Origin of the sequence: Streptomyces sp. R44 (assembly GCF_041053105.1) — a bacterium.
Lineage (GTDB): Bacteria > Actinomycetota > Actinomycetes > Streptomycetales > Streptomycetaceae > Streptomyces.
On record NZ_CP163444.1, the window covers coordinates 2,591,313 to 2,645,262 of the forward strand.

Annotated in this window: 55 protein-coding genes, 1 other RNA gene and 2 pseudogenes (2 of these 58 only partly in view); 28 read left to right on the plus strand and 30 right to left on the minus strand. The window is 73.2% G+C overall.

The genetic code is table 11. From position 1 onward, the window contains the following. The 3 genes from panB to AB5J54_RS11985 form a co-directional block, all read left to right on the plus strand. Nucleotides 1-648: the 3' portion of a 3-methyl-2-oxobutanoate hydroxymethyltransferase gene (gene panB / locus AB5J54_RS11975; RefSeq protein ID WP_369143908.1), read on the plus strand. The gene continues 216 nt to the left of window position 1, outside the view; 648 of the gene's 864 nt are visible here — the last part of the coding sequence; its start codon lies beyond the left edge, outside the window; its stop codon occupies nt 646-648. A gap of 111 nt (nt 649-759) precedes the next feature. After that, nucleotides 760-1,770 carry an ATP-binding cassette domain-containing protein gene (locus AB5J54_RS11980; protein ID WP_369143909.1) on the plus strand — a complete coding sequence of 337 codons (1,011 nt, stop codon included), beginning with the start codon at nt 760-762 and terminating at the stop codon, nt 1,768-1,770. Beyond that, nucleotides 1,767-2,627: an ABC transporter permease gene (locus AB5J54_RS11985; RefSeq protein ID WP_369143910.1), complete on the plus strand. Its 861-nt coding sequence runs from the start codon at nt 1,767-1,769 to the stop codon at nt 2,625-2,627. Before AB5J54_RS11980 ends, AB5J54_RS11985 begins: the two co-directional genes overlap by 4 nt. Before the next feature lie 15 nt (nt 2,628-2,642). On the opposite strand, the gene AB5J54_RS11990 is transcribed toward AB5J54_RS11985, so the two are convergent. After that, complete coding sequence (locus AB5J54_RS11990; RefSeq protein WP_369143911.1) at nt 2,643-5,924, minus strand: BTAD domain-containing putative transcriptional regulator; 3,282 nt, start codon at nt 5,922-5,924, stop codon at nt 2,643-2,645. 450 nt (nt 5,925-6,374) lie between these two features. Here AB5J54_RS11990 and AB5J54_RS11995 point away from each other — a divergent pair, with 450 nt between their 5' ends. Then, complete coding sequence (locus AB5J54_RS11995; protein ID WP_369143912.1) at nt 6,375-7,169, plus strand: site-2 protease family protein; 795 nt, start codon at nt 6,375-6,377, stop codon at nt 7,167-7,169. Nucleotides 7,170-7,188: 19 nt separating this feature from the next. On the opposite strand, the gene AB5J54_RS12000 is transcribed toward AB5J54_RS11995, so the two are convergent. The 3 genes from AB5J54_RS12000 to AB5J54_RS12010 form a co-directional block, all read right to left on the minus strand. Further along, a complete protein-coding gene (locus tag AB5J54_RS12000) occupies nt 7,189-7,368 on the minus strand; it encodes a hypothetical protein (RefSeq protein ID WP_369143913.1) in 180 nt (59 codons plus the stop codon). Nucleotides 7,369-7,450: 82 nt separating this feature from the next. Beyond that, nucleotides 7,451-8,149: an NADPH-dependent F420 reductase gene (gene npdG / locus AB5J54_RS12005; protein WP_369143914.1), complete on the minus strand. Its 699-nt coding sequence runs from the start codon at nt 8,147-8,149 to the stop codon at nt 7,451-7,453. 56 nt (nt 8,150-8,205) lie between these two features. Continuing rightward, complete coding sequence (locus tag AB5J54_RS12010; RefSeq protein WP_369143915.1) at nt 8,206-8,808, minus strand: hypothetical protein; 603 nt, start codon at nt 8,806-8,808, stop codon at nt 8,206-8,208. A 126-nt stretch (nt 8,809-8,934) separates the two neighbouring features. On the opposite strand from AB5J54_RS12010, the gene AB5J54_RS12015 reads away from it, so the two are divergent. Further along, a complete protein-coding gene (locus tag AB5J54_RS12015; protein ID WP_369143916.1) occupies nt 8,935-10,239 on the plus strand; it encodes an MFS transporter in 1,305 nt (434 codons plus the stop codon). Between the two features lie 117 nt (nt 10,240-10,356). Here AB5J54_RS12015 and AB5J54_RS12020 read toward each other — a convergent pair whose 3' ends face one another. Further along, a complete protein-coding gene (locus AB5J54_RS12020; RefSeq protein WP_369143917.1) occupies nt 10,357-10,590 on the minus strand; it encodes a hypothetical protein in 234 nt (77 codons plus the stop codon). A gap of 61 nt (nt 10,591-10,651) precedes the next feature. On the opposite strand from AB5J54_RS12020, the gene map reads away from it, so the two are divergent. Both map and AB5J54_RS12030 read left to right on the plus strand, forming a co-directional pair. Continuing rightward, entirely contained in the window at nt 10,652-11,509 is an 858-nt protein-coding gene (gene map / locus AB5J54_RS12025) for a type I methionyl aminopeptidase (RefSeq protein WP_369143918.1), read from the plus strand. A 114-nt stretch (nt 11,510-11,623) separates the two neighbouring features. Next, nucleotides 11,624-12,274 (plus strand): heme oxygenase (biliverdin-producing), encoded by a 651-nt coding sequence (locus AB5J54_RS12030; RefSeq protein ID WP_369143919.1) that lies wholly within the window; start codon nt 11,624-11,626, stop codon nt 12,272-12,274. Nucleotides 12,275-12,278: 4 nt separating this feature from the next. Here AB5J54_RS12030 and AB5J54_RS12035 read toward each other — a convergent pair whose 3' ends face one another. Beyond that, a complete protein-coding gene (locus tag AB5J54_RS12035) occupies nt 12,279-12,947 on the minus strand; it encodes a PhzF family phenazine biosynthesis protein (protein ID WP_369143920.1) in 669 nt (222 codons plus the stop codon). 268 nt (nt 12,948-13,215) lie between these two features. Here AB5J54_RS12035 and efeO point away from each other — a divergent pair, with 268 nt between their 5' ends. The 4 genes from efeO to AB5J54_RS12055 are packed head-to-tail and all read left to right on the plus strand — an operon-like array spanning nt 13,216 to nt 17,559. Next, nucleotides 13,216-14,373, plus strand: a complete 1,158-nt coding sequence (gene efeO / locus AB5J54_RS12040; RefSeq protein ID WP_369143921.1) for an iron uptake system protein EfeO — start codon at nt 13,216-13,218, stop codon at nt 14,371-14,373. A gap of 31 nt (nt 14,374-14,404) precedes the next feature. Further along, nucleotides 14,405-15,676 carry an iron uptake transporter deferrochelatase/peroxidase subunit gene (gene efeB, locus AB5J54_RS12045; RefSeq protein WP_369143922.1) on the plus strand — a complete coding sequence of 424 codons (1,272 nt, stop codon included), beginning with the start codon at nt 14,405-14,407 and terminating at the stop codon, nt 15,674-15,676. A 19-nt stretch (nt 15,677-15,695) separates the two neighbouring features. Continuing rightward, nucleotides 15,696-16,565, plus strand: a complete 870-nt coding sequence (gene efeU / locus AB5J54_RS12050; protein ID WP_369143923.1) for an iron uptake transporter permease EfeU — start codon at nt 15,696-15,698, stop codon at nt 16,563-16,565. Beyond that, nucleotides 16,534-17,559, plus strand: a complete 1,026-nt coding sequence (locus AB5J54_RS12055; RefSeq protein WP_369143924.1) for a hypothetical protein — start codon at nt 16,534-16,536, stop codon at nt 17,557-17,559. The genes efeU and AB5J54_RS12055 overlap by 32 nt, the downstream gene beginning before the upstream one ends. Before the next feature lie 22 nt (nt 17,560-17,581). Here AB5J54_RS12055 and AB5J54_RS12060 read toward each other — a convergent pair whose 3' ends face one another. Both AB5J54_RS12060 and AB5J54_RS12065 read right to left on the minus strand, forming a co-directional pair. After that, the gene (locus AB5J54_RS12060) at nt 17,582-18,361 is read right to left on the minus strand and encodes a bifunctional DNA primase/polymerase (protein ID WP_369143925.1); all 780 of its coding nucleotides are present in this window, start codon (nt 18,359-18,361) and stop codon (nt 17,582-17,584) included. A gap of 125 nt (nt 18,362-18,486) precedes the next feature. After that, on the minus strand, nt 18,487-19,131 hold the full coding sequence (locus tag AB5J54_RS12065) for a TetR/AcrR family transcriptional regulator (protein ID WP_369149297.1): 645 nt from the start codon (nt 19,129-19,131) through the stop codon (nt 18,487-18,489). A 213-nt stretch (nt 19,132-19,344) separates the two neighbouring features. Between AB5J54_RS12065 and ddaH the strand changes: the two genes are divergently transcribed. Beyond that, nucleotides 19,345-20,175 carry a dimethylargininase gene (ddaH, locus tag AB5J54_RS12070; protein WP_369143926.1) on the plus strand — a complete coding sequence of 277 codons (831 nt, stop codon included), beginning with the start codon at nt 19,345-19,347 and terminating at the stop codon, nt 20,173-20,175. 131 nt (nt 20,176-20,306) lie between these two features. Beyond that, nucleotides 20,307-21,260 carry an IS481 family transposase gene (locus tag AB5J54_RS12075; protein WP_369143927.1) on the plus strand — a complete coding sequence of 318 codons (954 nt, stop codon included), beginning with the start codon at nt 20,307-20,309 and terminating at the stop codon, nt 21,258-21,260. Here the strand turns inward: AB5J54_RS12075 and AB5J54_RS12080 are convergent. Then, nucleotides 21,257-22,243 carry a small ribosomal subunit Rsm22 family protein gene (locus AB5J54_RS12080; protein ID WP_369143928.1) on the minus strand — a complete coding sequence of 329 codons (987 nt, stop codon included), beginning with the start codon at nt 22,241-22,243 and terminating at the stop codon, nt 21,257-21,259. The two genes, AB5J54_RS12075 and AB5J54_RS12080, sit on opposite strands and share 4 nt — an antisense overlap. Nucleotides 22,244-22,252: 9 nt before the next feature. Continuing rightward, nucleotides 22,253-23,575, minus strand: coding sequence for a Bcr/CflA family multidrug efflux MFS transporter (locus AB5J54_RS12085; protein WP_369149298.1), 1,323 nt, complete (start codon nt 23,573-23,575; stop codon nt 22,253-22,255). A gap of 50 nt (nt 23,576-23,625) precedes the next feature. Here AB5J54_RS12085 and AB5J54_RS12090 point away from each other — a divergent pair, with 50 nt between their 5' ends. After that, complete coding sequence (locus AB5J54_RS12090; protein WP_369143929.1) at nt 23,626-24,651, plus strand: Gfo/Idh/MocA family protein; 1,026 nt, start codon at nt 23,626-23,628, stop codon at nt 24,649-24,651. On the opposite strand, the pseudogene AB5J54_RS12095 reads toward AB5J54_RS12090, so the two are convergent. Together AB5J54_RS12095 and AB5J54_RS12100 are read right to left on the minus strand one after the other, a co-directional pair. Next, nucleotides 24,638-24,862: pseudogene (locus AB5J54_RS12095) on the minus strand (alkaline phosphatase); the annotation flags it as partial. The gene AB5J54_RS12090 and the pseudogene AB5J54_RS12095 sit on opposite strands and share 14 nt — an antisense overlap. Next, nucleotides 24,862-24,960, minus strand: a pseudogene (locus AB5J54_RS12100) (helix-turn-helix domain-containing protein); the annotation flags it as partial. The pseudogenes AB5J54_RS12095 and AB5J54_RS12100, both read right to left, overlap by 1 nt. A gap of 128 nt (nt 24,961-25,088) precedes the next feature. On the opposite strand from AB5J54_RS12100, the gene AB5J54_RS12105 reads away from it, so the two are divergent. Continuing rightward, nucleotides 25,089-25,865, plus strand: a complete 777-nt coding sequence (locus AB5J54_RS12105) for an SDR family oxidoreductase (RefSeq protein ID WP_369143930.1) — start codon at nt 25,089-25,091, stop codon at nt 25,863-25,865. A gap of 21 nt (nt 25,866-25,886) precedes the next feature. On the opposite strand, the gene AB5J54_RS12110 is transcribed toward AB5J54_RS12105, so the two are convergent. From AB5J54_RS12110 to AB5J54_RS12120, 3 genes are all read right to left on the minus strand, one after another. Further along, nucleotides 25,887-26,210 carry a nuclear transport factor 2 family protein gene (locus AB5J54_RS12110; RefSeq protein WP_369143931.1) on the minus strand — a complete coding sequence of 108 codons (324 nt, stop codon included), beginning with the start codon at nt 26,208-26,210 and terminating at the stop codon, nt 25,887-25,889. Nucleotides 26,211-26,288: 78 nt separating this feature from the next. Further along, nucleotides 26,289-27,335, minus strand: a complete 1,047-nt coding sequence (locus tag AB5J54_RS12115; RefSeq protein ID WP_369143932.1) for an excalibur calcium-binding domain-containing protein — start codon at nt 27,333-27,335, stop codon at nt 26,289-26,291. Between the two features lie 92 nt (nt 27,336-27,427). Then, entirely contained in the window at nt 27,428-27,889 is a 462-nt protein-coding gene (locus tag AB5J54_RS12120) for a VOC family protein (protein WP_369143933.1), read from the minus strand. A gap of 139 nt (nt 27,890-28,028) precedes the next feature. On the opposite strand from AB5J54_RS12120, the gene AB5J54_RS12125 reads away from it, so the two are divergent. After that, the gene (locus AB5J54_RS12125; RefSeq protein ID WP_369143934.1) at nt 28,029-28,526 is read left to right on the plus strand and encodes a DUF1203 domain-containing protein; all 498 of its coding nucleotides are present in this window, start codon (nt 28,029-28,031) and stop codon (nt 28,524-28,526) included. Between the two features lie 3 nt (nt 28,527-28,529). Here the strand turns inward: AB5J54_RS12125 and AB5J54_RS12130 are convergent, their stop codons facing one another. Beyond that, nucleotides 28,530-29,768, minus strand: coding sequence for a serine hydrolase domain-containing protein (locus AB5J54_RS12130; protein ID WP_369143935.1), 1,239 nt, complete (start codon nt 29,766-29,768; stop codon nt 28,530-28,532). Nucleotides 29,769-29,922: 154 nt separating this feature from the next. Between AB5J54_RS12130 and AB5J54_RS12135 the strand changes: the two genes are divergently transcribed. Both AB5J54_RS12135 and AB5J54_RS12140 read left to right on the plus strand, forming a co-directional pair. After that, entirely contained in the window at nt 29,923-31,059 is a 1,137-nt protein-coding gene (locus AB5J54_RS12135; RefSeq protein WP_369143936.1) for a sensor histidine kinase, read from the plus strand. Then, nucleotides 31,050-31,709: a response regulator gene (locus AB5J54_RS12140; protein ID WP_369143937.1), complete on the plus strand. Its 660-nt coding sequence runs from the start codon at nt 31,050-31,052 to the stop codon at nt 31,707-31,709. The genes AB5J54_RS12135 and AB5J54_RS12140 overlap by 10 nt, the downstream gene beginning before the upstream one ends. A gap of 55 nt (nt 31,710-31,764) precedes the next feature. On the opposite strand, the gene AB5J54_RS12145 is transcribed toward AB5J54_RS12140, so the two are convergent. Continuing rightward, nucleotides 31,765-31,929 carry a hypothetical protein gene (locus AB5J54_RS12145; protein ID WP_369143938.1) on the minus strand — a complete coding sequence of 55 codons (165 nt, stop codon included), beginning with the start codon at nt 31,927-31,929 and terminating at the stop codon, nt 31,765-31,767. A 243-nt stretch (nt 31,930-32,172) separates the two neighbouring features. Further along, nucleotides 32,173-32,571, minus strand: an RNA gene (rnpB, locus tag AB5J54_RS12150) — RNase P RNA component class A. A gap of 253 nt (nt 32,572-32,824) precedes the next feature. On the opposite strand from rnpB, the gene AB5J54_RS12155 reads away from it, so the two are divergent. Together AB5J54_RS12155 and AB5J54_RS12160 are read left to right on the plus strand one after the other, a co-directional pair. Beyond that, nucleotides 32,825-33,574, plus strand: a complete 750-nt coding sequence (locus tag AB5J54_RS12155; RefSeq protein WP_369143939.1) for a MerR family transcriptional regulator — start codon at nt 32,825-32,827, stop codon at nt 33,572-33,574. After that, nucleotides 33,571-34,206, plus strand: coding sequence for a hypothetical protein (locus AB5J54_RS12160; RefSeq protein ID WP_369143940.1), 636 nt, complete (start codon nt 33,571-33,573; stop codon nt 34,204-34,206). Before AB5J54_RS12155 ends, AB5J54_RS12160 begins: the two co-directional genes overlap by 4 nt. Here AB5J54_RS12160 and AB5J54_RS12165 read toward each other — a convergent pair. Further along, entirely contained in the window at nt 34,151-35,593 is a 1,443-nt protein-coding gene (locus AB5J54_RS12165) for an RNB domain-containing ribonuclease (RefSeq protein ID WP_369143941.1), read from the minus strand. The genes AB5J54_RS12160 and AB5J54_RS12165 overlap by 56 nt on opposite strands. A gap of 96 nt (nt 35,594-35,689) precedes the next feature. Here AB5J54_RS12165 and yaaA point away from each other — a divergent pair, with 96 nt between their 5' ends. After that, on the plus strand, nt 35,690-36,457 hold the full coding sequence (gene yaaA, locus AB5J54_RS12170; RefSeq protein WP_369143942.1) for a peroxide stress protein YaaA: 768 nt from the start codon (nt 35,690-35,692) through the stop codon (nt 36,455-36,457). A gap of 63 nt (nt 36,458-36,520) precedes the next feature. Then, the gene (gene eda / locus AB5J54_RS12175; protein WP_369143943.1) at nt 36,521-37,165 is read left to right on the plus strand and encodes a bifunctional 4-hydroxy-2-oxoglutarate aldolase/2-dehydro-3-deoxy-phosphogluconate aldolase; all 645 of its coding nucleotides are present in this window, start codon (nt 36,521-36,523) and stop codon (nt 37,163-37,165) included. On the opposite strand, the gene AB5J54_RS12180 is transcribed toward eda, so the two are convergent. The 5 genes from AB5J54_RS12180 to AB5J54_RS12200 form a co-directional block, all read right to left on the minus strand. Beyond that, complete coding sequence (locus AB5J54_RS12180) at nt 37,155-37,961, minus strand: GNAT family N-acetyltransferase (RefSeq protein ID WP_369143944.1); 807 nt, start codon at nt 37,959-37,961, stop codon at nt 37,155-37,157. The two genes, eda and AB5J54_RS12180, sit on opposite strands and share 11 nt — an antisense overlap. A 49-nt stretch (nt 37,962-38,010) precedes the next feature. Beyond that, the gene (locus tag AB5J54_RS12185; RefSeq protein ID WP_369143945.1) at nt 38,011-39,606 is read right to left on the minus strand and encodes a bifunctional RNase H/acid phosphatase; all 1,596 of its coding nucleotides are present in this window, start codon (nt 39,604-39,606) and stop codon (nt 38,011-38,013) included. After that, nucleotides 39,606-40,349: a zinc ribbon domain-containing protein gene (locus AB5J54_RS12190; RefSeq protein WP_369149299.1), complete on the minus strand. Its 744-nt coding sequence runs from the start codon at nt 40,347-40,349 to the stop codon at nt 39,606-39,608. Before AB5J54_RS12190 ends, AB5J54_RS12185 begins: the two co-directional genes overlap by 1 nt. Next, a complete protein-coding gene (locus AB5J54_RS12195) occupies nt 40,346-41,164 on the minus strand; it encodes a Nif3-like dinuclear metal center hexameric protein (protein WP_351185993.1) in 819 nt (272 codons plus the stop codon). Before AB5J54_RS12195 ends, AB5J54_RS12190 begins: the two co-directional genes overlap by 4 nt. Before the next feature lie 66 nt (nt 41,165-41,230). Next, nucleotides 41,231-42,268, minus strand: coding sequence for an ABC transporter substrate-binding protein (locus tag AB5J54_RS12200; protein WP_369143946.1), 1,038 nt, complete (start codon nt 42,266-42,268; stop codon nt 41,231-41,233). A 240-nt stretch (nt 42,269-42,508) separates the two neighbouring features. On the opposite strand from AB5J54_RS12200, the gene AB5J54_RS12205 reads away from it, so the two are divergent. Both AB5J54_RS12205 and AB5J54_RS12210 read left to right on the plus strand, forming a co-directional pair. Beyond that, on the plus strand, nt 42,509-43,645 hold the full coding sequence (locus AB5J54_RS12205; protein WP_369143947.1) for a hypothetical protein: 1,137 nt from the start codon (nt 42,509-42,511) through the stop codon (nt 43,643-43,645). 47 nt (nt 43,646-43,692) lie between these two features. Beyond that, on the plus strand, nt 43,693-43,827 hold the full coding sequence (locus AB5J54_RS12210; protein WP_369143948.1) for a hypothetical protein: 135 nt from the start codon (nt 43,693-43,695) through the stop codon (nt 43,825-43,827). A gap of 68 nt (nt 43,828-43,895) precedes the next feature. Here AB5J54_RS12210 and AB5J54_RS12215 read toward each other — a convergent pair whose 3' ends face one another. From AB5J54_RS12215 to AB5J54_RS12225, 3 genes are read right to left on the minus strand one after another with little or no spacing between them, the layout of a single operon-like run. Further along, nucleotides 43,896-44,837, minus strand: a complete 942-nt coding sequence (locus tag AB5J54_RS12215) for a 3-oxoacyl-ACP reductase (protein ID WP_369143949.1) — start codon at nt 44,835-44,837, stop codon at nt 43,896-43,898. Nucleotides 44,838-44,847: 10 nt separating this feature from the next. Continuing rightward, a complete protein-coding gene (locus AB5J54_RS12220) occupies nt 44,848-45,924 on the minus strand; it encodes a Zn-dependent alcohol dehydrogenase (protein ID WP_369143950.1) in 1,077 nt (358 codons plus the stop codon). A 24-nt stretch (nt 45,925-45,948) separates the two neighbouring features. Then, the gene (locus AB5J54_RS12225; protein ID WP_369143951.1) at nt 45,949-46,803 is read right to left on the minus strand and encodes a MaoC/PaaZ C-terminal domain-containing protein; all 855 of its coding nucleotides are present in this window, start codon (nt 46,801-46,803) and stop codon (nt 45,949-45,951) included. 273 nt (nt 46,804-47,076) lie between these two features. On the opposite strand from AB5J54_RS12225, the gene AB5J54_RS12230 reads away from it, so the two are divergent. Genes AB5J54_RS12230 through AB5J54_RS12245 form a run of 4 tightly spaced genes read left to right on the plus strand, consistent with a single transcriptional unit; the run spans nt 47,077 to nt 50,549 of the window. After that, the gene (locus AB5J54_RS12230) at nt 47,077-48,000 is read left to right on the plus strand and encodes an ABC transporter ATP-binding protein (RefSeq protein ID WP_369143952.1); all 924 of its coding nucleotides are present in this window, start codon (nt 47,077-47,079) and stop codon (nt 47,998-48,000) included. Next, nucleotides 48,000-48,719: an ABC transporter permease gene (locus AB5J54_RS12235; protein WP_369149301.1), complete on the plus strand. Its 720-nt coding sequence runs from the start codon at nt 48,000-48,002 to the stop codon at nt 48,717-48,719. Before AB5J54_RS12230 ends, AB5J54_RS12235 begins: the two co-directional genes overlap by 1 nt. A gap of 19 nt (nt 48,720-48,738) precedes the next feature. Then, the gene (locus AB5J54_RS12240) at nt 48,739-49,947 is read left to right on the plus strand and encodes a sensor histidine kinase (RefSeq protein ID WP_369143953.1); all 1,209 of its coding nucleotides are present in this window, start codon (nt 48,739-48,741) and stop codon (nt 49,945-49,947) included. Then, complete coding sequence (locus tag AB5J54_RS12245) at nt 49,944-50,549, plus strand: response regulator (RefSeq protein ID WP_369143954.1); 606 nt, start codon at nt 49,944-49,946, stop codon at nt 50,547-50,549. The genes AB5J54_RS12240 and AB5J54_RS12245 overlap by 4 nt, the downstream gene beginning before the upstream one ends. On the opposite strand, the gene AB5J54_RS12250 is transcribed toward AB5J54_RS12245, so the two are convergent. The 3 genes from AB5J54_RS12250 to AB5J54_RS12260 all read right to left on the minus strand — a co-directional run. After that, nucleotides 50,546-51,988: an MFS transporter gene (locus AB5J54_RS12250; RefSeq protein WP_369143955.1), complete on the minus strand. Its 1,443-nt coding sequence runs from the start codon at nt 51,986-51,988 to the stop codon at nt 50,546-50,548. The two genes, AB5J54_RS12245 and AB5J54_RS12250, sit on opposite strands and share 4 nt — an antisense overlap. A gap of 81 nt (nt 51,989-52,069) precedes the next feature. Beyond that, nucleotides 52,070-53,287, minus strand: a complete 1,218-nt coding sequence (locus AB5J54_RS12255) for a lipid-transfer protein (RefSeq protein ID WP_369143956.1) — start codon at nt 53,285-53,287, stop codon at nt 52,070-52,072. A gap of 13 nt (nt 53,288-53,300) precedes the next feature. Then, nucleotides 53,301-53,950 carry the end of an acyl-CoA dehydrogenase gene (locus tag AB5J54_RS12260; protein ID WP_369143957.1) on the minus strand. 1,522 nt of this gene lie beyond the right edge of the window, so the window shows 650 of its 2,172 coding nt (coding positions 1,523-2,172); its start codon lies off the right edge, out of view; the stop codon is at nt 53,301-53,303.

Below are 53,950 nucleotides of genomic sequence, written 5' to 3' on the forward strand. Positions count from 1 at the left end.
CACCTCGGCTACGACACCACCGTGCCGGTCACGATGGACGAGATGACCCTGCTCTCCGCCGCCGTCGTCCGGGGCACCAAGCGCGCCCTCGTCGTCGGCGACCTGCCGTTCGGCTCGTACCAGGAAGGGCCCGTCCAGGCCCTGCGCAACGCCACCCGGCTCGTCAAGGACGCCGGCGTCGGAGCGATCAAGCTGGAGGGCGGCGAGCGCTCGCTGCCGCAGACCGAGCTCCTCGTCCAGGCCGGCATCCCCGTCATGTCCCACCTGGGACTCACCCCGCAGTCCGTCAACACCATGGGCTACCGCGTGCAGGGCCGCTCCGACGAGGCGGCCCACCGGCTCCTCAGCGACGCCAAGGCGGCGCAGGACGCGGGCGCCTTCGCCGTCGTCCTGGAGCTCGTCCCGGCCGAGCTGGCCGCCGAGGTCACCCGCTCCCTGCACATCCCGACCATCGGCATCGGTGCCGGCGCCGGCACCGACGCGCAGGTCCTCGTCTGGACCGACATGGCCGGCCTGACCGGCGGCAAGGTGCCGCGCTTCACCAAGCAGTACGCCAACCTCCGCGAGACGCTCGGCGACGCCGCCCGCGCCTTCGCCGAGGACGTCAGCGGCGGGTCGTTCCCCGCCGAGGAGCACACCTTCCACTGATCCCCCGCGGACCGGCGTGGAAGCGGCCGACAGGCCACCGACAGCCCCACCGACCGATGTCGGTGGGGCTGTCGGTCGTCTGTAGGGGGATTGTCGGTGGGCCCCTGTTCCATGGTGGACATGACGCGATCACACACCAACGCCGTCGAGGTCCGGGGCCTCGTGAAGCACTTCGGCGCGACGAAGGCCCTCGACGGGGTCGACCTCGACGTCCGGGAAGGCACCGTCCTCGGGGTCCTCGGGCCCAACGGCGCCGGGAAGACCACCCTCGTCCGCTGCCTGTCCACCCTCCTCGTCCCGGACGCCGGGACCGCCACCGTCGCCGGCTACGACGTGGTGAAGCACCCCCGCCAGCTGCGCCGCACCATCGGCCTCACCGGTCAGTACGCCTCGGTCGACGAGAAGCTGTCCGGCTGGGAGAACCTCTACATGATCGGGCGGCTGCTCGACCTCTCCCGCGCCGACGCCCGCCGCCGCGCCGACGAGATGCTGGAGCGCTTCTCCCTCACCGACGCCGCCAAGCGCCCGGCCATGAACTACTCCGGCGGCATGCGGCGCCGCCTCGACCTCGCCGCCTCGATGATCGGGCAGCCCGCCGTCCTCTACCTGGACGAGCCGACCACCGGCCTCGACCCCCGCACCCGCAACGAGGTGTGGGACGAGGTGCAGCGCATGGTCTCCGAGGGCGCGACCGTCCTGCTCACCACCCAGTACATGGAGGAGGCGGAGCAGCTCGCGAACGAGCTGACCGTCATCGACAAGGGCAGGGTCATCGCCAAGGGCGGAGTCGACGAGCTCAAGGCGAAGGTCGGCGGCCGGACCCTGAAGATCCGCCCCGCGGACCCGGCCGACCTGTCCGCCATGGCCGCCGCGCTCCGCGAGACCGGTCTCGACGGGGTCGCCGGCTCGACCGTCGTGCCCGACGAGGGCGCCCTCTACGTGCCGATCCTGGCCGACGAGCAGCTGACGGCCGTCGTGGGCCTGCTCGGCGCCCGCGGCTTCGGCATCACCCACATCGGCACCCATCTGCCCAGCCTGGACGAGGTGTTCCTCGCGATCACCGGCCAGAAGACCGCCGACGCCGAACTTTCCGACGCGATCACCGAGGAGGTCGCCGCGTGAGCACGACCACTGTCACCAAGTCCCCCGCCGACACCCGGGATCCGGGTCCGGCCGCGGCACGCACCGCACCCGTCGCGGAGGGCCGGATCGGCCTGCGGGCCAACCTCCGCCACATCGGCGCCCTCGCCCGGCGCAACGCCCTCCAGATCAAGCAGGACCCGGAGTCGATGTTCGACGCCGTCCTGATGCCGATCATCTTCATCCTGCTGTTCGTGTACGTCTTCGGCGGCGCGATCGCGGGCAAGGGCAACAACGACGTCTACGTCAACTACGTGACGCCCGGTCTGATGGCCATGATGGGCATGAACATCGCGATGGGCGTCGGCACCGGCATCAACGACGACTTCAAGAAGGGCGTCATGGACCGGTTCCGGACCATGCCGATCGCCCGTTCCTCGGTCCTCATCGCGAAGATCGTCGTCGAGGTGGGCCGGATGCTCATCGCCACCACGATCCTGCTCGGCATGGGCTTCCTGCTCGGCCTGACGATCCACACCTCGTTCCTGCACCTCCTCGCCGCGATCGGTCTCTCGATGGTCTTCGGCGCCGCCCTGATGTGGATCTTCATCCTGCTCGGCCTCACCATGAAGACGGCCCAGGCCGTCCAGGGCATGGCCATGCTCGTCCTGATGCCGCTGCAGTTCGGCTCCTCGATCTTCGCCCCGCCGACGACGATGCCCGGCTGGCTGCAGACCTTCACCGACTACAACCCGCTGTCCAACCTCGCCGACGCCGCCCGCCACCTCATCAACGGCGGCCCGGTCGCCCACTCGGTGTGGATGACCCTCGGCTGGGCGGCGCTGATCACCCTGGTGACGGCACCGCTCGCGGTCGCCAAGTTCCGCAAGAAGACCTGAGTCCCGACCGGGGGATCATGACTCGGCGCGCTCACTGATCGCGTCGGCGGCGCGACCGAGCAGGGCGGCGGCCTCTTCCTTGGAGAGGCCGCCGCCCTCCGCGTATGTCGCCGTGAACTCCTCGTCGCCGAGCGCGGCCCGGCACAGCTCCGTCGCCCGCGCCAGGTTCTCCCGCTCCATCGGCGGCGCCAGGTGCCCCGGCGGCAGCAGCCCCTCGTACCCGCCGAGCAGGACGGCGGCGGTACGGGCACGGGGGCCGCCGAACCCGGCGAGCGCCCAGGCCGCGGTGACCAGATGGATCGCCGGCATCTGCGGGGCGACCATCAGCGACAGGGCGCCCAGGGAGCGCTCGTACGCCCGCCGGGACAGCTCGAACGCCGTGTCGTACCGCTCCTCCAGGTTGTGCACCCAGGCCAGGCTGCCGAGCGCGAAGCCCTCGAAGATGGAGAACGTCTCGGAGCTGAAGAGGCTGTCGGAGCGGAACTCGTCGAGCAGCCTTTCCAGTTGCTCGCGCGCCTCGGCCGTCCGGCCGGTCCGGCCCAGCAGCAGCCCCAGGAAGATCCGCCCGGCCAGCATCGGCTCGTGGCCGCGCCCGTGCTCGCCCTCCACCACCTGGCGCAGGATCCGCTCCGCCTCCTCGCCGCGGCCGGTCTCGATCAGCATGTCGGCGTAGCGGGCGCGCAGCAGGGCCATCTGGGACTGGGCGCCGATCCGCTCCGCGTACGCGATGGCGTCGGCGAAGTCCTGGGCCGCGCCCTCGAACTCGAGCCGCCGCTCCCTGGCCTCGGCGCGCGAGGACAGCGCCTCGGCCGCGCCCCAGGCGTCCCCGAGGCGGACGAAGATCTCCAGGCTCTCCTCCGCGTCGGCGCTCGCCCGCTCGGCCAGGTCGCCCCGGTTGGCCAGCATGTTGGCGCGCAGCTGGAGGGCGTGGGCGAGCTCCCACTCGTCGCCGTGGCGGCGGCAGGCGCCGACGTGCGCCTCCAGGGCCTCGCCCATGCGGCCCGGTTCGCCCATGAGGAGGACCGCGAAGACCGTGAAGGAGCCCGGCAGCCGACAGGTCTGCGGGAGCCCCGGCGGATAGATCGTGTTGATCCGCCGCAGCCGCTCGACGCCGGCGGGGGTCATCCAGCGGCCCGTCTCGTAGTCCATGTTGATCAGCTCGATCAGCCGCACCCCGCGCCGGGCCTCCCAGCGCTGCTCCTCGGAGAGCGGCGGAGGCGTGGCGGTGCACGGCTCGTGCAGCGGTACGACGGGGGCGGCGGGCGTACCGAACGGGTCGGGGCCGAGCGCGGCGACGGACTCCGCCCAGTGCAGCGCGTCGGCGCGCAGGTCGCGCATCTGCCAGTACCAGAGCAGGGAGTGCACGAGGACCAGCGCCTCGTCCTCCTCCCGGGCGTCGACGGCCCGGCGCAGGGCGGTGCGGATGTTCCCGTACTCGGTGCCGAACCGGGTGATGGCCCCGGCCTGTCCGGAGCCACGCAGCTCGGGGTCGGTGCGGCGGGCGAGTTCGCGGTAGTACGTGAGGTGCCGGCGCTCGGCGGCGGTCCGCTCCCCGGCCTCGTCGAGCCGCTCGGCGGCGTACTCGGCGACGGTCTCCAGGGGCCGGTAGCGCATGCCGGTCTCGGCGGGCGCGGCGACGACGAGGGACTTGTCGACGAGGGCCCCGAGCACGTCCAGGACGGGAGTCTTCTCCCCGTCGCACACCGCCTCGGCCGCCTCCAGGTCGCAGCCGCCCGTGAAGACGGCCAGCCGGCGCAGTACGGCACGCTCGGCCTCGTCCAGGAGGTCCCAGGACCAGTCGACGACCGCGCGCAGGGTCTGCTGCCGGGGCAGTACGGTCCGGGCGCCCGAGGTCAGCAGCCGGAAGCGGTCGTCGAGCCGGTCCGCGATCTGGCGCAGGGTCAGCATCCGCAGCCGGGCCGCCGCCAGCTCGATGGCCAGCGGCAGGCCGTCGAGGCGCCGCACGACCTCGCCCGCCGCGACCGGGTCGTCCTCGACGCGGAAGTCCGGACGGACCGCCGCGCCCCGCTCCCCCAGCAGCCGCAGCGCCATCCCCTCCGGCAGCGGGCCGAGGGGACGGACCGCCTCGCCCGGGACGCCGAGCGGCTCCCGGCTCGTGGCGAGCACCCGCAGCTCCGGGCAGCGGGCGAGGAGGGTCTCGGCGAGTTCGGCGGCCGCGGCCACGAGGTGCTCGCAGTTGTCGAGGAGGAGCAGCATCCGCCGTCCGGCGCAGTGCTCGACGAGCCGGGCGAGCGGGTCGCCGCCGCCGCGCAGCTCCTCGGCGCCGGCGCCGCGCAGCACGGTCTCGCGGGCGCCGACGGCCGCGAGGACCGCCTCGGGGACGGCCTCCGGGTCCCGTACGGGGGCGAGCTCCGCCACCCACACGCCGTCCGGCCAGTCGCCGGTGCCGCGCTCGGCCGCCTCCTGCGACAGCCGGGTCTTCCCGGCCCCGCCGGGCCCGAGCAGCGTCACGAGCCGTGCCCCGCGCAGGTCGTCCCGGACGAGGGCGATCTCCTCGTCGCGCCCGACGAAACTGGTGAGCCGGGCACGCAGATTGCCCCGTGCCGGGGCGGGCGCCGGGTTCAGGAGCTCCGCGTGGAGGGCGCGCAGGGCGGGTGACGGATCGGTGCCGAGGCGGGTGGCGAGGGCGCGGCGGACCGACTCGTACGCGGCGAGCGCCTCGGCCGCCCGGCCGGTGTCCCGCAGGGCGCGGATCCGGAGGGCCTGGAGCGGTTCGTCGAGGGGGTGGGCCTCGCAGAGGGCGGTGAGCTCGGGCAGGGCGCCGGCGGCCCCGCCGAGCGCGAGGGCGGCGTCGAGCCTCGCCCGGCGGGCGTCGAGCCGGCGGGCCTCCCAGCGGGCGGCCTCCGCGTCCCGGTCCGGCAGATCGGCGAGCGCCGGGCCGCGCCAGAGCCCGAGGGCCTCGTCGAGGAGGGCGGCGGCGCGGGCGGGGTCGGCGGCGGCCATGCCTTCTGCGGCGAGGCGCTCGAAACGGCGGGCGTCGACGTCCTCGGGCCGGGCGTCGAGCCGGTAGCCGCCCTCGGCGGACACCACCCGGTCCCGCCCGAGGGCCCTGCGGAGCCGGCCGACGAGGGCCTGGAGCGCGGCGGGCGCGTCGGCGGGCGGCTCGTCGCCGTGCCACACCTCGTCGACGAGGTCGCCCACGGGGACGGTCCGGCCGGCCCGCAGGGCGAGGACGGTGAGCAGCGCGCGGACGCGGGGGCCGCCGAGGGGGAGGTCGGGGCCGTCGCCCTCACGGACGCGTGTCGAACCAAGCACGAAGTAACGCACGCCCCCCATTCTCCGCGAGCCGCAGTTGTGGGCATGCGTCCCGCCGGGGCGGAGCCCACTCCCGTTGTGGGCATGCGTTCCGCCGGGGCGGAGCCCACCCGCCCGGACGGCGCCCACCCCGTTGTGGGCAATCGTTCCGCAGGGCGGAACGGGTGGGCACAACGGACCCGCGCCTTGCCGGCGCCAGAGGCTCCCGCGCCTGAACCCGCATCACCAGCTCGGTGCAGACGGTGCGGGTCCAGGCGCGGAACGCGCAGGCGCCGCAGAGGGCGCCGTCCCGTGTGCCCACCCGTCCCGCCCCAGCGGGACGATTGCCCACACGGGGGTGGGCGCGGGGCACCGCCCAGGACGGGCGCGGGCCCACACGGAGGCGGGCGGGGGGCCCGCCCGGTGGAACTCGGCGGCGGGGTCGGTACGTTTCTCGGGCATCTGACCTTCGTCCCCCTGGGAGCCCCCGAGATGACCACGGCCACCACCCGGCGCCACGAACGACGGATCAGCCCCGTCTTCCTGGCGATCCTCGCCGTCATGGCCGTCACCGGCTGGGCGGTGTGGACGGACTTCGCCGCCTCGCCCGGCCTCGCGGTGTTCCTCTTCGTGACCTCGGCCTGGGTGGTGTCGCTCTGTCTGCACGAGTACGCCCACGCCCGGACCGCCCTGCACGGCGGCGACATCACGGTGGGCGCCAAGGGCTATCTGACGCTCAACCCGCTCGCGTACACGCACGCGTGGCTGAGCATCATCCTGCCGGTGCTGTTCGTGATCATGGGCGGGATCGGTCTGCCGGGCGGCGCGGTCTTCATCGAGCAGGGCCGGATCAGGGGCCGCTGGAAGCACAGCCTGATCTCGGCGGCGGGCCCGCTGGCCAACGTGCTGTTCGCGCTGGTCTGCACGGCGCCGTTCTGGCTGGGCGCGCTCGACGGCGTGCCGCCGGCGTTCCAGTACGCGCTGGCGTTCCTGGCGTTCCTCCAGGTGACGGCGGCGCTCCTGAACTTCCTGCCGGTGCCGGGGCTCGACGGCTACGGGGTGGTGGAGCCCTGGCTGTCGTACAAGGTGAAGCGGCAGATCGAGCCGTACGCGCCGTACGGCTTCTTCATCGTGATCGCGCTGCTGTTCGTGCCGGCGGTCAACAACGCCTTCTTCGACGCGATCGACGCCCTGATGCAGGCCCTCGGGGTGCCGGAGCTGAGCCGGTACTGCGGCTCGCAGCTGTTCCGGTTCTGGCAGGAGACCCCGGAGTTCTGCCAGGTCTAGGGCCCAGGGTCACACGGCCCTAGCCCTCGGCGCGGGCCTGGACCTTCGCGCGGCGGATGTAGTACCAGGCCATGTTCGAGGAGAGGCCCGCCAGGAGGACCCAGACGACGCCGAGGAAGCTGCCCTCGACGAAGGAGACGACGGCCGCGGCGACGGCCAGGGCGCAGACCACGAGGGCGTAGAGGGCGAGGCGGGGCATGGGGGTCGACTCCTGAGGGTCCGGGTACGGCGTTTCGTGCCCGTCCAGTGTCCCCCATGCCCCGATCCGCGACGGGACCGGCTCAGACGTCCGTGACGCGCAGGCCCGCGTGCGCCTTGTAGCGGCGGTTGACCGAGATGAGGTTGGCGACGAGCGACTCGACCTGGTGGGCGTTGCGCAGCCGGCCGGCGAAGACGCCGCGCATGCCGGCGATGCGGCCGGCGAGGGCCTGGACGATCTCGACGTCGGCGCGCTCCTCGCCGAGGACCATGACGTCCGTGTCGATCTCCTCGATGGAGGTGTCCTTGAGGAGGACCGCGGAGAGGTGGTGGAAGGCGGCGGCGACCCGGGAGTCCGGGAGGAGCGCGGCGGCCTGCTCGGCGGCCGAGCCCTCCTCGGGCTTGAGGGCGTAGGCGCCCTGCTTGTCGAAGCCGAGCGGGTTGACGCAGTCCACGACGAGCTTGCCGCGGAGCTCCTCGCGCAGGGACTCCAGGGTCTTGGCGTGGCCGTCCCACGGCACGGCGACGATCACGACGTCGCTGCGGCGGGCGGTCTCGGCGTTGTCGGCGCCCTCGACGCCGTGGCCGATCTCCGCGGCGACGCCCTGCGCGCGGTCGGCGGCGCGGGAGCCGATGATCACCTTCTGGCCGGCCCTGGCGAGCCGGTAGGCGAGGCCGCGGCCCTGGTCGCCGGTGCCGCCGAGGACGCCGACGACGAGACCGGAGACGTCGGGGAGGTCCCAGGGGTCCTTGGGGGCGGGCTTGCTCTCAGTCGTAGTCATGGCCCCGACATTACCGACCGGTCGGGCCCACCGGGACGGGCGCGACCGCGGCCTCTCTACCAGCGCGCCGGTGGCGGTGCCGTCAGGCGGTCCGCCAGGTCCGAGAGGCGGTCCCGGAAGCGGCGGGATCCGCGGGGGGACGGCAGGCTGTTCTCGCCGGCCGCCGCGCTCACCAGGTGCTGCACGGTGTCCAGGTCCACCCCGGCGTCCTCCGCCACGGTGAGCGTCTCGTGCGCGAGGCCCCGCACCTCCTCGTCGCCCCCGTCGAGCGTGAGCACCGTCGCCCCCGCGCGCCGGGCGTCGTGCACCCGCTGGAGCAGCCCCGCGTCCGGCCGCTCGGGCGCCACCATGAGCAGCGTCGCGCCGCGCCCCGCGGCCTCCAGGCGGCCGAGGCCGACGGCCAGGTGCGCCGGGTCGCCGGTCCGGACCCGGTGCCGTACCAGCGTCGGCGCCAGTTCCGGGAGGCCCGACCAGGCGGACTCGTCGACCAGGTGCGCCGCCAGGTGCCAGGGCTCGTACTCCGCCGTGCCCACGAGGAGGAGTCCGCCCCGGTGCGGCACGACGGAGGACCGGAGCGCGCCCGCGAACCGGCGGGCGGCCCCCGGCCATTCCGTCCCGGCGAGCACTTCCCGCAGCAACGCGACCCGTACGGCATCCATGGGCCCGCATCCTGCCCGAGCCGGGGTCCGCGCGCGGCCGATCGGCGAGCTTCCACCCGTACGGGAGCGGCCGCGAGCCCGTAATTCGGTTGCCCCCTACACCTGGCCGACGGAGCATGACCTCTCGTGTCCTCCCCTCTCTCCAGGCTCTCCGCCCTGCTTCCCGATCTCGCGCCGTGGCGTTCCTCCGCCGACTTCCGGCTGCTGTGGGTGCAGGGGCTCGTCACGTACTTCGGCAGCGCGATGGCGATGATCGCCCTGCCGCTGCAGATCAAGGAGCTGACGGATTCGCCGCTCGCGGTGGGCGCGATGGGCGCGGTCGAGCTGGTGCCGCTCGTGGTGTTCGGCCTGTACGGCGGGGCGCTCGCGGACGCGGTCGACCGGCGGAAGGTGATCCTCTGGACGGAGGCGGGCCTCGGGCTGCTCGCCGCGCTCCTGCTGCTGAACTCGCTGCTCCCGGACCCGATGCTGTGGCCGCTGTACGTGGTCGCGGCCGGGGTCTCGGCGCTCGCGGGGCTCCAGCGTCCGGCGCTCGACTCGCTGCTCGCCCGGATCGTGCCGCACGACCAGCAGACGGCGGCGGCCGCGCTGAACTCGCTGCGCTGGCAGATCGGCTCGATCGCGGGGCCGGCGGTCGCGGGTCTGGTGGTGGCGTACGCGGGTCACGCGACCGCGTACGGGGCGACGGTCGCCTGTTTCGCGGTCTCGGTCCTGATGTGCCGCCGTCTCGCCCCCGCGCCGCCCGCGCACGACGCGGAGAAGCCCTCGCTGCGGGGCATCGCGGAGGGGGCGCGGTACGCCTGGTCGCGGCCGGTGCTGCTCGGCACGTACGTGATCGACCTGGCGGCGATGCTCTTCGCCTTCCCGAACACGATCTTCCCGTTCCTCGCGGACGAGCTGGACGCGGAATGGTCGCTCGGTCTGATGTACGCGGCGGGCTCGGTCGGCTCCCTCGTCCTCGGCCTGACCAGCGGCTGGACCTCGAAGGTGCGGCGGCACGGGCTGCTCGTGGCCGGGGGCGCGGCCGGCTGGAGTCTGGCGATCGCGGCGGCCGGCTGGTTCGGGAACGTGTGGCTGGTGCTGCTGTGCCTGGCCTTCGCGGGCGCGGGCGACATGCTGAGCGGGCTCGGCCGGGCCACGATCTGGAACCAGACGATCCCGGAGGAGCTGCGCGGCCGGCTCGCCGGCATCGAGGTGCTCTCCTACAGCGTGGGACCGCAGCTGGGCCAGGTCCGGGCGGGTGCGATGGCCGGCTGGACCGGTACCCGGGCGTCCGTCTGGACGGGCGGCGTGGCGGGCGTCGTCTCGGTGGGCCTGCTCTGCCTGGCGCTGCCGAAGCTCCTCACGTACGACGCGACGACGGACGAGGACTCCCTGCGGCGCAAGGCCCAGCAGGAGGCGACACGGCGGGAGGCCGCGGAGGCCGCCTGAGCGGCCCCGCGGGGCCCGGCGCCCTCGCGGGGGCCGGGACGCCGGAGGCCCTGCGAGCCCCCGGCGCCCGGGCTGCGCGGTGCCCGGACCCACGGGGCCCGGGCGCCACCGGCTCTCCTACTCCTCCGGGGTCCCGCCCTTCCCGCCGGCGTCGTGCCAGCGAGGATCCGTCTCCCACTCCAGGTTCCGCTCCTGGGCGGTCTCCATCGCGTGGGTGGCCTCCTCACGGCTGGCGTACGGGCCGAAGCGGTCCTTCGCCGGGCACTCGGGGCCCTCCTCGACCTTCTTGTGTTCCAGGCAGTAGTACCACTCGCCCGGTTTGCCCACCGTGCGCTTCTTGAACAGGGCCATCGTCTTCGGCTCCTTCCTTCGGGACCATGCTGCCCCAGACCCGGTCGTTAGACTCGCTGGCATGTCTGGCCAGTCGCTTCTCGTACCGGGGGAGCTCTCCCCCCACCGCTCCGTTCCGGGCTCCATCCGCCGCCCCGAGTACGTCGGGAAGCCCGCACCGGCCCCGTACACCGGGCCCGAGGTGCAGGATTCCGACACCATCGAACGGATGCGGATCGCCGGCCGCATCGCCGCACAGGCGATGGAGGAGGCCGCCAAGCACATCGCCCCGGGTGTCACCACCGACGAGCTCGACCGGGTCGCGCACGAGTACATGTGCGACCACGGCGCCTATCCGTCCACGCTGGGCTACCGCGGCTTCCCGAAGTCGCTGTGCGCCTCGATCAACGAGGTCATCTGCCACGGCATCCCGGACTCCACCGTCCTGCGGGACGGCGACATCGTGAACCTGGACGTCACCGCGTTCATCAACGGCGTCCACGGCGACAACAACGCCACGTACCTCTGCGGCGATGTCGACGAGGAGTCGAGGCTGCTCGTGGAGCGCACCCGGGAATCCCTGAACCGGGCCATCAAGGCGGTGAAGCCGGGCCGTCAGATCAACATCATCGGTCGGGTCATCGAGTCGTACGCCAAGCGCTTCGGCTACGGCGTCGTTCGGGACTTCACCGGGCACGGCATCAACTCGTCGTTCCACTCCGGCCTGATCGTCCCGCACTACGACTCGCCCCACCACACCACCGAGATCAAGACCGGCATGACGTTCACGATCGAGCCGATGCTGACGCTCGGCACGCACGACTACGACATGTGGGACGACGGCTGGACCGTGGTGACCAAGGACCGGAAGCGGACGGCGCAGTTCGAGCACACGCTCGTGGTGACCGAGAGCGGGGCCGAAATCCTTACGTTGCCCTGACCCCGGGAATGGGTACCGTTTTACCGACAGGACGTCGGGAACCAGTTGACTTAGGTAAGCCTAACTAGGCAGGATCGTCACTGGTTCCCGTCCCATCGGTCTCGGAGGCACGCCTTGGACACGCCCTTCTCGACGCTCATCCGCACGGCCTCGCACGAGCAGCACACGGAGGCGGAGACCTCGTCCTTCATGGGTGACCTGCTGGGCGGACGGCTGGCCGTCGACGCGTACGCCCGGTACACCGAGCAGCTCTGGTTCGTGTACCGGGCCCTGGAGGAGGGCGCGGACGCACTGCGCGAGGACCCGGTCGCCGGGCCCTTCATACAGCCCGAGCTCTTCCGCACGGCCGCCCTGGAGCAGGACCTCGCCCATCTGCGCGGCCCCGGCTGGCGGGACGGGGTCTCCCCGCTGCCCGCCACCGTCGCCTACGCGGAGCGGGTCGCCGAGTGCGCCCGTGACTGGCCGGCCGGCTATGTGGCCCACCACTACACGCGCTACCTGGGCGACCTGTCGGGCGGTCAGATCATCCGCGACAAGGCGGAGCGGACCTGGGGCTTCGACCGCAAGGGCGACGGCGTCCGCTTCTACGTCTTCGAGGAGATCTCCAACCCGGCGGCGTTCAAGCGGGCCTACCGGGAGCTGCTCGACGGGGTGAACGCCGACGACCTGGAGAAGCAGCGGATCGTCGACGAGTGCAAGCGCGCCTTCGACTTCAACAGCGCGGTCTTCCGGGAGCTGGGCGGGGAGTACTCCCTGAGCGCATGAGCGCTCAGAGGGTCATCACCCCCTCCAGGCGGACGCGTCCGCCGAGTTCCACGATGCCGCCGGGGCCGGGGGCGGTGAGCAGCTGCGAACCCCGGCCCTGGGTGATGTTCAGGGCCCGCCCGAGCTTTGCCGTGAGGAGCAGCGCCGCCGCGCCGGTCGCCTCGTCCTCGTCGATGCCGTCGCCGCGGCCCGGGAAGGCCCGCGCCCTGATGCGGCCGGCGGCCTCCTCCTCCCAGGCCCAGGCGTAGATCCACTCCCCCGGCTCGGGCACGTCGAGGGCGTCCACCTCGGCGACGGAGCCGTACTGGCGCAGGGTGCGGGGCGGCGCCCACTCGGCGCGCGCCTCGATCCAGGTGAACTCGCCGTCCCCGCGCACCCACACCTCGCCGGCCGGCGGGTGGACGACCTCCAGGTCGAGGAGCCAGGCGGCGCCGACGAGCGGGTGTCCGGCGAACGGCAGCCGCAGGCCGGGGGTGTAGATGTCGACGATCCCGCGCTCCGGGTCGTCGACGAACACCGTCTCGCTGAATCCGAGCTCCTTGGCGAGCGCCTGCCGGGAGGACTCGTCGGGGTGGGTACGGGCGTCCCGTACGACCCCGAGGCGGTTGCCGTGCCGGCCGTCGCCCGCACAGAAGACCCGGAGGACGTCGATGTCAGTGGCGGTCGTGTTCATGCCGGAATTCAACCACCCGTCGCACCCCGACGGGGCCGTACCGCCCTTCCCCCGTACGCGTACTGACGCGTAACCGGAAACGGGACAATCCACCCCCCTTGACCTGTCCTTGACCAAGTCATGAGGCAGCCATGGAGACTCCGTGACCCCACCGTGTCCGATACGCCCGGCCTGAGAGCTGAATCACTGGACGGGTGGGTATTGCTGAGGTAAGCCTCGGTTAAGTTAGGTCCGCCTCAGCACCGTCCCCCGCGTTCCTGGAGTCCTCATGCGAGCCGTCCGCTTCTCCGTCGTCACCGCCGCCGCGACCGCGGCCGCTCTGACCGCCGTCACGGGCTGCGCGGAGAAAAGCGACTCCAAGGCGGAGGACGGCGCGATCACCGTCGTCGCCAAGGACGACTCCTGCGAGGTCTCGAAGAAGGAGTTCCCGGCCGGGCACGTGAAGCTGGCCGTCGAGAACCGCGGCTCCAAGATCACCGAGGTCTACGTCCTCTTCCCGGACGACCGGATCGTCACCGAGCGCGAGAACATCGGCCCCGGCACCAAGGCCACCATCACCGCCGAGATCAAGGCCGGCGACTACGCCATCGCCTGCAAGCCCGGCATGAAGGGCGACGGCATCCGCCAGCAGGTCAAGGCGACCGGCAAGGGCGCCGCGACCGCCAAGCGCTCCCCCGAGATGGACGCGGCCGTCGCCGCCTACCGCCAGTACGTCCAGGCGCAGGCCGACGAGACCCTCCCCAAGGTGAAGGTCTTCACCGACGCCGTCCGCGCCGGTGACGTCGAGGCCGCGAAGAAGGCCTACGCCGACTCCCGCATCGGCTGGGAGCGCACCGAGCCGGTCGCCGAGTCCTTCGGCGACATCGACCCCAAGGTCGACGTCCGCGAGGACGGCCTGGAGGACGGCCAGGACCCGGCGAAGGACTGGACCGGCTGGCACCGCCTGGAGAAGGCGCTCTGGCAGGACAAGAAGATCGGCGACCGCGAGAAGCAGCTCGCCGACCTCCTCGACAAGGACCTCGCCGACTGGGTGAAGCGGGTCGGCAAGGCCGAGATCACCCCGACCTCCATGGCCAACGGCGCCAAGGAGCTCCTGGACGAGGTCTCCAGCGGCAAGGTCACCGGCGAGGAGGAGCGCTACTCCCACACCGACCTCGTCGACTTCAAGGCGAACGTCGAGGGCGCGCAGAAGTCCTTCGAGCTGCTCAAGCCGGTCGCCGCGAAGAACGACCCGAAGCTCGTCGCCGAACTCGACAAGCAGTTCGCCGCGCTGAACACGCTGCTCGACAAGTACCGCGCGGACAAGAGCGGCTACGTCTTCACCTCCTACGACAAGGTCGGCAAGACCGAGCGCAAGGAACTCTCCGACGGCGTCAACGCGCTGGCCGAGCCGCTCTCCAAGCTCGCCGCCGCGGTCGTCAAGTAGTCGTCGAAGCATCAGGGACGGGAACACCGACATGTCCGAGGACACCCAGGAGCAGACCGCGGCCGCCGAGCCTGCCGCGCCCTCCCGCCGCACGGTCATCGGCTGGGGCGGTGCCGGGCTCGCGCTCGGTGCCGCCGCGGCCGGCGGCGCCGTCGCGCTGACCCGCGAGGGGGACACCACCGCCCCGGTCGCCGACACCGGCGGGGCCGTGCCCTTCCACGGCCCGCACCAGGCCGGCATCGCGACCGCCGTGCAGGACCGGCTGCACTTCGCCGCCTTCGACGTGAAGACGAAGGACCGCGCGGAGCTGATCCAGCTCCTCAAGGACTGGACGCGGGCCGCCGAGCGGATGACGGCCGGCGCGGAGGTCGGCGAGGGCGCCTACGGCGGCCTGCCGGAGGCCCCGCCGGACGACACGGGCGAGGCCCTCGGTCTCAAGCCCTCCCGTCTCACCCTGACGATCGGCTTCGGCCCCTCGCTCTTCGACGGGCGCTTCGGGCTGAAGGACAAGCGGCCCGGGGCCCTGGTGGACCTGCCCAAGTTCCCGGGCGACAACCTGGATCCGGCGCGCAGCGGCGGCGACATCTGCGTGCAGGCCTGCGCGGACGACCCGCAGGTCGCCGTGCACGCCATCCGCAACCTCGCGCGGATCGGCTTCGGCAAGGTCGCGGTGCGCTGGTCGCAGCTGGGCTTCGGCAAGACGTCCTCGACGACCCCGGACGCCCAGACCCCGCGCAACCTCTTCGGCTTCAAGGACGGCACCCGCAACATCGCGGGCACCGAGACCGACCGGCTCGCGAAGCACGTGTGGGTCTCCGGCAAGGACGCCGAGGGCGGCGCGGCCTGGATGGACGGCGGCTCGTACCTCGTCGCCCGCCGCATCCGCATGAACGTCGAGATCTGGGACCGGACTCCGCTCGCCGAGCAGGAGGACATCTTCGGCCGGGACAAGAAGGAAGGCGCCCCGGTCGGCAAGGCCAAGGAGCACGACGAGCCGTTCCTGAAGGCGATGAAGCCGGACTCGCACGTCCGGCTCGCCCACCCGGACAGCAACAACGGCGCGACGCTGCTGCGCCGCGGCTACTCCTTCACGGACGGCACGGACGGCCTCGGCCGGCTGGAGACGGGCCTGTTCTTCCTGGCGTACCAGAAGGACGTCCGGACCGGCTTCATCCCGGTGCAGACCTCGCTGGCGTCCGACGCCCTCAACGAATACATCCAGCACGTGGGTTCGGCGCTGTTCGCCGTCCCGCCGGGCGTCCGTGACAAGGACGACTGGTGGGGCCGGGCGCTGTTCGCATAACGGAGGAGGAAGAACCGACGTGTTCGGAAACTATCTGATCGGCCTCCGCGAGGGCCTCGAAGCCAGTCTCGTCGTCTGCATCCTCATCGCGTACCTGGTGAAGACCGGGCGCCGGGACGCGCTGAGGCCGATCTGGATCGGCATCGGCGTGGCCGTCGGCGTGGCCCTGGCCTTCGGCGCCGGCCTGGAGTTCGGCTCCCAGGAACTGACCTTCGAGGCGCAGGAGGCCCTCGGCGGCTCGCTGTCGATCCTCGCCGTGGGTCTGGTGACCTGGATGGTCTTCTGGATGCGCCGGACCGCCCGGCACCTGAAGACGGAGCTGCACGGCAAGCTGGACGCGGCCCTCCAGATGGGCACCGGCGCGCTGGTCGCCACCGCGTTCCTCGCGGTGGGCCGCGAGGGCCTGGAGACGGCCCTCTTCGTGTGGGCCTCGGTCCGGGCCTCCTCGGACGGCTCGTACGCGCCGCTGATCGGCGTCGTCCTGGGCCTGCTCACGGCCGTCCTCCTCGGCTGGCTGTTCTACCGGGGCGCGCTGAAGATCAACCTGGCGAAGTTCTTCACCTGGACCGGCGGGATGCTGGTCGTGGTGGCGGCGGGCGTGCTCGCGTACGGCGTGCACGACCTCCAGGAGGCCCGCTTCCTCGGCGGCCTCTCGGACAAGGCCTTCGACATCTCCGCGACGATCCCGCCGGACAGCTGGTACGGCACGCTCCTCAAGGGCGTCTTCAACTTCCAGCCGGATCCGACGGTCCTTCAGGTCACGGTGTGGGCGCTGTATCTGATCCCGACGCTCGCGCTCTTCCTGGCCCCGATAGGGTCGGGTCCGTCCGTGCGGGTGAAGAAGCAGAAGGCGACCGATGAGAAGGCTGAGGCTGAGGCGAGCGCTTGAGCGGTGGTCGCCCTCCGGGGACCGCCGGCCGGCGAGGTTCCTCGCGGCGACGGCGGCGGCGACCGTCCTGACGCTGACCGCGAGCGGCTGCGTGACCGTGCACGGTGAGCTGGCGCTGCTGCCGCCGGCGACGAAGGCCGAGGCCGCGCAGGCCCTCACGGACTTCACCACCGCCTACAACAAGGCCGACAAGGCCTATGACCCGGCCCTGGACGCGGGCCGGGTCACCGGTCCGCTCGGGGCGATCAACCAGGCGGGCCTGCGCGCGCGGTCGATCAACACGCCCGGCGGCAACCCGGACCACAAGCCCCTCGCCCTGACGGACGCGCGCTTCGTGCTGCCCCGCAAGGCGGGCTGGCCGCGCTGGTTCGTCGCGGACACCGCCTCCAACCGGGGCTCAGGCGACGACCGCTGGCTCCTCGTCTTCGTGCGCAACGGGCCCGAGCAGCTGTGGGAGGCCGCCTACCTCGCGATCCTCCCCCGGGGCGACGTCCCCGCGTTCGCCGAGGAGGAGGGGTACGCGGTGCCGGTCGCCGCGGACAGCGACGCGGTCGCGGTCGCGCCCGGGGAGCTCGGCGAGAAGTACGTGGCGTATCTGAAGGACGGGCAGCCGGGGCCGTTCGCGCCGGGCCTGCACACCACGGAGTGGCGGGCGCAGCGGCAGAAGGCCGCCAAGCGGCCGGGCATCGCCACCCAGTACATCGACCAGGTCGCGGACCGGGGGGACTTCGCGCCGCTCGCGCTGCGGACCCGGGACGGCGGCGCGCTGGTCTTCTTCGCGATCCGGTACTTCGAGCGGCAGACGACGGCCAAGGGCTACCGGCCGAAGGTCGGCGCCGACACGAAGGCACTGCTGACCGGCGAGATCAAGAACACGGTCACCCGGGAGTGGGTGTCCAGCCAGGCGGTCCTCGTGAAGCCGGCGGGCACGGACCGCGACGGGGTCAGGATCGCGGGCCGGCTCCAGGGCGTGGTGGGCGCGGAGGGCTCGTAGCCCTGCGCCGGGCGCCCCGGGCTCAGCGCGTCAGCGGCCAGGCGATCTCGTGGGCCTGGTGCTCCCCGTCCCCGTCCGCCTCGCGCTCGGCCACGTGGCGGGCGCAGGCGTCCTGGAGGGCCTCCAGGAGGTTCAGCGGGTCGGGCAGCGGGTGCTCGGGGCCGCGAAGCCAGGCGACGACCGGGTGGGCGTCCTCGTCGCCGGGGAGCCGGGCGGGCGGGACGAGGACGTAGCTGCCGCGGCAGTGCCAGCGCAGCCCCGGGTGCTCGTCCATGGTCTCGGGGTGGCAGTCCAGCTCGCACGGCCACCACTCGTCCTCGTCCTCGGGGGTGCCGCGGGTGGCGGTGAAGAAGAGCATCCGTCCGCCGACCGTGTCGACGTCGGCGGACTCGGCGACGGGCCCGACCTCGACGCCCTCGTCGAGGAGCCGCTCCAGGGCGGCGCGGCCGGCGGCGAGGGGGACGTCGAGGACGTCGTGGACCATGCCGGTGGCGGTGATGAAGTTCGCCTCGGGCGCGTTCCGCGCCCAGCGCTCGATCTGGCCGCGGTCGGTGGTCGACTGGGTCTGCCAGGCGAAGGAGACGGGGTGCCGGGCGGGGGTGGGACAGCCGATCCGCTCACAGGAACAGCTGTAGCCGACGGGGTACGCGGCGGGGGCCAGGGGCAGCCCGGCGGCGGCGGTGGCCAGGAGCAGCTTCTCGCGGTCGTTCTCGTCGTCGGCCGCGGTGCGTTTGGGGCGCCTGCGCAGCCACTGTGCGAGTTTGCTCTCCGTGCCGCGGTAGCGGCCGATGCCGTCGCCCATCTATCCCCTCACACCTCATGCTCGCCCGTTCGGCTCTGCCCATGGTCCCACCATCCTGCGCCCCGGGTGACCGGAGTGCGGAACCGGGGTGGTCACAGCGGGCGGGAGCGGGGGCGGGCACGGGGTCAGGCGCGGGGGGCGAGGCCGCGCAGGGCGAGATCGACGAGGGTGTCGGCGTAGGCGTGGGTGAGCGGCAGGGTGCGGTGGATCCAGCGGTGGTGGAGGGGTCCGACGAGGAGTTCGACGGCGACGCGGGGGTCGACGCCGGGGTCGATGTCGCCCTTGGCCTGGGCGGCCTCGATGCGGCGGACGTAGTACTGGAGCTGGGGTTCGAGGAGGGCCTCGGTGAAGCGGGCGCCGAGCTCGGGGTCGACGATGCCCTCGGCGGCGAGGGCGCGGGTGGGGCCCTCGAAGGCGGGGTCGGTCATCTCGTCGACGGTGGCGCGCAGGACGTACTTGAGGTCGGCGGCGAGGTCTCCGGTGTCGGGGATCTCACTGTCGGCATCGCCACCGAGCGCTTCGTTGGCACGGGCGGCGAGGTCGAGGAAGGCGTCGAGGAGGACGGCCGCCTTGGAGGGCCACCAGCGGTAGATGGTCTGCTTGCCGACGCCGGCGCGGGCGGCGATGCCCTCGATGGTGGTCTTCGCGTAGCCGGTCTCGGAGACGAGGGCGAGGGCGGCGTCGAAGATGGCGCGGCGGGAGCGCTCGCTGCGGCGGGAGGCGTCGGGGGCGGCCTTGGCGGGCCGGGGCGCGGACGCCGCCTCGGACATGGGGCCGGACTTCGGGGCGGACATGGCGTCGGACTCGGGACGGGACTCGGGAGCGGGCATGACCTCAATCTAGCAGCAGGCGAGACGGGTCGTCTCGCCACTCGAACGGGCCCGAACCACCCGAACGGTCCACAGCGCGAAGGCCGTCGAGAGCGGACCATGGGGTCCTCCGATCGTCAACCGATCACCGCCGTTCTCCGTGAGGAGGCTTCATTGCGCTCCACTCCGCGCACGTCCTCGCCCCGCCGTTATCTGATGTGCCCACCCACGCACTTCACGGTGACGTACTCCATCAACCCCTGGATGGACCCCACGAAACCGGTCGACCTGCCGCTCGCCCTCGCCCAGTGGGAGGACCTGCGCGACCGCTACCGCTCGCTCGGCCACACCGTGGAGCTCCTGCGGCCCGACCCGGCGCTGCCGGACATGGTCTTCGCGGCGAACGGCGCGACCGTCGTCGACGGCCGGGTCCTGGGCGCGAAGTTCGCCCATCGGGAGCGCGCGGCCGAGGCCGACGCCCATCTGTCCTGGTTCCGCAGGAACGGTTGGGCGGACGACGCCGTGCGGGCCCCGGAGCACGTGAACGAGGGCGAGGGCGACTTCGCGGTCACCGCCTCCTGGATCCTCGCCGGCCGCGGCTTCCGCTCCAGCCCGCTCTCCCACGACGAGGCCCAGGAGTTCTTCGGCCGCCCGGTGATCGGCCTGGAGCTGGTGGACCCGCGCTACTACCACCTGGACACGGCGCTGTGCGTCCTGGACGACGCCCGGGACGAGGTCATGTACTACCCGGACGCCTTCTCCCCCGGCAGCCGCGCGGTCCTGGCCCGGCTCTTCCCGGACGCCCTGATCGCGACCGCCGAGGACGCGGCGGCCCTCGGCCTCAACGCGGTCAGCGACGGCCGGCACGTCCTGCTCCCGCAGGCCGCGGTGGGCCTCTTCGGCCCGCTCCGCGCCCGCGGCTTCGAACCGGTCGGCATGGACCTGGGCGAACTCCTCAAGGGCGGCGGCAGCGTGAAGTGCTGCACCCAGGAGCTGCGGCCGTAGCCGCGCCCTAGATGTTCTGTCTTGGGAGGTTGTGGACGGGTGAGCCAGGTCTCGGTGGAGGGATCTTGAACAGGTGAGGGCCTTCCGGTTCGGTGTGGATTGCGACGTCTACACCTGACCGAAAGGCCCTCGTGCCCCACCGTAATGCACCCCTGACCGAGACCGGGCGCCTGCGTCTGGCCCGCTGTGTGGTTGAGGACGGCTGGCCGCTGCGGCGTGCCGCCGAACGCTTCCAGGTCTCACCGACCACAGCCCAGCGGTGGGCTGCCCGCTACCGCCACGACGGCGAAGCGGGCATGACCGACCGATCCTCACGCCCTCGTCACAGTCCCGGGCGGACCCCGACCCGCACCGAGCGGCGAATCATCAAGGTCCGTGTCCTGCGGCGCTGGGGCCCGGCCCGCATCGCCCACCACCTGCGACTGGTGCCCTCAACCGTGCACCGGGTCCTGACCCGGTTCGGGCTGGCCCGTCTGACCCATCTGGACCGTGCAACCGGCCGGAACATACGCCGCTACGAACGCGAGAAGCCCGGCGAACTGGTGCACGTGGACATCAAGAAGCTCGGCAACATCCCCGACGGCGGCGGCCACAGGGTGCTGGGCCGCCAGGCCGGCCGCAAGACCCGCAAGAACGCCGGCTACAGCTACATCCACACCGCCGTCGACGACCACTCCCGCCTCGCCTACAGCGAGATCCACACCGACGAGAAGAAGGAGACCGCCACCGCCTTCTGGCAGCGGGCCCACGCCTATTTCACCAGCGTCGGGATCACCGTGGAACGCGTCCTGACCGACAACGGCTCCTGCTACCGCTCCCGCGACTGGCGCGACAGCCTGACGGCAGCCGGGATCACCCACAAGCGAACCCGGCCCTACCGACCCCAGACCAACGGCAAGGTCGAACGCCTCAACCGCACCCTCCTCGACGAGTGGGCCTACGCCCGCCCCTACCACTCAGAGCAGCAACGACGCGACGCATTCCCCAGCTGGCTGCACACCTACAATCACCACCGCGGACACACCGCGCTCGCAGGCAAACCACCCGCCAGCCGCGTCCCCAACCTCACAGGGCAATACACCTAGAGCTCCTCCTCCGGCGGCCAGGAGTCGCCCCACTCCGCGTCACGGGCCTGCTTGTACAGGGGCCCGTGCCGCTTGGTGACGGTGTCGCGGCCGAGGCCCTCGGGACCGCAGAGCTCCAGGAGGACCTGGCCCTTGCGGATCTGCGGCCTGCGGGTGATCCGGGAGGCCGCCGGGGTCACCGGGAAGCGGACGGCGGCCACGTACGCGTACTTCTCGTCCTCGTACGGCAGCGAACCGCCCTTCACCTTCCGGTGCAGCGAGGAGCGGCTGACCCGGGCGGAGAAGTGGCACCAGTCCGTGCCGGGCACGATCGGGCAGGCGCCGCTGTGCGGGCAGGGCGCGGCGACGGTGAAGCCGGCGTCGATCAGCCGCGTGCGGGCCGCGATGATCCGCTCGTAGCCGTCGGGGGTGCCGGGCTCGACGATCACGACGGCCTGCGCGGCGCGGGCCGCCTCGGTGACGAGCGCCGCCCGGTCGGCCTCGGTCAGTTCCTTGAGCACGTACGAGACGGTGACGAGGTCGGATGCGGGCAGGCTCAGCGCGGCGCCGATCCGCTCGCGCCGCCACTCGGCCTCGAAGACCCCGGCGGCCAGTTCGCGGCCGAGCGCGAGGGCGGGCTCCGCCCAGTCCAGGACGGCCGTGCGGGGCGGCTGCTCCTCCCAGGCCTCGGCGACGGCCCAGCTCGCCGCGCCCGTCCCGCCGCCGACGTCGGTGTGGGTGCGCGGCTCCCAGTCGGGCGCGGCCGCCCGGAGGGCGCCGAGGGCGCCCCGTACCGCCTCGAAGGTCGCCGGCATCCGGTACGCGGCGTACGCGGCGACGTCGGAGCGGTCGCGCAGCACGGGGGCGTCGGTCGGGGTGGTCCCCCGGTAGTTGGCGATCAGCCGCTCGACGGCCTGCGCCGCCCGGCTGGGCGGCAGCCCGTCGAGGAGCGCGGCGAGGGCGGCGCGCAGGGAGTCGGCGGAGGGGGAGGACACGGCGTTCACCGAGACAGTCTAGGCGGGCCCGCCGGTCCGGGGTTCCGTCGCGCGCGGGGCCTCCGTCGCGCGCGGGGCCTCCGTCGCGCGCCAGGGCCGACACAGGCCCAGGAAGCAGGCGAGGGCGAGGACGGCGCAGCTCAGCTGGACGACCGCCATGGGGACGGCGGTGTGCTCGCCGGCGATGCCGACGAGCGGGGAGGCGACGGCGCCGATGAGGAAGGAGGAGGTGCCGAGGAGCGCGGAGGCGGAGCCGGCGGCGTGCGGGGTGCGCATGAGGGCCTGGGCGTTGGTGTTGGGCATGGCCAGGCCCATCGCGGACATCAGGACGAAGAGTCCGGCCGCGATCGGGGCGAGGCCGACCTCGCCGAGGACGCCGGTGGTCATGAGGGTGAGCGCGAGGCCGGCGAGCAGGATGGTGCCGAGGCCGAAGCCGAGCGCCTTGTCGAGGCTGACGCGGCCGACGAGGAGCTTGCCGTTGATCTGGCCGACGGCGACGAGCCCGACCGAGTTGAGGCCGAAGAGCAGGCTGAAGGTCTGCGGGGAGGCGCCGTAGATTTCCTGCACTACAAAGGGGGAAGCGCTGATGTACGCGAAGAGGGCGGCGAAGGCGAGTCCGCCGGTCAGCATGTAGCCGGTGAAGACCCGGTCGGCGAGGAGCCCCCGCATGGTGCGCAGCGCCTGCCCGACGCCGCCTTCGTGCCGCCGCTCCGGGGGCAGCGTCTCGTGGAGGAAGCGCCAGACGACGACGGTGAGCAGGACGCCGATCACGGTGAGGACGTGGAAGACGCCCCGCCAGTCGGTGAGCCGGAGGATCTGGCCGCCGATGAGGGGGGCGATGATCGGGGCGACGCCGGAGATCAGCATCAGGGTGGAGAAGAAGCGGGCCATCTCGACGCCGTCGTAGAGGTCGCGGACGACGGCGCGGGCGATGACGATGCCGGCGGCGCCGGCGAGGCCCTGGAGCAGCCGGAAGCCGATGAGGAGTTCGGCGCTGGGCGCGAGGGCGCAGACGGCGGTGGCGAGGACGTAGACGGCCATGCCGATGAGCAGCGGGCGGCGGCGTCCCCACTTGTCGCTCATGGGGCCGACGACGAGCTGGCCGAGGGCCATGCCGGCGAGGCAGGCGGTGAGGGTGAGCTGGACGGTGGCGGCGGGGGCCCGCAGCGCGCCGGTGACCTCCGGGAGGGCCGGGAGGTACATGTCCATGGAGAGCGGGGGGAGGGCGGTGAGTCCGCCCAGGACGAGGGTGACGAGGAGCCCCGTCCGCCGGGCGGCGGTGACGACCGGGGCGGGTTCGCTTATGTGTCCCTGTGTTGTTTTCTGGCCGCTCTCCGGCATCGACTGCTCCATTTCGTTGAATCCTTACCTATGCTCTCAGCTCGATCGGCATGGTCGAGACCTGTGGGGTGGAGATGGACGCGAACAGGACAGTGCGCTGGGGAATCCTGGCGACGGGCGGGATAGCGGAGCGGTTCACCACGGACCTGATGGCGCTCGACGGCGCCGAGGTGGTCGCGGTGGCGTCCCGTACGGAGGCGTCGGCGAAGGCCTTCGCGGACCGGTTCGGGATTCCGCGGGCGTACGGGGAGTGGGCCGGGCTCCTCGCCGACGAATCCGTCGACGTGGTGTACGTGGCGACTCCGCATCACGCGCACCGCACGGCCGCCGGCCTCGCCCTGGAGGCGGGCAAGGCGGTGCTCTGCGAGAAGGCTCTCACACTCAACGCCCGCGAGGCGGAGGAGTTGGTGGCTCTCGCCCGGGACGGCGGCCTCTTCCTCATGGAAGCGATGTGGATGTACTGCAACCCGCTGATCCGGCGCATCGCGGAACTGGTCCGCGGCGGGGCGATCGGCGAGATCCGCACGGTCCAGGCGGACTTCGGGCTCGTGGGCCCCTTCGACGCCGGCCACCGGCTGCGCGACCCGGCGGTGGGCGGCGGGGCGCTGCTCGACCTGGGCGTGTACCCGGTGTCGTTCGCGCACCTGCTGCTCGGCGAGCCGTCCGCGGTCCACGCACACGCGCGGATCTCGCCCGAGGGCGTCGACCTGAACACGGGCATGCTGCTGGGCTGGGACTCGGGCGCCTCGGCGCTGCTGTCCTGCTCCCTGGAGGCGGACACGCCGCTGACGGCCTCGGTGACGGGCACCGAGGGCCGGATCGACGTTCCGCGCGGCTTCTTCTTCCCCGAGCGGTTCACCCTGCGCCGGAACGGCCACGAGCCGGAGGAGTTCGTGTCGGCGGACGACCCGCACTCCTTCCGGCACGAGGCCGCCGAGGTCATGCGCTGCCTGCGGGCGGGCGAGACGGAGTCCCCGCTCGTCCCCCTGGACGGTTCGCTCGCGGTGATGCGGACGCTCGACGCGGTACGGGACCGCGTCGGCGTCCGCTATCCGCAGGAGCTCACGCGGGTGTGAGGCCCGGGTTGCCCGCCTCCGTGACATAGGAGGCGGCGGTGGTGACGGGAGCGCCCGGCCGGGTCACGTACGGCACCGTACGGAAGTCGGCGCGGGCGCTCCCCTCGCCGAGGGCGACCGTCACATAGCCGCGCCGCCCGTTGAAGAACCGCAGGTGCGGGTTGGCCTGCATGAGCTTGTCGTGGTTCGAGGGCCGGTCGGCGCCGTCCTGCGGGCACTCTCACGAGCGCGAAGCGCGTCGTCATAGACCACCCGCGCACACCCAAACGCCTTCGCCAACGCCGAGCGCTGCGGGCCATTCGGGTACATGCGAAACGAGTACCGGAGCTGCCTGTCGGTCAACGTACGATCATCGACCCACGATCCGATACCGGAACATTCATGCGAGGACTCACCGCCAGGCGTGGAGAACATCCACCTGCTGGACGGATGAGTTCATGGGGCACGCGTCTCGCGTACGCTGCGCGCCCATGAGCATCGCAGTGGTGACGGGAGCCGGTTCGGGCATCGGCCGGAGCGTGGCGCTGGCCCTCGCGGCGGCCGGCTGGTCGGTGGCCCTGGCGGGCCGCAGGGCGGAGGCCCTGGAGGAGACGGCGGCGGCCCTGCCGACGGGCGACTTCCTGACCGTCCCGACGGACGTCACATCGGAGGACGAGGTCACGAGCCTCTTCGCCTCGGTCCGGGCCCGCTACGGCCGGGTGGACCTGCTCTTCAACAACGCCGGTACGTTCGCGGGCGGCGGCGTCCCCGTCGAGGACCTGGACCCGGCGACCTGGCGCGCGGTGGTCGACGTGAACCTGACGGGCGCGTTCCTGTGTGCCCAGGCGGCGTTCCGTGCCATGAAGGAGCAGGACCCGCAGGGCGGCCGGATCATCAACAACGGCTCGATCTCCGCGCACGTGCCGCGCCCGCACTCGATCGCGTACACGGCGACGAAGCACGCGATGACGGGCCTGACGAAGTCCCTGTCGCTCGACGGACGCCCGTACCGGATCGCCTGCGGCCAGATCGACATCGGCAACGCGGCGACGGAGATGACGGCCCGCATGCAGACCGGCATCCTCCAGGCCAACGGCGAGCTGGCGGTGGAGCCGGTGATGGACGCGGCGGACGTGGCGGCGACGGTGGTGCACATGGCGGCACTGCCGCTGGAGGCGAACGTGCAGTTCGCGACGGTGATGGCGACGGCGATGCCGTACATCGGCCGGGGGTGAGGGGCACCCCCGGCCGGGGGATCAGGCCTGCCCGGTCTCGAACCGCGAGATCTTCCCGCCGTCGACGGTGAAGACCCACTTGGTGCGCATCGAGCCCCAGGTGTCGTTGCGGTAGTCGGCGACGAGCGCGAGCCCCTCGTCGGCCTCGGACTGGACGTCCATGTGCCCCCGCGAGGCGAACACCTCGCGGTCGAGCCACTGCCGCAGCTCACGGTCGGAACCGTCGTCGGACATGGTCGCGCCGGGGGTGAGAAGGTCGGCCATGGCCGCCTCGTCGTTGGCGTTGAGGGCCGCGACGAAGGCACGCACGACCGGATTGCTGAGCTGACTCACGGGAATGGTCATGTCCCACCCGTACACCCGCGGGGCGCCCGTCTCCGGGCGCCCCGGCCGTGAGGTCCCCCCGACAGCGGTCCGGAACCGTCAGGACCAGTCGCAGGCCTTGCCGTCGCCGTCGCGGTCGAGGCCGGAGCGGTAGCCGGGTTGGCCGGCGTAGAGGGGGGCCTTGCCGGCGGCGCGGACGGCGTCGCAGTTCTTGTAGTAGGCGGCGCCGCCGTCGTCGGAGCCTCCCGAACCGCTTCCGCTTCCGCTTCCGCTTCCGCTTCCGTGGCGGTCCGGGTCCGGGTCGGGGTTCAGTCGCGCGTAGTCCTCCGAGGGGCAGGACAGGCCGGGCCGGGCGAGGGAGAGCCGGACCGTCATGTACTCCGGCCGCTCGATGTCCTCGCCCGCCTCCGGGTCCTGGAAGCAGATCCGCCAGTCGTCGTGACGGGCCGCCAGGTCGACGTCCGTGTACACACTGGCGCCGCGGATCTCCTTGAGGCCCGCCTTCCGGAGCACCTCGGAGCCGGCCGCGAAGGTCGTGCCGACGACGTTCGGCACCTTGGGGAAGACGACGGCGTCGCCGTCCCGCGCCGGGCAGGGACTCGACTTCTCGACGGCGGCGAACTCGATGCCGATCCGCCGCCCTTCCTCGATCGCGGCGGTCTTCCCGGCCGCCGGCTCCTGGAAGCAGACCTTCCAGTTGCCGTCGACGAGCTGCATCCTGTCGTCCTCGGTCGCGTCGTGTGACCGCGCCCGGAACCCCGCCTCGTACGCGGCCCGCGACGCGGTCTCCAGGTTCTGGCCGACGTAGTCGGCGACGACCCGGCGCACGATCGGCGTGGGCGTGGGGGTGGGCGGGGTGTACGGAGTGAACGACGGGAACGCGCTCACCCGCGGCTCGGCGTCGGCGGCGTCGGCCACCGCGGGCTCGGACGCCGGCGGCTCGCTCGTGCCCAGGGCCACGAACCAGAGCGCGGACAGCACCGTCGCGAGCACCTTCCGCCCCGGCGACCAACGGCTGCGCCAGGCAAGGACGATGCCCAGGGGAGGCAGCAGGACCAGACAGAAGACGACGGCCCCGGGCCGCCGCCACCGCGACTCCTCCCGCACCGACCCCTTGTCCCCCTTGGCTCCCCTGTCCGGCGACACGCCCACCCGACCCTGCCCCTCCCTGACGACGTCTCGGCGGCACACAGGGTATGACCTGCGCGTTCACCGCCCGCGCCCAGGGTGGCCCCCGGTCAGTCGAGGCAGAACTCGTTGCCCTCGGGGTCGGTCATCACGAGGTGTCCGCTGCCCATCGGCGGGGCGGGCTCGAAGCGGCGCACCCGCTTCGCCCCCAGCCCCACGAGCCGGTCGCACTCGGCTTCGAGCGCCGCCATCCGCTCCTCCCCCTGGAGCCCGGGAGCGGCGCGCACGTCGAGGTGGACGCGGTTCTTGGCGACCTTGTCCTCGGGCACCTGCTGGAAGAACACGCGCGGACCCTCGCCGTCCGGGTCCTCGATGGCCGACCGCGTGTTGCGCTGGTCCTCCGGCACGCCGATCCGCGCGAGGAACGCGTCCCAGGCGGCCAGCGGGTCGGCGCCCTCGGGCAACTCCACTCCGGGCGGCCCCGGGTGGACGTACCCCAGCGCCTCGCGCCAGAAGGAGGACAGGGCCCGGGGGTCGTGCGCGTCGAAGGTGACCTGGAAATGACGGCTCATTCGTACGGCTCCGTTCGTAGCGGGTTCGCGAGGCGACCGTAACCGAGCCCACTGACACCGGCCCGGCGGAACACCCGGCCCGAGCGCGGCGTCCGAATTGCGCCAGCGGTACGGTGCCGCCCCACGCGACCCTGTCGGCATGAGCACCTACCTCGCCCGCCCCGTCTCCCCCTCCGCCCTCGCCCGGCTGCGCGTCACGGACGACGCCGGCCGCGCCTGCGTGCCGTACACCGCCACCGACGGCGGCCATCCCCTCCGCTGCTGCCTGCGCCTCTCCGAGCCGGGCGAGCGGATCGCCCTCGTCTCGTACGCGCCGCTGCGCCGCTGGGCCGCCGAGACCGGTGCCGAGCCCGGCGCGTACGACGAGCAGGGTCCCGTCTTCGTCCACGCCGAGGACTGCGGCGGCCCCGCGCCCTCGGAGGCGTACCCCTTCTCCCGTGCCGGGGCGCTCCGCACCCTGCGCCGCTACGACGCGGCCGGCAGGATCGTCGGCGGCCGCCTCCTGGAGCTCCCCGAAACCCCCGCCGAGGGCTTCGACCAGGCCCTCGCCGAGGCCTTCGCCGACCCGGCCGTCGCCCTCGTGCACGTCCGTGCCGTCGAGTACGGCTGCTTCCACTTCGAGGTCCGGCGCCCCTGAGGGCTACCGTCCGGCGGTGTCGCACAGGGCGCGGTCGACCAGGTCACTGGCCGCCTTCTGCTGCCGGATCGTCCTGCCGAGGTCGTTGAAGCTGGTGGTCAGGGAGACGGTGACGGTGCGGCGGCCGTCACCGGTGGCGCCGTTCAGGGTGATGTAGCCGGCTTCGCCCCCTTCATGGCTCCAGTAGCTGCCGCCGCAGCTCAGGGGGCGGGCGACGAGGCCGAGGCCGTAGCGTCCGCCCGGCCAGAACACCTCGAACTCCTTGGGGACCGGGACCGTGTCCCGCATCTCGGCCAGGCGCGCCCCGGACAGCAGCTCGCCGCCGAGCAGCCCCTGGAAGAAGCGGTTCACGTCCGCCGTGGTGGAGACGTAGCCGCCGAGGTCGGGGACGAGCTGCTCGGTGACGTCGATCCGTTCGCCGGAGCCGAAGACCTGGTAGCCGTCGGCGTGCGGGCGGCGCAGGGTGGGCGTGGCGCCCGGGAGGTACGTGTGGTGCATGCCGAGCGGTCGCAGGATCCGGCTCTCGACCTCCTCCTGCCAGGGGCGGCCGGCGACCTTCTCGACGATCATGCCGAGGACGACGTAGCCGGTGTTGGAGTAGCCCCAGCCGGTGCCGGGCTCGAAGTCCGGGTGGTGCCTCATCGCCCGGGCGACGATCTGTTCGGCGGTGTACGTGTCGTGACGGTGCTGGTAGTACTGCTGCGGGGTGTCGAAGCCGGGCAGGTCGTCGTGGAGGCCGCTGGTGTTCCGCAGCAGCTGACGCACGGTCATCTTCCGTCCGTCGTTGCCGTTTCCGGCGATCACACCGGGCAGCCGGCGCTCCACCGTGTCGTCCAGCGACAGCCTGCCCTCGTCGACCAGCTGCAGGACCACGGTCGCCATGAGCGCCTTGCCGGTGCTGGCGATCCGGAAGTAGCCGTCCCGGGGCACCGGCCGCTTCGTGCCCACCTCGGCGACGCCTGCGGTGGCGACCAGGTCCCGCCCGGAGGCCGTGGTCACCCGCGCCTGGACGCCGGTGATCCCCAGCGCCCGGAGGGCTTCGGTGTCCCGGCGCAGGTCGTCCTGCCGGTAGCCGGGCGCGGAGGGCGCGGACGCGCCGTTCGAGGACTGGACGGTCGCGGCCACACCCGCGGTGGCGAGTGCCGCCGCCACCGCGACGGCCGGCCATGTGCGGCCGGTCCGGCGGCGACGCTTCGGGGACGGGTGGCTCTGCGGCGCTGAGGCCGGGGTGGTGGATGTCATGCCGGTCACGCTAGGGAGGCGCCGAGTGGCACGTCGCTGCCGCAGAGGGCCGGTGGTGAGCTACAGCGGGCTGTAGTGCCGTGCCGGCCGCCGGGCACGTACGGTCGCTTCCGGGGGCCGGCTCCGGTCCCGTACGACAGACGGGGGCGGACCGGTGGACCAGTGGTGGCTGCGGACCGGGCGCGCCGGACGCTATCTCCTCGGCACCCTGGCGACCGCGACGGTGACGCTCGCGGCGGCGCCCCTCCTGTGCGTACCGTCGGCGGCGGCCGCCTGGGCGGAGCGCCACCGCCGGCGTGCCGGGGCGCTGCTCGGCCGACCGGTGGAGCCGGGCCCGCGGCCCCTCCGCCGCGAGCTGGCCTGGCTGGTGGTGCAGGTGGCGACCGGTCTGCCCGCGGGAGTGATCGCCCTGCTGTGCCTGGGCAATCTGCTCCTCACCCTCGTGGTCGCCGTGGGGTGGTGGGCCTTCCCCGCGTCGGATCCGCCACGGCTGCTGCTGCTCGACGTCCGTGTCGACGGGTGGGTCCCCGCCCTGACGGTCAATCTGGTGCAGCTGCTGCCCCTCGCGGCGCTCGCGGCCCTCGCCCTGCCACCGCTCGCCCGGGTGCACGCCCTGTGCTGCCTGGCGGTCCTGGCACCGTCTCCGGCGGAACGGCTGGCCGCGCGCGTCACGGAGCTCACCCGGACGCGGGCGGACGTCCTGCGGGCGCACGGTGCGGAACTCCGCCGGATCGAGCGGGACTTGCACGACGGCACCCAGGCCCGGCTCGTGGCCATCGCCCTGCGGCTCGCCGTGGCCGGCGAGACCCTCCCCCGGGACCCGGACGCGGCCGCAGCGCTCGTACGGCAGGCGCGGGCCGAGACCGAGGAGGCCATGACCGAGCTGCGTTCCGTCATCCGCACCATCTATCCCCCGGTCCTGGCCGACCAGGGTCTCGTGGGCGCGCTCGGCACCCTGGGCACCAGGGCCGGTGTCCCGACCCGCATCGGCGTCGGCGAGCTCGGCGAGGTCCCCGCCGCGGTCGAGGCGGTCGCGTACTACGCCGTCACCGAGGCGCTGGCGAACGTCGCCCGGCACAGCCGGGCAACGAAGGCCGCCGTCTCCGTCGACCGCGACGGCGCGCTGCTCCGCGCGGAGATCACGGACGACGGGACGGGCGGGGCGGACGCGTCGCGGGGCAGCGGTCTGGACGGAATCCGTCGCCGCGCCGCCGCCCTGGACGGCACCATGAAGATCAGCAGCCCGCCGGGCGGGCCGACCGTCGTCACCGTGGAGCTGCCGTGCGTGTAGTCATCGCCGAGGACAACGTCCTGCTCGCCTCCGGACTCGAACTCCTCCTCGGCTCCCAGGGCTTCGAGGTCGCCGCGATCGCGGACGACGCCCCCGGCTTCCTGGCCGCCGTCGAGGCCCACCGGCCGGACGTCACCATCGTGGACGTACGGCTGCCGCCGGGCTTCCGCGACGAGGGGATCCGCGCCGCCCTCCAGGCCCGCCGCGACCACCCCGGACTTCCCGTCCTGGTCCTGTCCCAGTACGTCGAGCAGGAGTACGCGGGCCGCCTCCTCTCCGACACCGGCGGCGGCATCGGCTACCTCCTCAAGGACCGGGTGAGCCGCATCGCGGAGTTCACCGAGGCACTGCGCCGCGTGGCGGCGGGCGGCACCGCCCTGGACCCGGAGGTCATCGCCCAGCTCCTCGCCGTCCGCGGCGATCCGGTCGACGCCCTCACCCCCCGGGAGCGCGAGGTCCTGGCGCTGATGGCCGAGGGTCACGACAACGCGGGCATCGCCCAGCGGCTCTTCGTCACCGACAACGCCGTGCACAAACACATCGGCAGCGTCTTCCTCAAACTCGGCCTCTCGGCCGGCGACAGCGGCCACCGCCGAGTCCGCGCGGTCCTGACCTGGCTCCGCCGCCACGGCGGCCCGGAGCCGGGCTGACGAGTCCGGGAAGGTCCCGCTGGAGACTCGGGGCTTTCCCCAGCGGGACTCTTGATCACTCGCGCTTGGCCCTGACTTCGTCGCGCACCGCGCGAACGGACCGAATCGCAGTGATCATCTTCTGGGCGAGCGCGGGAACCTGGTCGAAGAGGTGCCCCACGACAGTGAAGCCCCCTACGACCGCGGCTGTACCCACGGTCACCCATCCCGCCAGCTCCATGTAGCTCCTTTCAGAGAGGGTTCGGCGAAGGCGCCGAGCCGGCCACCCCGGCCCCCGACGCAAGGGCTGTCGAACCGGCTGCCCTCATCAGGGCCGATCTCTCTTCACGAACTACAGGAATTTTTGGGCGACTTGAGTGTATCCGGCGGGGCCGCCCGCGTCCTGACATCCTCGGAGCCGAGAAAGCGAAAGGGCCCCTGATCAGGCGGAAACCTGTTCGGGGGCCCTTCTCACGTGGGCCGACAGACGAGTCGGGCTGTACGCCGGGTTCTGTGCCCCGGGACCTCACGGTCGTCGGGGCGACGGCCATCCATCTAGGACCGGCGTTGCCGCCGGCCTCCTGCGGTCTACCCGCGGACTCGGGCGAGCAGCCCTCGAACATCCGCGCAGGGACACCGAGGTGTCCCCTCTTGACCTTGCTCCGAGTGGGGTTTACCTAGCCGCCTGAGTCACCTCAGGCGCTGGTGGTCTCTTACACCACCGTTTCACCCTTACCGAGGACCGAGGTCCCCGGCGGTCTGTTTTCTGTGGCACTGTCCCGCGGGTCACCCCGGGTGGCCGTTAGCCACCACCCTGCTCTGTGGAGCCCGGACGTTCCTCGGGAAGATCCGAGGATCTCCACGCGGCCGTCCGCCCGGCTCGTCTGCCGTGCCGACCATGCTACCTGGCGATTCAGAGGAAGTCGGCCTCGGCGGGGGCGAACGAGAGGTCGGGGATGACGTGGTTCCTCGGTCTCACCAGGGCACTCGCCTTCTCCAGGCCCTTGCTCGGGCATCGAGGCACCTGCCGTCCGTCGGATCCGGGGGTCGTTCCCTCGATCGTGGCACATGATCGGCCACGGCCTCCGAAAGCGATCCCTTGACCCTGCCGCAGCGTCAGGGTTTCTACTGGGCGCATGCGTATCGGCGAGATCGCCGCGCTCGTCGGGGTCACCCCCCGGGCCGTGCGGCACTACCACCATTCGGGACTGCTGCCCGAGCCCGAGCGGCGGGCCAACGGGTACCGGGAGTACGGGGTCCGGGACGCCGTGCTGCTGGCCCGGATCCGGCGGCTGACCGAGCTGGGGCTCGGTCTGGACGAGGTGCGGGACGTGCTGGCCGGCGACGAGGGGCGGGGGCTCGCGGAGGTCCTGGAGGAGCTGGCGGACGACCTGGCCCGGCAGGAGGCTGTGATCCGGGAGCGCCGGGAGAACCTCGCCCCGCTCCTCGCCGAGGCCCGCGCCGGGCGCCTGGCCGCCGAGGGCCCCGTCTCCCCGGAGCTGGCGGCGCTGCTCGCGGGTCTCGGGGAGCTGCCCGAGTCCCCGATGGCGGCGAAGGACCGGGAGATCCTGGCCCTCCTCGACACCGTCGTCCCCGAGGCGGAACGGGCCCGGCTGATGGAGCTGATGCACGGCGCGGCGAGCGGTGCGCGGGAGCTGTACGGGCTCCTGGACGCCCTCGCCGACGCGGAGGCGGACGACCCCCGGGTGGAGGGGGCGGCCCGGGCGCTGGCCGCGGTCCTGCCGGACGGGAGGGCGGTGGAGCTGCCCCCTGAGGGGGCCGGAGGTCTCGCCGACACGTTCTTCGCGGACCTCGCCCCGGCCCAGTCGGCGGCGGTACGGCGCGCGGTGGAACTGGTGACAGAAGGTAGGGAGGCGGAGCGATGAGGGACACCATGCGCAGGCCGGTCGAGGTCGTGCTGCGGCTGATCGGGCACGAGTGGCGGCTCACGGGGAGTCTCGTGCGGTGGGTCGGGCGGCGGGCGCACGGGGTGGCGGGCGCGGACGGCGTGTTCCCGCACGCACGGGACCAGGCGGCGCTGATGTACGGCTTCGCGTTCGTGTGCGTGGTCGAGACGGTCGGCATGTCGTACCTGCTCGCCGACTGGCCCTTCGTCCACGCCGTCTTCCTCGTCCTGGACGTCTACACCGTGCTCTTCGTCCTCGGGCTGCACGCCGCCTCCGCCACCCGGCCGCACACGCTCGCCGGCGGCGTCCTGCGGGTCCGGCAGGCCGCGCACGTCGACGTGCGGATCCCGGTCGAGCGGATCGCGGCCGTCCGGCGCGAGTCCCTCTTCTCGCACGAGAAGAAGGACGGCGAGCTGAACCTCGCCGTCGGCTCCCGGACCTCCGTCACGATCGAGCTGACCGAGCCGGTCGACGCGCCCGGGCTGCTCGGCGCGCCCCGCCCCGTACGGCTGATCCGGCTGCACGCCGACGACCCGCAGGCGCTCGTACGGGAACTCACGCGGGCGCGAAGAGGACCTTCGCCGTCCCCGGGTCCGCTTCCGACAGCCTGACCCGCAGCCACTCGCCCAGCGGCAGCTTCGCCGTCCCGCCCTCGATGCGGGCGACGACCGCCGGGTCCTCCAGGTGGACGGTCCCGACGGCGGGTTCGCGTTCCTTCACGTCGATGACGTACGCGTCGAAGATCTCGCCGACGCGTTCCTTCAGGAGCGCCGCCTCGACGATGTCGACGCTCTCGCGTTCGACGGTGTTGGCGCGGCGGGCGCCGGTGGCCATCTCGTCGGGGAGGGCGGGCAGGGCGGCCCGTACCCACTCGGGCGGCTCGTCGCCGGCGACCGCCGCCACGCACAGCTCGCCCGCGTACCGGTCGACGAGGCGGCGCAGCGGCGCGGTGCAGTGGGTGTACTCGTCGGCGACGGCGGCGTGGACGGCGGGGCTGGGGACGTGGCCGTCGGTGAAGACGGTGTAGCCGGCGCCGCGCAGGAGGCTGGTGCACTCCTGGAGGAAGGCGGCGTGGCGCGGGTTGGTGGGGTCGGCGGAGCGGACGACGTCGGCGTACGAGACGTGGTGCGGCCAGTCGACGCCGAGGGCCCGGGCGGAGCGGCGCAGCCGGGCGACGGCGCCGTCGGGCGCGGTGGGGAGGGTGCGGAGGATGCCGGTGCCGGCGGCGGTCATGAGGTCGGCGGCGGCCATGCCGGTGAGGAGGGAGATCTGGGCGTTCCAGGCGTCGGCGGGGAGCGGGGCCCGGTAGGCGAGGGAGTAGGTGTGGTCGGTCTCGACGATCTCCTGCTCGGGGACGTTGAGGGAGATCCCGCCGCGTCCGGCTTCGAGGGCCTCGCGGAGGCGGCCGATGTCCCGGAGGAGGGCCAGGGGCTCTTCCGCCGTCCCGTCCTCGATCCGCCGCTGCACGCCCTCGTAGTCGAGTTTGGCGCGGCTGCGGACGAGGGCGCGGCGGACGTCGGTGGCGACCCGTTGTCCGTCGGCGTCGAGGTCGATGCGCCAGAGGAGGGCGGGGCGGGGGTCGCCGGGGAGGAGGCTGGCGGCGCCCTCGGAGAGGACGGGCGGGTGGAGGGGGACCCTGCCGTCGGGGAAGTACAGGGTGAGGACCCGCCGGTGGGCCTCGGCGTCGAGCGCGCCGCCGGGGGTGACGAAGGCGGCGACGTCGGCGATGGCGTAGTGGACGCGGTAGCCGCCGTCGGCGCGGCGGGCCAGGTGCATGGCCTGGTCGAGGTCGGTGGAGGTGGGCGGGTCGATCGTGAAGAAGGGGATGTCGGTGGCGTCGTACGAGGGGAGGCGGGGGTTCTTCGCGGCCGCCTCGGCCTCGGCGAGGACGGCGGGCGGGAAGTCCTCGGGGATCGCGAGCTCGGTACGGAGTGCGCGCAGGGCGGCCCGCAGCGGAGCCTCGGCTGCGCCGGTCACGTGGATGTGGCGGCGGGGCATGGACCGAGCGTATGAGCTGGGGCAGGGTGCGGCACCTCGTAGGCTGGACGACCGGGGCCGCACCCCCCACCCCCGTACGGACGAAGGAGAACCACCGTGCTCGTGCTGTTGCCGCCCTCCGAAGGCAAGGCCTCCTCGGGGCGCGGGGCGCCGCTGAAGCCGGAGTCGCTGTCCCTGCCGGGGCTCGCGGAGGCGCGGGCGGCGGTCCTGGACGAGCTGGTCGAGCTGTGCGCCGCCGACGAGGAGAAGGCGCGCGAGGTGCTCGGTCTGAGCGAGGGCCTGCGCGGCGAGGTCGCGAAGAACACGGAGCTGCGGACGGCGGGCGCGCGTCCGGCCGGGGAGATCTACACGGGCGTGCTGTACGACGCGCTGGGTCTGGCGACGCTGGACGCGGCGGCCCGGAAGCGGGCGGGGAGCTCGCTGCTGGTGTTCTCGGGCCTGTGGGGCGCGGTGAGGGTGACGGACCGGATTCCGTCCTACCGCTGCTCGATGGGCGTGAAGCTGCCGGGGCTGGGGGCGCTGGGCGCGCACTGGCGGGGCGCGATGGCCTCGGTGATGCCGGAGGCGGCCGGGGACGGGCTCGTCCTGGACCTGCGCTCCTCGGCGTACGCCTCGGCGTGGAAGCCGAAGGGGGAGCTCGCGGCCCGGACGGCGACGGTGCGGGTGCTGCACGCGCCGACCCGGAAGGTGGTCAGCCACTTCAACAAGGCGACGAAGGGCCGGATCGTGCGGAGCCTCCTGGAGGCGGGCGCGGAGCCGGCTTCGCCGGCGGAGCTGGCGGAGGCGCTGCGGGGCCTGGGGTACGTGGTGGAGGAGGGCGGGAAGGCGGGGGCGCTCGACGTGCTGGTGGACGAGATCCACTGACGCTTCGTTGCACCCTCCGCAACGCTCGTTGCGGGTGGCGCTCGGCCTGGGCAGGATGACGCCATGTCCTCGACGAGCGTGTTCGACCTTGCCCCCGGATGCCCCGTGGTCCCCGTCGTCGTGATCGAGGACGCCGCCGACGCCGTGCCCCTGGCGCGGGCCCTGGTGGCCGGCGGGCTGCCGCTGATCGAGGTCACCCTGCGCACCCCGGCCGCGCTCGACGCCGTCCGCGCGATCGCGGCCGAGGTGCCGGAGGCGGTCGTCGGCGCGGGCACGGTGGTCTCGCCGGCCGGGGTCGCGGACGCGGTCGGCGCGGGCGCGCGGTTCCTGGTGAGTCCGGGGTGGACCGAGGGGCTGCTCGGCGCGATGCGGGACTCGGGGGTGCCGTTCCTGCCGGGGGTCTCGACGGCCTCGGAGGTCGTGGCCCTCCTCGAACGCGGGGTGTCGGACATGAAGTTCTTCCCGGCCGAGGCGGCGGGCGGCATCCCGTATCTGACGTCCCTCGCGGGCCCGCTGCCCCGGGCCCGCTTCTGCCCCACGGGCGGCATCTCCCCGGCCTCCGCCCCCGCCTACCTCGCCCTCCCGAACGTCGGCTGCGTCGGCGGTACGTGGATGCTGCCGCCCGACGCCCTCGCGGCCCGCGACTGGGCGCGGGTCGAGTCCCTCGCGCGCGGGGCGGCGGACCTGGGGGTCCCGGTCAGCCGGTGAACGTCACGCCGAGGTGGTCGGTGACGGGACGGTAGCCGAGGCGCCGGTAGAGGGCGTTGCTGGTGGGGTTGGCCAGGTCCGTGAAGAGCAGGACCTGCGCGACGCCGGCGTCGAGCGCGGCGCGGCTGACCGCCTCGGTGGCACCGGTGGCGTACCCCCGGCCGCGCTCGGCGGGCGGGGTGTGGACGAGGTGGACGCGCGCCTGGCCCTCGATCGTGCGGGAGACGGCGGCCATCGAGACCGGGCGGCCGTCGGGCGCTTCCCAGAGCCACAGCCGTCCTTCGGTGATCCGCTCGGTGACGAAGCCGGTGTAGTCCTCGGCGGGCTCGTCCCCGATGGCCACCGCGAACTCCCGCGTCCAGGCGGCGACGAGCGGGACGTCGGCCGCGGCCGCGAGCCGGGCGCGGCCCGCCGGGGCCGGGTCCGGCGGGGTCAGCTCGCCGAGCCGGAAGAGCCGCATGCGGACGGTGGGCGTCCAGGGGCGGCCGGTGGCCTCCGCGTACGCCTCGACGGCGGCGGTCTCGCCGCGCACCTCCGTCGGCTCCTCGGCCCCGGGAAGTACCTCGGGGGCGAGCGCGCGGGCCGCCTCCTCGGTCATGGCCCCGAACGAGGGCACGCCCGGCGGTGCCACGGCCAGCACACCGGTGACCCGGCCGTCCGCCTCCTCCCACCAGCCGAGCCGCCCGGCCGTGTCCATGAGCGTGAGCACGGCGGTGTTACGGGCGGGATCGGCGGCGAGATGCGCTGCGGCGACGGCTCGGAAGGTGGCGGCGCTGTCGGTGAAGGACCACGTCATGCGGGTGATGGTGGTACGGGGGCGGGCTCCGCCGCCACCGGTTTGCGAACTATCTGAGGTGCGAGGTGTCGTTGAGGAGCCGTACGGACGCGTTCCCGTCGGCGTAGTAGGCGACGGCCGAGATGGAGGCGGCCGACAGCTCCATCCGGAACAGCGACTCCGGCGGGGCGCCGAGGGCGAGCCGGACGAGCGTCTTGATCGGCGTGACGTGGGTGACGAGAAGGACCGTCCGGCCCGCGTACGCGGCGGTCAGCCGGTCCCGGGTCGCGGCGACGCGCCGGGCGACGGTCGCGAAGCTCTCGCCCCCGCCGGTCGGCGCGGCCTTCGGGGAGGCCAGCCAGGCGTCGAGGTCCGCCGGGTACCGCTCGCGGACCTCGCCGAACGTCAGCCCCTCCCAGGCGCCGAAGTCGGTCTCGCGCAGGCCCTGCTCGATCCGTACGTCGAGGCCGAGGCGGGCGGCGACGGCACCGGCGGTCTGGCGGCAGCGGGTGAGCGGCGAGCTGACGATCTCCTGGATGGTGCCGCGCGCGGCCAGCGCCTCGGCGACGGCCTCGGCCTGGCGCAGCCCGACGGCCGACAGCTCGGGGTCGCTCCCGCCGCTCCCGGAGAACCGCTTCTCGGGCGTGAGCGCGGTCTCGCCGTGCCGCAGCAGCACGAAGGTCGCGGGCGCCCCCATGTCGGGGCCGGCCCAGCCCTGGCGGGGGGCGGCTTGCGCGGGCGCGGACCCGGTGCGCACTGCCGCAGGAGCGGGGGCATCGGCGGGCGCGGCGGGAGCGGCCGGAGCCTGAAGGCGCGCCACGTGGCCCGTCGGGGCCAGGGCGCCCGCCTCGGCCTCGAAGTCCCCGGAGGCCACCGAGGCCGCGACGGCCTCCTCGGCGGCGAACAGGCCGTCGTCCGGTCCGGTGTCCGGTACGGCGAACAGGCCGTCGTCCGGACCGGTGTCCGCTGCGGCGAACAGGCCGTCGTCCGGTCCGGCACCGGGTCGCGCGTCCGGGGCCGTCGGGCGCGTCACGGCGCCCGGCCAGGCGCCGGAGCCCGTACCGACGACGCCCCCGGCCGTACCCGTACTCGTACCGCCCGCGGAGGCCGGCGATCCGGAAGCGGCCAGCGCCGCTCGTGCCCGCGCCGCGCCCGCCGTCGCGTCACCGGGCGGGCCCGCCGGGGGCGGGGTCGCGGCATTGCGGGCGGCCGCGGCGTCCAGGCCCGCCGTGGAGGCGGACGGCTCCCACTGGCGGCCCCGCTTGCCCGCGTCCATCGCCTCGTTCGCGAGCCGGTCCGCGTGCTTGTTCCGCTCGCGCGGGATCCACTCGTAGCGGACCTGGCCGGGCGGGAAGATCCGCCCCGCCTCGGCCGCGAGCGGCTTCATGTCCGGGTGCTTGATCTTCCAGCGGCCGGACATCTGCTCGACGACCAGCTTGGAGTCCATCCGGACGTGGACGGTGGCGTCCGGGAACAGCTCCCGGGCCGCCTTCAGGCCCGCCACCAGGCCCTTGTACTCGGCGACGTTGTTCGTGGCCACACCGATGTACTCGGCGGCCTCCGCGAGGGTCTCCCCCGTCGCCGGGTCGAGGACGACCGCGCCGTAGCCGGCGGGCCCCGGGTTGCCCCGGGAGCCGCCGTCCGCCTCGACCACGAGTTCGCGCATTACAGGCCGGACTCCGAGGTGCGGACGAGGATGCGGCTGCAGTTCTCGCAGCGGACGACCTTGTCGGGCGCGGCGGCGCGGATCTCGTTCACCTCGGTGATGTCGAGCTCAAGGCGGCAGCCCTCGCACCGCCGCTGGTGGAGCCGGGCCGCGCCGACGCCGCCCTGCTTCTCGCGCAGGCGGTCGTACAGCTTGAGCAGGTCCTCGGGGATGGCGCCGGCGACGAGCTCGCGCTCCTTGGCGACGGTCGCGGACTCGCTGTCCAGCTCGGCCTGCGCGGCGTCGCGGCGGGCGGTGGCGTCGTCCACCTTGGTCTGCACGGCGGCGACCCGCTCGGTCAGCTCGGCGAGGCGCTCCTGGACGGACTCGCGGCGCTCCATGACCTCGAGGACGATCTCCTCCAGGTCGCCCTGGCGCTTGGCGAGGGAGACGATCTCGCGCTGGAGGTTCTCCAGGTCCTTCGGGGAGGAGACGGCGCCGGAGTCGAGCCGCTGCTGGTCGCGCGCGGCGCGCTGGCGGACCTGGTCGACGTCCTGCTCGGCCTTGGTCTGCTCGCGGCCGCAGTCGCTCTCCTCGGTCTGCGCGGCGACGAGCAGGTCGCGCAGCTGGGTGAGGTCCTTGGTCAGCGCCTCGATCTCGGCGTGCTCGGGCAGCGACTTGCGCTTGTGCGCGAGCTGCTGGAGGCGGACGTCCAGGGCCTGGACGTCGAGGAGGCGGATCTGGTCGGCGGGCGCGGCGTTCAGTTGGGGGCTCCAGGGGAGGTGTGGTGGGAGGACCAGGGGTCGGTGACCGTCTTCGAGACGTGGACGCGGAGGTCCCAGCCGTGGCGGTCGGAAATCTCGTCGAGCTGTGCGGCGGCCTGCTCGCACCAGGGCCATTCGGTGGCCCAGTGGGCGGCGTCGACCAGGCCGAGCGGCGACTGCTGCGTCGCTTCGGAGACCGGGTGGTGGCGCAGGTCGGCGGTGAGGAAGGCGTCGACGCCGGCGGCGCGGACGGCGCCGAAGAGGCTGTCGCCGGAGCCGCCGCTGACGGCGACGCGGCGGACGGTCATGCCGGGGTCGCCGGCGACGCGGATGCCCTGCGCGGTGGCGGGCAGCCGCTTGGCGGCGCGGGCGGCGAACTCGGCGAGGGTCTCGGGGTGGTCGAGCTCGCAGATCCGGCCGAGGTTGTTCTCGGGGACGAGGGGGCCGGTGACGCGGAGGTCGAGCGCTCCGGCGAGGGCGTCGGAGACGCCGGGGTCGGCGGTGTCGGCGTTGGTGTGCGCCACGTGGAGGGCGATGTCGTTCTTGATGAGGGTGTGCACGACGCGGCCCTTGAAGTGGCCGGCGGCGACCGTCGTCGTACCGCGCAGATAGAGCGGGTGGTGGGTGACGATCAGGTCGGCGCCGAGGGCGATCGCCTCGTCGGCGATCTCCTGGACGGGGTCGACGGCGAAGAGGACACGGGTGACCTCGGCGTCGGGGTCGCCGCAGACGGTGCCGACGGCGTCCCACGACTCGGCTCGCTCCGGAGGCCAGAGGGCGTCGAGCTCGGCGATGACTTCAGACAGACGGGGCACGAGGAAAGGCTACCTGGCTCCTCGCGCCCCGCTGTTCTGGCCTGTGGACAACTCCGGGAGCCGGGGCTACTTCTTCACGAGGTCGGCGCGCAGGTCGTCGAGGACGCTGTTCGCGGCCGTGACGCCGAGGCCGAGGTACCAGGTCTCGTCCGGGACGTCCTTGGCCTGGCCGGCCTTGACGGCCTTGAGGTTCTTCCAGAGCGGGTTGGCCTGGGCGGTGTCCTTCTTGGTGGCCTTGGCGTCGCCGTAGACGCCGGTGAAGATCCAGTCGGCGTCGGCCTCGTCGATCTTCTCGGGGCTGATCTCGGCCGCCAGCTCGTCGATCTGCTGGTTCTCGGGCCGGGGCAGGCCGGCGTCCTCCAGGATGGTGCCGATGAAGGAGGCCTTGGCGTAGAGGCGGATCTTGCCGGGGAGGTAGCGGACCATCGAGATCGTCGGCTTGTCCGTGCCGATGTCCTCACCGAGCTTCTTCGCCTTGGTCTCGTACGCGGCGAGCTTCGCCTTCGCCTCGGCGGTCCTGTCGAGCGCGGCGGCGTTGAGGAGGTAGTTCTCCTTCCAGGTGAAGCCCGGGCGGATGGAGAACACGGTCGGCGCGATCTTCGACAGCTCGTCGTACTTGTCGGCGGCGCGGAGCTGGCTGCCGAGGATGAGGTCGGGCTGGAGGTTGGCGATGGCCTCCAGGTTGAGGTTGTTGATGGTGCCGACGGACTTCGGGGTGCCGGCATCCTTCGCGAGGTAGCCGGGGATGCCGTCGTCGCCCTCGGAGGGGGCGTAGCCGACGGGCTTGACGCCGAGGGAGACGACGTTGTCGAGCTCGCCGACGTCGAGGACGACGACCCGCTTGGGCGCGGTCGTGAGTTCCGTCCTGCCGAGGGCGTGGGTGAGGGTGCGCGGGAACTGGCCCGGCTTCGCGTCGGTGCCCATGGCCGCGGTCTTGGCGGCGGCGTCGCCGAAGTCCTTGCCGCCGGTGGCGACGTCCTTCTTCTTGCCCGTGTCCTCCTTCTTGGCGGGGTCGGCGGACCCGTCGCCCCCTCCGCAGGCCGCGAGCGAGAGCGCGGCGGCGAGGGCGACGACGGCGGCGGTGCCGCGGCGGCGGAGGGACATGAGAAGGCTCCTGTACGGGTCGTCCTGGCGGGGACTTGCACGGATGCGGGCACGATCGGCCGGAGGCGGAACTTCCGCTTAGGTTCGCCTTACCTTACTCACCACGGGCCACTCCAGCACAACCGCCCCCGCCCCCTCAGCCGAACCGCCGCAGGGCCACCCTTATGTGTGAAGTGACCCCACTCGTGTTGTTCGGCTGGAAGTGCGAAAACTAGCTTCGTGGCCGGAGGTGACGAGTCGATGACAGTGTGTGCCATCGAGACCACGGCCGAGGGCGACGACCGCGACCCCGGCGCGGCCTGGCCGGCGGGGTTCACGATCACGGCCAACGGCGCGTACGCGGCCAGGCTCGCGGGCGCCGGCGACGCCCTGTACGTGGAGCGGTGGACGCTCGACGGCCCCGAGCCGTACGCCGTCCCGCTCCCCCTCGACCAGCCGGAGGAGGCGGGCACCCAACTGCTGCCCCTCGCCGACGGCCGGGTCCTCGTCGCCCGCCGCGTGGACGGCCGGCGGAATACCTTCTCGCTGCTCTACCCCACCGGCCCGGCCACCGGCGAGCTCCGGCTCGGCGCGGTGGAGGCGCCCGGCTCCGAGCGGCTGGTGCTGCTCCCGCCCTCGCCCGACGGCATCTGCGCGTACGCGATGTGCGTCGGCCCCGACACGACCACCCTGTGGCTGGTGGCGGGCGGGGCCTTCGGCCCGGAGCAGGTGGCGGAGGTCAGGGGCCGCTGCACGGGCGGGGTGTGGCTCGACCGCACGGGCCGGATGCTCGCACTCGACCGGCGGCTCGACGACGGTCCGGTGAAGGCGGTGGCCGTGGACCTGGAGCGGGGCGGGGAGGTGACGCCGCTGCTCCAGATCACCGAGGGCAGCGACGACCGGCTGCTGCTCGCGGACCCGGACAGCGGGCTGCTCCTGATCCGCTCCGACGCGCCGTCCCCGGGGCACGACCGGCTCGGCTGGGGCGTGCTCGGCAGCCTGCTGCCCGTGCGGTTCCCCGAGTGCCTGCGGCTCGACGACGCGGCGGTGACGCCGTTCGCGGTGCAGCCGGGGCAGGTCCTGATGCCGGAGAGCTGCGCGGTGGCCCTGCGGATCGACGCGGCCGGCGGCAGCTGGGTGGGCACCTGGCAGCCCTCGTCCCGCCGGATGGCCCAACTGGCCGTACCCCAGGGCTGGCTGGCGGGGGCGGGCCTGTGGACGGCCGAGGGCCTGCTGCGGCTGCCGTACGCGACGGCCGAGGTGCCGTGCGGCCTCGCCGCCCTGGAGCTGCCGCCGGAGCCGGATCCCGAGCCGATGGTGGTCGTCGAGGAGCCCCGGGTGTGCCGTCCGGTGCCTTTGCAGCAGGCTCCCCTGACGGACCGGAAACCGGCTGGCTAGACTCACGGCCGCACAGCAAGAGCAAGACACACGGGGTGAGTTCCAGCATGTCCGAAGCAAGCACGCAGGGTTCGGAGTCGCACGGCTCCGGGAAGCACCGCGGTCAGGCCTCGCCGGCGGAGGACTCCACGTCCTCGCCGCACGGCCGGCACCGCCGCGAGGCCGACGCCCACGCGCAGTAGACGAGGAACGAGCAGGGCCCCGGGGTCTCCCCCGGGGCCCTGCTCCTTCCCCACCGTCCCCCCGGACGTCAGCCCTTCTTCAGACCCAGCACCTCCGTCGCCGCGAACGTCTCGCCCGCCGGGCGGGACGCGTAGTGCGGGGTCAGGAGGGAGTCCAGCTCCTCGTACGTGAACGCCTCCTTGGCCGTGTCGAACTTGGCGGACACCTTCGGCCGGTCCAGGACCGCCACCATCCCGCCGTGCACGACGAGCAGCTGCCCGTTGACCCCGGCCGCCGCCGGGGAGGCCAGATAGCCGACGAGCGGCGCCACGTGGTCCGGGGACAGCGGGTCGAGCTCCCCCTCCCCCGGTTCCCCGAAGCCGGCGAAGACGTCCTCCGTCATCCGCGTCCTGGCCCGTGGGCAGATCGCGTTGGCCGTCACGCCGTACCGGGCGAGCGCGAGCGCCGACGAGGTGGTCAGGCCCACGATGCCGCCCTTGGCCGCCGCGTAGTTGGGCTGTCCGGCCGAGCCCGCGAGGAAGGCCTCGGACGAGGTGTTGACGATGCGGCCGTAGACGCCGGTCTCGCCCGCCTTGGCGCGGCCCCGCCAGTGCACCGCCGCGAAGTGGGTGGTGTTGAAGTGGCCCTTGAGGTGGACCCGTACGACCGAGTCCCACTCGTCCTCGCTCATCGAGAAGACCATCCGGTCCCGCAGGATGCCCGCGTTGTTGACCAGGACGTCCAGCTTCCCGAACTCGGCCACCGCCAGGTCGACCAGGCCCCGCGCCGTCTCGAAGTCGGAGACGTCTCCGAGGTGCGCGACCGCCCGGCCGCCCGCCGCGCGGATCTCCTCCGCGACCTCCTCGGCGGGGGCGGCGGAGGCCGCGCCCGAGCCGTCGCGGCCGGGCTGCCCGTAGTCGTTGACGACGACGGCGGCGCCGAGCCGGGCCAGTTCCAGGGCCTCGGCGCGGCCGAGGCCGCGCCCGGCGCCGGTGACGATCGCGCTCAGCCCCTCAAGAGGCAGTGCCATCAGGGTCTCCTCAGATCTCGATGCAGGTACGGAGGGCCGCGCCGGTCCGCATCTGCTCCAGGGCCTCGTTGATGCCCGCCAGCGGCACCCGGTGGGTGATGAGCGACTCCAGGTCGATGCGGCCGGCCCGCCAGAGCGCGATGGCCCGCTCGTACGAACGGAGCACGTCCCCGCCGCCGTACATCGAGGGCAGGATCCGCTTCTCGTCGAAGAACAGCTCGAACATGTTGAGCTGGAGGAAGTCGTCGAGGGCGCCCGCGCCGACCACGCAGAGGGTGCCGCCGCGGCGGGTCGTCTCGTACGCGGTGCGCGCGGTGGCGGACTTGCCGACCACCTCGAAGACGTAGTCGAAGCCCTCGCCGCCGGTGATCCGCTGCTTGGCGTCGGCGAGCGCGTCCGGGGCGACCGCCTCGGTGGCGCCGAACTTCAGGGCGGCCTCGCGGCGGGACTCGACGGGGTCGACGGCGACGATCTGGGCGGCGCCCTGGAGCTTGGCGCCCTGGATCGCGGAGATGCCGACGCCTCCGCAGCCGATGACGGCGACCGACGAACCGGCCTCCACCTTGGCCGTGTTGATCGCGGCGCCGAGTCCGGTGGTGACGCCGCAGCCGATGAGGGCGGCGATGTCGAAGGGCACGTCGTCGGGGATGGGGACGGCGCAGCCCGCGTCGACGACGACCTCCTCGGTGAAGGTGCCGGTGCCGGCGAAGCCGAAGACGTCACCGCCGGGGCGCTTGAAGTTGGGGACGCCGGCGTTCATGAAGCCGGCCAGGCACAGCTGGGTCTGGCCGCGCCGGCAGGCCGGACAGCTGCCGCAGGCGGGCAGCCAGCAGAGCAGGACCCGCTGCCCCTGGCTGAGGCCGGTGACGCCGTCGCCGACGTCGAGGATCTCGCCGGCGCCCTCGTGGCCCGGGATGAAGGGGGCGGGCTGCGGGAGGACCCCGCTCATCGCGGAGACGTCGGAGTGGCACAGGCCGGTGGCCCTCACCCGGATCCGCACCTTGCCCGGGCCGAAGCCCACCGCCTCGACGTCGTCGAGGACTTCGAGTTTGTCCTGGCCGATCTCGTGCAGTACGGCTGCGCGCATGGTGCGGCTCCCTCCGGAACGGATCTACGAGTGTTCGACGAGGGTGTCGGCGAGGACCGGGGCGTCGTCGCGCTCCACGGCCGTCACCGCCACCTGGACGCGGCCGTCCCCGGCCCACATCCGGATGCGCAGGGTCTCGCCGGGGAAGACGATCCCGGCGAAGCGGGTGCGGTACGAGCGGACCCGGGTGACGTCCCCGCCGAGCACCGTGTCCACCACCGCCTTGAGGGTCATGCCGTACGAGCAGAGGCCGTGCAGGATCGGCCGGTCGAAGCCGGCGAGCTTGGCGAACTCGGGGTCGGCGTGGAGCGGGTTCCAGTCGCCGGAGAGCCGGTAGAGCAGGGCCTGTTCCTCGCGGATCGGCCGCTCGACGGTGGCGTCGGGTGCGCGGTCCGGGACCGGGAGGCGCTCGGAGGGTCCGCGGTCGCCGCCCCAGCCGCCCTCGCCCCGTACGAAGATCGAGGCGTCGCTGGTCCAGAGCGGGCCGTCCTCGTCGGCGGCCTCGGAGCGCAGCACGAGGACGGCGGCCTTGCCCTTGTCGTACACGGCGGCGACGCGGGAGGTGGAGACGGCGCGGCCGCCGGTGGGCAGGGGGCGGTGGAGGGTGATCGACTGGCCGCCGTGCAGGACGGCGGCGAGGTCGATGTCGATGCCGGGGGCGGAGAGCCCGCCGACGACCCCCATGCCGGCGCCCGCGACGGTGGCGAAGCTGGGCAGGACGTGGAGCCGGGACTCCAGGGTGTAGCGGAGCTCGTCGGGGTCGGTCGCGGGGACGCCCGCCCCGAGGCCCAGGTGGTAGAGCTGGACGTCCTTGTGGTCCCAGGAGATCTCGGCGCTGCGGGGTTCCGCGGCGACGGCCTTTGCGGGGTCGATGGGCATCGGGCTGCTGCTCCTTGTGGCGGGTGGAGACCTCGGCGCGGCCGTCCGCACCGTCGACCGCACCGAGGCCGTGCGGGGACCGTCCCGTACGCGCCGGATCTAGAACGCGTTCCAGTTCGGTGACCCATGTATAGCGGAGGGGCGGGGGGTTGTGAACCCCTCCTGACGGTACGTCAGACGAGTGCCTTCCAGGGTCCCCAGGACATTTGTCACGGCCGGGTCCGTACATTCACGCCTGCCGGACCCCCGGCCCCGCTCCGTAGCGTCAGGGACATGAAGAACGAGACAGCGGTCGCCTTCACCGGAGTCACCCGGTCCTTCGGTCCGGTCCGCGCCGTGGACGGCATCGACCTCACCATCCGGCGCGGCGAGACCGTCGCCCTGCTCGGCCGCAACGGCGCGGGCAAGTCCACCACCATCGGCCTCCTCCTCGGCCTCGACGAGCCCGACGGCGGCGAGGTGCGGCTCTTCGACGGCACCCCGGCCCGGGCCGTCGCCGCCGGCCGGGTCGGCGCGATGCTCCAGGACGGCCGCCCGGTCCCCCGGGTCACCGTCCGCGAGCTCGTCTCCTTCGTCGCCCGCACCTACCCCCGACCCATGCCGGTCGCCGAGGCCCTCGCGCTCGCCGACCTCACCGACCTCGCCGACCGCCGCGTCGACCGGCTCTCCGGCGGCCAGGTCCAGCGCGTCCGCTTCGCCGTCGCCCTCGTCGGCAACCCCGAGCTGATCGTCCTCGACGAGCCCACCGCCGCCCTCGACGTCGAGGCCCGCGAGGTCTTCTGGGAGTCGATGCGGGGCTACGCCCGGCGCGGCAACACGGTCCTCTTCTCCACCCACTACCTGGAGGAGGCCGACGCCAGCGCCGACCGGATCGTCGTCATCGACTCCGGCCGCGTCCTCGCCGACGGCACCAGCGAGCAGCTCAAGCGCGCGGCCGGCGGCAGCCTCGTCTCCTTCGACCTGGCCGGCGGCCCCAGCGAGGGTCTGACCCTGCTCCCCGGAGTGACCGCCGTCGAGATCCGCGGCGACCGCGCCCGGCTGCACACCGCCGACTCCGACGCGACCGTCCGCGCGCTCGCCGACCGGAACGCGATCCGGGGCCTCGAAGTCGCCCCCGTGTCCCTCAACGACGCCTTCCTCACCCTCACCGCGCACGCCCCGGCCGAGCAGGCCCCCGCCCTGGAGACGACCCGATGATCACCGAGTACGTACGCCTCGAAGTCCGCCGGACCCTGCGCGACACCGGCTTCGCCATCGGCACCATCGCCGTCCCGGTGATGATGTACCTCCTCTTCACCAACCTCGGCGGCCAGAACGAACCGGAGTGGAAGGCCGCCTCCATGGTCGGCATGGCGGCGTACGGCGCGCTCGGCGCCGCCCTGTCGATCGGCACCGGCGTCGCCGAGGACAAGGGGTCCGGCTGGCTGCGGCAGCTGCGGATCACCCCGATGTCCCCGCGCCAGGTCGTCACCGGCCGCGCCCTGACCGGCTCCGTGGTGGTGCTCCCGTCGATCCTCGGCGTCCTCCTCGCCGGCGGCCTGTTCAACGACGTCCACCTCGCGGCCTGGCAGTGGGCCGTGGTCACGCTCACCCTCTGGCTCGGCTCGCTCCCCTTCACGCTCCTCGGCCTCGGCAACGGCTACCGCCTCACCGCGCAGACGACGGGCGTCGCGAACATCGCCTGCAACCTGGGACTCGCGGTCCTCGGCGGCCTGTGGTTCCCGGTGAGCCTCTTCCCCGGCTGGCTGCGCTCCCTCTCCGAGTACACCCCGACCAACCGCTTCGCCGAGATCGGCGTCTCGGTCACGAACGGACACGCCCCGGGCGCGGCGGCACTCACGGTCATCGTGGTCTGGGCGGCACTGTTCGGGGCGTACGCGGCGACCTCGTACCGTCGTTCGGCACGGACCACGTGAACGAGCAGGAACCGGGGACATGAAGGGCACGGGGATGAAGGACGTCTGGGAAGTGTGGACCGGAGCCGCGAAGGAGCGGACGCGCGGCCGGGCCCGCCCGGCCCGCGGGGAACGCGGGGAACGCGGGCCGAGCGGACTGAGCCTCCTGCCCTGGCTGCTCATGGGCCTGGGCGCGCTCTCCCACCTCCTCGGCGGCGAGGCCCCCAACCCCTGGCTCGGCGGGCTCGGCCTGCTCGCCTTCAACACCCTCTACATCGCGATCGTCTTCCGCGCCTTCGACCGGCGCCGCCGCGAGTCGCCCGCCACCTGGGGCCTCCTCCTCGCCCTCGGGGCGCTGACCTTCGCCCTCGCCATCGGCTACGGCCGCGAATGGCTGCTCCTCTTCCCGCTCCTGGGCCTCGCGGTCGGGGCGGTGGTGCGGGGCAAGGAGCGGCTGCGGTTCATCGTCTTCCCGCTGGTCGCGGCGGTCGGGGTGGTGACCTTCTGGCGCGACGGCTGGGACTCCTTCGGCGTCGTGTACGGGACGTTCATCTCCGTCATGGTGACGGCGGCGATCCTCGCCCTGGACGAGACGGTCCGGGAGCTGCGCGAGACCCGCGAGGAGCTGGCCCGTTCGGCGGTGGAGAAGGAACGCCTGCGGTTCTCCCGGGACCTGCACGACCTGCTCGGCCACACGCTGTCGGTGATCGTCGTGAAGTCGGAGCTCGTGCGGCGGCTCGCCCCGCGCGACCTGGACGCGGCCCTCGGACAGGTCGCGGACATCGAGTCCGTCGGCCGCCAGGCGCTGACCGAGATCCGCGAGGCGGTCACCGGCTACCGCGAGGGCAGCCTCGCCACCGAGCTCGACCGGGCGCGCGACGCGCTCTCCACCGCCGGCATCGAACCCGTCGTACGCCGCTCGGGACCGCTCCTCGAACCCGCCACGGAAGCCCTGCTGAGCTGGGTGGTCCGCGAGTCCGCGACCAACGCGATCCGCCACAGCGGCGCCGCCCACTGCGAGATCACCCTCTCCGGCACCGCCGAACGGGTCCGCCTCACGGTCACCGACGACGGCCGCGGCCCCACGGAGCCGGGCGGCACGGGCAGCGGCCTGCGGGGTCTGCGCGAGCGGCTCGCCGCGGCAGGCGGCACCCTTGACTCGGGACCCGCTCCGCGGGGCGGGTTCCGGGTCACCGCGGAACTCCCCGTGGAGACCTCCGTACAGCACCGGGGGGAGCCCACGGGATGATCAGACTGCTGCTCGCCGAGGACCAGGGCATGATGCGCGGGGCGCTGGCCCTGCTGCTCGGGATGGAGCACGACATCGAGGTGGTGGCGCAGGTCGGGCGGGGCGACGAGATCGTCGACGCCGCGCTCCTCGCGCGCCCGGACGTGGCCCTGCTCGACATCGAACTGCCGGGCCGCTCGGGCCTCGACGCGGCGGCCGCCCTGCGGGACGAGGTGCCGGAGTGCCGGGTGCTGATCCTGACGACCTTCGGCCGGCCGGGGTATCTGCGGCGGGCGATGGAGGCGGGGGCGGCGGGCTTCCTCGTGAAGGACGGTCCCGTGGAGGACCTGGCCGAGGCGGTCCGGCAGGTGCTGCGGGGCGAGACGGTCATCGACCCGGCGCTCGCGGCGGCAGCCCTGAGCGCGGGACCGAACCCCCTGACGGGGCGTGAGCGGGACGCCCTGGCGGCCTCGGTGGACGGCGCGACGATCGCGGACATCGCCGCGTCCCTGCACCTCTCGGAGTCCACCGTACGGAACTACCTGTCCTCCGCGATCGGCAAGACGGGCACCCGGAACAGGATGGAGGCGGTCCGGGCGGCGCGTCAGCAGGGGTGGCTCTAGGCCTTGGCGGCGGTCCTTGCCGGTGGGCCCTTCGGGAGCCAGACCAGCATCAGGAGGGCCGCGCCGACGAGGATGGCCGCCGAGACGCGGAAGGACGCCGCGTAGCCGGAGGTGAGGGCGGCGGGGCTCGGGGACGCCCCGCCGACGGCCGTCGCGAGCGTGGTGAGGGTCGCGAGGCCGAGGGCGCCGCCCATGGTGCGGGAGGTGTTGACGAGGCCGGAGACGAGGCCCGCGTCGCCGGGGGCCGCGCTGGAGGTGGCGAGGGTGGCCAGCGGGGTGGTGGCCAGGCCGATGCCGGCCATCATCAGGATCCCCGGGCCGAGGATCGTCGTCAGGAAGCTGCCGTCGGCGGTCATCGTGGACTGCCAGGCGAAGCCGGTGGCCCCGATGAGCGCGCCGATCGCGGCGAGGTTGCGGGCGCCGACGGTCGGCATGAGGCGCGGGGCCAGCTTCGAGCCCAGGATGACGCTGAGGGAGCTGGGGACGAGTGCGAGACCGGCCTGGAGCGGGCTGTAGCCGAGGACGGTCTGCGCGTACGTCGTCATGAAGAACCACATGCCGAAGGAGCTCGAACCGCTCAGCAGGATCCCCACGTTGGCCGCCGACACCGCCCGCGTACGGAACAGCTTCAGCGGCATCAGCGGAGCCGCCGTGCGGGCCTCCACGGTCACGAACACGGCCAGGAGCACCAGGCCGCCGAGGAGCGTCAGGAGGGTCGCCGGGGCGGTCCAGCCGGCCTCCTCGGTCTGGACGATGCCGTACGCGAGGGTGGCGAGGCCCGCGGTGACGAGGACGGCGCCCGGCAGGTCGAGGCGGCGGCCGGTGCCGGTGCGGCTCTCGCGGAGCCAGAGCAGGGCGCACGCCAGGACCAGGACGCCGATGGGGACGTTGACGAGGAGGACCCACCGCCAGGACAGCAGGTCGACGAGGAGCCCGCCGACGAAGCCGCCCGCCGCGCCGCCGGCCGCGCCGACCGCCGTCCAGGTGGCGATGGCCCGGGTCCTGGCGGGTCCGGCCGCGACGGCGCCGGTGACCAGGGTCAGCGTGGCCGGCGAGAGGACGGCCGCGCCGAGGCCCTGGACCGCGCGGCCCGCGACGAGCTGCCAGCCCTCCTGGGCGAGGCCGCCCGCGACCGAGGCGACGGTGAAGAGCCCGAGGCCGAGCAGGAACATCGCCTTGCGCCCGTAGAGGTCGGCGGCCCGCCCGCCGAGCAGCATGAAGCCGGCGAAGGCGATCGCGTACGCGCTGATCACCCACTGCAGGCCGGCCGCCGAGAGCCCGAGGTCGGACCGCATCGACGGCAGTGCCACGTTCACGACGGAGACGTCGAGGACGACGAGGAACTGCCCCGCGCAGGCGGTCAGGACGACCGTCCAGGCGCGGGACGAGGGTGAGGGCGCGGAGGGCGTGGTCGTGGTGGCGGAGTCGGTCTGCGGCATGGATGTCATGGTCGCAGACCGGTTCAGCCCCGTACATACGCCGTAGGTCCTCCGGCCGTCGTGCGAAGTCGCCCCGCGGACCTACGCCTTCCGCAGCAGCGTCACCACCGCGGCGCCGCCCAGGCCGATGTTGTGGGCGAGCCCGACCCGCGCCCCCGCGACCTGCCGGGCGCCCGCCTCGCCCCGGAGCTGCCAGACCAGTTCGGCGGCCTGGGCGAGGCCGGTCGCGCCGAGCGGGTGGCCCTTGGAGATGAGGCCGCCGGAGGGGTTCACGACCCAGCGCCCGCCGTAGGTGGTGGCGCCGGACTCGACGAGCTTGCCGGAGGCGCCCTCCTCGCACATGCCGAGCGCCTCGTACGTCAGCAGCTCGTTGATGGAGAAGCAGTCGTGGAGTTCGACGACGTCGACGTCCTCGATGCCGAGACCGGAGCGCTCGTACGCGAGGCGGGCGGCGGCCCGGGACATGGGGCGGCCGACGGCGTCGATGCAGGAGCCGGAGGCGAAGGACTCCTCGGTGTCGGTGGTCATCGCCTGGCCGGCGATCTCCACGGCCCGGTCCCGCAGCCCGTGTTCGTCGACGAAGCGTTCGGAGACGACGACGGCGGCGGCCGCGCCGTCGGAGGTGGGCGAGCACTGGAGCTTGGTGAGCGGCCGGTGGACGGTCTTCGCGGCGAGGATCTCGTCGACCGTGTAGACGTCCTGGAACTGGGCGTTCGGGTTGTTCGCCGAGTGCTGGTGGTTCTTGGCGCCGACGGCCGCGAGCTGCACCTCGGTCGTCCCGTACCGCTCCATGTGTTCCCGGGCGGCGTTGCCGAAGATCTGGGCGGTGGGCGGGGACATCTCGAAGCCGTGGGCGGCGGCCATGATGCCGTAGTGCCGGGCGACGGGTGAGGTCTTGCCCCCGACATCAGCGGCTCCGCCGCGGGCACCGGCCCCCGATCCCCCGCCGAGCGCGCCCCGGGCCATCTTCTCGAAGCCGAGGGCGAGGACGCAGTCGGCGATGCCGCCCTCGACGAACTGCCGGGCGGTCATCAGGGCGGTGGAGCCGGTCGCGCAGTTGTTGTTGAGGTTGTAGACGGGGATGCCGGTGAGCCCGAGCTCGTACACGGCGCGCTGTCCCGCGGTGGAGGCCTGGAAGCAGTAGCCGACGGCGGCCTGCTCCACGCGCGCGTAGGGGACGCCGGCGTCGGCGAGGGCGGCCGTGCCGGCCTCCTTCGCCATGTCCCAGTACTGCCAGTCGCGGGTCTCCGGCTTCTCGAACTTCGTCATCCCGACGCCGACGACGTACGCCTTGCCCATTCTGAGTTCCCCCTCAGTCCTTGGGGAGGCCGAGCAGACGCTCGGCGACCACGTTGAGCTGTACCTGTGTGGTGCCGCCCGCGATGGTGAGGCAGCGGGACATGAGCAGGCCGTGGACGGCCCGTTCGCCGGGGCCCTCGCGCACGGCGCCCTCGGGGCCGTGGAGTTCGAGGGTGAGTTCGGCGAGTTTCTGCTGGTGGAGGGTCTGGACGAGTTTGCGGACGCTGGCGCCCGCGCCGGGTTCGAGACCGGACACCTGGAGCAGGGTGGTGCGCAGTCCGATGCACGCGAGCGCGTGCGCCTCGGCGAGCAGCGCCCCGATCCGTACGCGTACGGAGCTGTCGACCCGGTCCGCCCGGTCGATGACGGCTTCGAGGCCGGTGTCGAAGGCGACCTGGTCGGCCATGTGGACGCGTTCGTTGCCGAGGGTGTTGCGGGCGACGCGCCAGCCGTCGTTCACCTCGCCGACGACGGCGTCGGCGGGGAGGAGGGCGTCGTCGAACCAGACCTCGCTGAAGAGGGAGTCCCCGGTGATCTCCTTGAGCGGCCGGATGTCGATGCCGGGGGTGTTCTTCATGTCGACGAGGAAGTAGGTGAGCCCCTGGTGCTTGGGCGCGGTGGGGTCGGTACGGGCGAGCAGGATGCCGTGGTGGGCCCACTGGG

Coding starts and splice junctions, on each gene's coding strand:
- AB5J54_RS12110 (WP_369143931.1), bottom strand. CDS start 26,210: ATGACCATTCCCGTGAGTCAGCTCAGCAATCCGGTCGTGCGTGCCTTC.
- map (WP_369143918.1), top strand. CDS start 10,652: ATGTCTGGCCAGTCGCTTCTCGTACCGGGGGAGCTCTCCCCCCACCGC.
- AB5J54_RS12085 (WP_369149298.1), bottom strand. CDS start 23,575: ATGCCGGAGAGCGGCCAGAAAACAACACAGGGACACATAAGCGAACCC.
- AB5J54_RS11980 (WP_369143909.1), top strand. CDS start 760: ATGGTGGACATGACGCGATCACACACCAACGCCGTCGAGGTCCGGGGC.
- AB5J54_RS12160 (WP_369143940.1), top strand. CDS start 33,571: ATGAGGGACACCATGCGCAGGCCGGTCGAGGTCGTGCTGCGGCTGATC.
- AB5J54_RS12200 (WP_369143946.1), bottom strand. CDS start 42,268: ATGTCCCTCCGCCGCCGCGGCACCGCCGCCGTCGTCGCCCTCGCCGCC.
- AB5J54_RS12155 (WP_369143939.1), top strand. CDS start 32,825: ATGCGTATCGGCGAGATCGCCGCGCTCGTCGGGGTCACCCCCCGGGCC.
- AB5J54_RS12000 (WP_369143913.1), bottom strand. CDS start 7,368: ATGCCCCGCCTCGCCCTCTACGCCCTCGTGGTCTGCGCCCTGGCCGTC.
- AB5J54_RS12145 (WP_369143938.1), bottom strand. CDS start 31,929: ATGGAGCTGGCGGGATGGGTGACCGTGGGTACAGCCGCGGTCGTAGGG.
- AB5J54_RS12220 (WP_369143950.1), bottom strand. CDS start 45,924: ATGCGCGCAGCCGTACTGCACGAGATCGGCCAGGACAAACTCGAAGTC.
- AB5J54_RS12125 (WP_369143934.1), top strand. CDS start 28,029: ATGAGCACCTACCTCGCCCGCCCCGTCTCCCCCTCCGCCCTCGCCCGG.
- efeB (WP_369143922.1), top strand. CDS start 14,405: ATGTCCGAGGACACCCAGGAGCAGACCGCGGCCGCCGAGCCTGCCGCG.
- AB5J54_RS12245 (WP_369143954.1), top strand. CDS start 49,944: ATGATCAGACTGCTGCTCGCCGAGGACCAGGGCATGATGCGCGGGGCG.
- AB5J54_RS12205 (WP_369143947.1), top strand. CDS start 42,509: ATGACAGTGTGTGCCATCGAGACCACGGCCGAGGGCGACGACCGCGAC.
- AB5J54_RS12215 (WP_369143949.1), bottom strand. CDS start 44,837: ATGGCACTGCCTCTTGAGGGGCTGAGCGCGATCGTCACCGGCGCCGGG.
- AB5J54_RS12010 (WP_369143915.1), bottom strand. CDS start 8,808: ATGGATGCCGTACGGGTCGCGTTGCTGCGGGAAGTGCTCGCCGGGACG.
- AB5J54_RS12240 (WP_369143953.1), top strand. CDS start 48,739: ATGAAGGGCACGGGGATGAAGGACGTCTGGGAAGTGTGGACCGGAGCC.
- AB5J54_RS12035 (WP_369143920.1), bottom strand. CDS start 12,947: ATGAACACGACCGCCACTGACATCGACGTCCTCCGGGTCTTCTGTGCG.
- AB5J54_RS12055 (WP_369143924.1), top strand. CDS start 16,534: ATGAGAAGGCTGAGGCTGAGGCGAGCGCTTGAGCGGTGGTCGCCCTCC.
- AB5J54_RS12180 (WP_369143944.1), bottom strand. CDS start 37,961: ATGACGTGGTCCTTCACCGACAGCGCCGCCACCTTCCGAGCCGTCGCC.
- npdG (WP_369143914.1), bottom strand. CDS start 8,149: ATGACTACGACTGAGAGCAAGCCCGCCCCCAAGGACCCCTGGGACCTC.
- AB5J54_RS12250 (WP_369143955.1), bottom strand. CDS start 51,988: ATGCCGCAGACCGACTCCGCCACCACGACCACGCCCTCCGCGCCCTCA.
- AB5J54_RS12020 (WP_369143917.1), bottom strand. CDS start 10,590: ATGGCCCTGTTCAAGAAGCGCACGGTGGGCAAACCGGGCGAGTGGTAC.
- AB5J54_RS12105 (WP_369143930.1), top strand. CDS start 25,089: ATGGGGCACGCGTCTCGCGTACGCTGCGCGCCCATGAGCATCGCAGTG.
- eda (WP_369143943.1), top strand. CDS start 36,521: ATGTCCTCGACGAGCGTGTTCGACCTTGCCCCCGGATGCCCCGTGGTC.
- AB5J54_RS11990 (WP_369143911.1), bottom strand. CDS start 5,924: ATGGGGGGCGTGCGTTACTTCGTGCTTGGTTCGACACGCGTCCGTGAG.
- AB5J54_RS12225 (WP_369143951.1), bottom strand. CDS start 46,803: ATGCCCATCGACCCCGCAAAGGCCGTCGCCGCGGAACCCCGCAGCGCC.
- AB5J54_RS12120 (WP_369143933.1), bottom strand. CDS start 27,889: ATGAGCCGTCATTTCCAGGTCACCTTCGACGCGCACGACCCCCGGGCC.
- AB5J54_RS12130 (WP_369143935.1), bottom strand. CDS start 29,768: ATGACATCCACCACCCCGGCCTCAGCGCCGCAGAGCCACCCGTCCCCG.
- AB5J54_RS12210 (WP_369143948.1), top strand. CDS start 43,693: ATGTCCGAAGCAAGCACGCAGGGTTCGGAGTCGCACGGCTCCGGGAAG.
- AB5J54_RS12185 (WP_369143945.1), bottom strand. CDS start 39,606: ATGCGCGAACTCGTGGTCGAGGCGGACGGCGGCTCCCGGGGCAACCCG.
- AB5J54_RS12255 (WP_369143956.1), bottom strand. CDS start 53,287: ATGGGCAAGGCGTACGTCGTCGGCGTCGGGATGACGAAGTTCGAGAAG.
- AB5J54_RS12230 (WP_369143952.1), top strand. CDS start 47,077: ATGAAGAACGAGACAGCGGTCGCCTTCACCGGAGTCACCCGGTCCTTC.
- AB5J54_RS12065 (WP_369149297.1), bottom strand. CDS start 19,131: ATGTCCGAGGCGGCGTCCGCGCCCCGGCCCGCCAAGGCCGCCCCCGAC.
- AB5J54_RS12060 (WP_369143925.1), bottom strand. CDS start 18,361: ATGGGCGACGGCATCGGCCGCTACCGCGGCACGGAGAGCAAACTCGCA.
- AB5J54_RS11995 (WP_369143912.1), top strand. CDS start 6,375: ATGACCACGGCCACCACCCGGCGCCACGAACGACGGATCAGCCCCGTC.
- AB5J54_RS12090 (WP_369143929.1), top strand. CDS start 23,626: ATGGTCGAGACCTGTGGGGTGGAGATGGACGCGAACAGGACAGTGCGC.
- AB5J54_RS12165 (WP_369143941.1), bottom strand. CDS start 35,593: ATGCCCCGCCGCCACATCCACGTGACCGGCGCAGCCGAGGCTCCGCTG.
- efeO (WP_369143921.1), top strand. CDS start 13,216: ATGCGAGCCGTCCGCTTCTCCGTCGTCACCGCCGCCGCGACCGCGGCC.